The 57,671-nt window shown below is 60.2% G+C and carries 48 protein-coding genes and 2 pseudogenes (1 of these 50 running past the window's edge); 29 read left to right on the plus strand and 21 right to left on the minus strand.

Annotated elements, in window-relative coordinates:
• From AC1RS8_RS24430 to AC1RS8_RS24455, 6 genes and pseudogenes are all read left to right on the plus strand, one after another.
• A pseudogene (locus tag AC1RS8_RS24430) lies at nt 1-251 on the plus strand (N-methylproline demethylase); the annotation flags it as partial.
• Between the two features lie 174 nt (nt 252-425).
• Complete coding sequence (gene dgcB, locus AC1RS8_RS24435; protein WP_489339368.1) at nt 426-2,375, plus strand: dimethylglycine demethylation protein DgcB; 1,950 nt, start codon at nt 426-428, stop codon at nt 2,373-2,375.
• Nucleotides 2,375-3,595 carry an electron transfer flavoprotein subunit alpha gene (gene etfA / locus AC1RS8_RS24440; RefSeq protein WP_340313376.1) on the plus strand — a complete coding sequence of 407 codons (1,221 nt, stop codon included), beginning with the start codon at nt 2,375-2,377 and terminating at the stop codon, nt 3,593-3,595. Before dgcB ends, etfA begins: the two co-directional genes overlap by 1 nt.
• A 15-nt stretch (nt 3,596-3,610) precedes the next feature.
• A complete protein-coding gene (gene etfB, locus AC1RS8_RS24445) occupies nt 3,611-4,381 on the plus strand; it encodes an electron transfer flavoprotein subunit beta (protein ID WP_154909896.1) in 771 nt (256 codons plus the stop codon).
• A gap of 193 nt (nt 4,382-4,574) precedes the next feature.
• Nucleotides 4,575-5,141 (plus strand): GNAT family N-acetyltransferase, encoded by a 567-nt coding sequence (locus AC1RS8_RS24450; protein WP_057712994.1) that lies wholly within the window; start codon nt 4,575-4,577, stop codon nt 5,139-5,141.
• Between the two features lie 178 nt (nt 5,142-5,319).
• Nucleotides 5,320-6,525, plus strand: coding sequence for a retroviral-like aspartic protease family protein (locus tag AC1RS8_RS24455; protein WP_489339367.1), 1,206 nt, complete (start codon nt 5,320-5,322; stop codon nt 6,523-6,525).
• Nucleotides 6,526-7,331: 806 nt separating this feature from the next.
• On the opposite strand, the gene gbca is transcribed toward AC1RS8_RS24455, so the two are convergent.
• Nucleotides 7,332-8,627: a glycine betaine monooxygenase oxygenase subunit gene (gbca, locus tag AC1RS8_RS24460; protein WP_057712996.1), complete on the minus strand. Its 1,296-nt coding sequence runs from the start codon at nt 8,625-8,627 to the stop codon at nt 7,332-7,334.
• A 282-nt stretch (nt 8,628-8,909) separates the two neighbouring features.
• On the opposite strand from gbca, the gene gbcB reads away from it, so the two are divergent.
• The gene (gbcB, locus tag AC1RS8_RS24465) at nt 8,910-10,010 is read left to right on the plus strand and encodes a glycine betaine monooxygenase reductase subunit (RefSeq protein ID WP_090451831.1); all 1,101 of its coding nucleotides are present in this window, start codon (nt 8,910-8,912) and stop codon (nt 10,008-10,010) included.
• Nucleotides 10,011-10,138: 128 nt separating this feature from the next.
• On the opposite strand, the gene AC1RS8_RS24470 is transcribed toward gbcB, so the two are convergent.
• A complete protein-coding gene (locus AC1RS8_RS24470) occupies nt 10,139-10,963 on the minus strand; it encodes an SDR family oxidoreductase (protein WP_349736370.1) in 825 nt (274 codons plus the stop codon).
• A 198-nt stretch (nt 10,964-11,161) separates the two neighbouring features.
• Nucleotides 11,162-12,202, minus strand: a complete 1,041-nt coding sequence (locus AC1RS8_RS24475) for a threonine aldolase family protein (RefSeq protein WP_090451829.1) — start codon at nt 12,200-12,202, stop codon at nt 11,162-11,164.
• A gap of 157 nt (nt 12,203-12,359) precedes the next feature.
• On the opposite strand from AC1RS8_RS24475, the gene AC1RS8_RS24480 reads away from it, so the two are divergent.
• The 8 genes from AC1RS8_RS24480 (at nt 12,360) to fdhA (ending at nt 22,495) form a co-directional block, all read left to right on the plus strand.
• On the plus strand, nt 12,360-13,076 hold the full coding sequence (locus AC1RS8_RS24480) for a TraX family protein (RefSeq protein WP_489339366.1): 717 nt from the start codon (nt 12,360-12,362) through the stop codon (nt 13,074-13,076).
• Between the two features lie 314 nt (nt 13,077-13,390).
• Entirely contained in the window at nt 13,391-14,644 is a 1,254-nt protein-coding gene (glyA, locus tag AC1RS8_RS24485) for a serine hydroxymethyltransferase (RefSeq protein ID WP_489339365.1), read from the plus strand.
• A gap of 23 nt (nt 14,645-14,667) precedes the next feature.
• Nucleotides 14,668-15,918: a sarcosine oxidase subunit beta gene (locus tag AC1RS8_RS24490; RefSeq protein ID WP_007907561.1), complete on the plus strand. Its 1,251-nt coding sequence runs from the start codon at nt 14,668-14,670 to the stop codon at nt 15,916-15,918.
• 14 nt (nt 15,919-15,932) lie between these two features.
• Nucleotides 15,933-16,262 (plus strand): sarcosine oxidase subunit delta, encoded by a 330-nt coding sequence (locus AC1RS8_RS24495; protein ID WP_057713000.1) that lies wholly within the window; start codon nt 15,933-15,935, stop codon nt 16,260-16,262.
• Nucleotides 16,259-19,276 (plus strand): sarcosine oxidase subunit alpha, encoded by a 3,018-nt coding sequence (locus AC1RS8_RS24500; RefSeq protein WP_489339364.1) that lies wholly within the window; start codon nt 16,259-16,261, stop codon nt 19,274-19,276. The genes AC1RS8_RS24495 and AC1RS8_RS24500 overlap by 4 nt, the downstream gene beginning before the upstream one ends.
• A 156-nt stretch (nt 19,277-19,432) precedes the next feature.
• Nucleotides 19,433-20,065, plus strand: a complete 633-nt coding sequence (locus AC1RS8_RS24505; RefSeq protein ID WP_150813795.1) for a sarcosine oxidase subunit gamma — start codon at nt 19,433-19,435, stop codon at nt 20,063-20,065.
• A gap of 169 nt (nt 20,066-20,234) precedes the next feature.
• On the plus strand, nt 20,235-21,092 hold the full coding sequence (gene purU, locus AC1RS8_RS24510; protein ID WP_007981374.1) for a formyltetrahydrofolate deformylase: 858 nt from the start codon (nt 20,235-20,237) through the stop codon (nt 21,090-21,092).
• A gap of 203 nt (nt 21,093-21,295) precedes the next feature.
• Nucleotides 21,296-22,495, plus strand: coding sequence for a formaldehyde dehydrogenase, glutathione-independent (gene fdhA / locus AC1RS8_RS24515; protein WP_090451825.1), 1,200 nt, complete (start codon nt 21,296-21,298; stop codon nt 22,493-22,495).
• Between the two features lie 52 nt (nt 22,496-22,547).
• Here the strand turns inward: fdhA and AC1RS8_RS24520 are convergent, their stop codons facing one another.
• Nucleotides 22,548-23,576 carry an RHS repeat-associated core domain-containing protein gene (locus AC1RS8_RS24520; RefSeq protein ID WP_489339363.1) on the minus strand — a complete coding sequence of 343 codons (1,029 nt, stop codon included), beginning with the start codon at nt 23,574-23,576 and terminating at the stop codon, nt 22,548-22,550.
• Nucleotides 23,577-23,801: 225 nt separating this feature from the next.
• Here AC1RS8_RS24520 and AC1RS8_RS24525 point away from each other — a divergent pair, with 225 nt between their 5' ends.
• The gene (locus AC1RS8_RS24525) at nt 23,802-24,356 is read left to right on the plus strand and encodes a DUF2780 domain-containing protein (RefSeq protein ID WP_489339362.1); all 555 of its coding nucleotides are present in this window, start codon (nt 23,802-23,804) and stop codon (nt 24,354-24,356) included.
• A gap of 1 nt (nt 24,357) precedes the next feature.
• On the opposite strand, the gene yihG is transcribed toward AC1RS8_RS24525, so the two are convergent.
• Nucleotides 24,358-25,245, minus strand: a complete 888-nt coding sequence (gene yihG, locus AC1RS8_RS24530; protein WP_489339361.1) for a 1-acylglycerol-3-phosphate O-acyltransferase, YihG family — start codon at nt 25,243-25,245, stop codon at nt 24,358-24,360.
• Between the two features lie 164 nt (nt 25,246-25,409).
• Between yihG and rloA2 the strand changes: the two genes are divergently transcribed.
• Nucleotides 25,410-25,913 carry a retropepsin-like aspartic peptidase RloA2 gene (rloA2, locus tag AC1RS8_RS24535; RefSeq protein ID WP_489339360.1) on the plus strand — a complete coding sequence of 168 codons (504 nt, stop codon included), beginning with the start codon at nt 25,410-25,412 and terminating at the stop codon, nt 25,911-25,913.
• Nucleotides 25,914-26,347: 434 nt separating this feature from the next.
• Here rloA2 and AC1RS8_RS24540 read toward each other — a convergent pair.
• Nucleotides 26,348-26,695, minus strand: a pseudogene (locus AC1RS8_RS24540) (RHS repeat-associated core domain-containing protein); the annotation flags it as partial.
• Between the two features lie 200 nt (nt 26,696-26,895).
• Here AC1RS8_RS24540 and creB point away from each other — a divergent pair.
• The 3 genes from creB to creD all read left to right on the plus strand — a co-directional run bounded on the left by creB (nt 26,896) and on the right by creD (nt 30,481).
• Nucleotides 26,896-27,576: a two-component system response regulator CreB gene (gene creB / locus AC1RS8_RS24545; protein WP_407516214.1), complete on the plus strand. Its 681-nt coding sequence runs from the start codon at nt 26,896-26,898 to the stop codon at nt 27,574-27,576.
• Nucleotides 27,576-28,994, plus strand: coding sequence for a two-component system sensor histidine kinase CreC (creC, locus tag AC1RS8_RS24550; protein WP_489339359.1), 1,419 nt, complete (start codon nt 27,576-27,578; stop codon nt 28,992-28,994). The genes creB and creC overlap by 1 nt, the downstream gene beginning before the upstream one ends.
• Nucleotides 28,995-29,110: 116 nt before the next feature.
• Nucleotides 29,111-30,481, plus strand: coding sequence for a cell envelope integrity protein CreD (creD, locus tag AC1RS8_RS24555; protein ID WP_489339358.1), 1,371 nt, complete (start codon nt 29,111-29,113; stop codon nt 30,479-30,481).
• 228 nt (nt 30,482-30,709) lie between these two features.
• Here the strand turns inward: creD and AC1RS8_RS24560 are convergent, their stop codons facing one another.
• The 9 genes from AC1RS8_RS24560 to AC1RS8_RS24600 form a co-directional block, all read right to left on the minus strand.
• Complete coding sequence (locus AC1RS8_RS24560; protein ID WP_489339357.1) at nt 30,710-31,735, minus strand: RHS repeat-associated core domain-containing protein; 1,026 nt, start codon at nt 31,733-31,735, stop codon at nt 30,710-30,712.
• 102 nt (nt 31,736-31,837) lie between these two features.
• Complete coding sequence (locus AC1RS8_RS24565) at nt 31,838-32,467, minus strand: glutathione S-transferase family protein (RefSeq protein ID WP_057716548.1); 630 nt, start codon at nt 32,465-32,467, stop codon at nt 31,838-31,840.
• 180 nt (nt 32,468-32,647) lie between these two features.
• Nucleotides 32,648-32,827, minus strand: coding sequence for a hypothetical protein (locus tag AC1RS8_RS24570; RefSeq protein ID WP_085716476.1), 180 nt, complete (start codon nt 32,825-32,827; stop codon nt 32,648-32,650).
• Nucleotides 32,824-33,954 carry a PepSY-associated TM helix domain-containing protein gene (locus AC1RS8_RS24575; protein WP_489339356.1) on the minus strand — a complete coding sequence of 377 codons (1,131 nt, stop codon included), beginning with the start codon at nt 33,952-33,954 and terminating at the stop codon, nt 32,824-32,826. The genes AC1RS8_RS24570 and AC1RS8_RS24575 overlap by 4 nt, the downstream gene beginning before the upstream one ends.
• 72 nt (nt 33,955-34,026) lie before the next feature.
• Entirely contained in the window at nt 34,027-36,462 is a 2,436-nt protein-coding gene (locus tag AC1RS8_RS24580; protein WP_489339355.1) for a TonB-dependent siderophore receptor, read from the minus strand.
• A gap of 272 nt (nt 36,463-36,734) precedes the next feature.
• A complete protein-coding gene (locus tag AC1RS8_RS24585) occupies nt 36,735-37,709 on the minus strand; it encodes a FecR domain-containing protein (protein ID WP_407516220.1) in 975 nt (324 codons plus the stop codon).
• Nucleotides 37,706-38,224: an RNA polymerase sigma factor gene (locus AC1RS8_RS24590; protein WP_090451802.1), complete on the minus strand. Its 519-nt coding sequence runs from the start codon at nt 38,222-38,224 to the stop codon at nt 37,706-37,708. The genes AC1RS8_RS24585 and AC1RS8_RS24590 overlap by 4 nt, the downstream gene beginning before the upstream one ends.
• 226 nt (nt 38,225-38,450) lie before the next feature.
• Nucleotides 38,451-39,158 carry a 3'-5' exonuclease gene (locus AC1RS8_RS24595; RefSeq protein WP_407516221.1) on the minus strand — a complete coding sequence of 236 codons (708 nt, stop codon included), beginning with the start codon at nt 39,156-39,158 and terminating at the stop codon, nt 38,451-38,453.
• On the minus strand, nt 39,155-41,095 hold the full coding sequence (locus AC1RS8_RS24600; protein WP_489339354.1) for a putative nucleotidyltransferase substrate binding domain-containing protein: 1,941 nt from the start codon (nt 41,093-41,095) through the stop codon (nt 39,155-39,157). The genes AC1RS8_RS24595 and AC1RS8_RS24600 overlap by 4 nt, the downstream gene beginning before the upstream one ends.
• A gap of 253 nt (nt 41,096-41,348) precedes the next feature.
• On the opposite strand from AC1RS8_RS24600, the gene AC1RS8_RS24605 reads away from it, so the two are divergent.
• Nucleotides 41,349-41,795 (plus strand): response regulator, encoded by a 447-nt coding sequence (locus AC1RS8_RS24605; protein ID WP_090451799.1) that lies wholly within the window; start codon nt 41,349-41,351, stop codon nt 41,793-41,795.
• Nucleotides 41,796-41,905: 110 nt separating this feature from the next.
• Here the strand turns inward: AC1RS8_RS24605 and AC1RS8_RS24610 are convergent, their stop codons facing one another.
• Nucleotides 41,906-44,083: a malate synthase G gene (locus AC1RS8_RS24610; protein ID WP_489339353.1), complete on the minus strand. Its 2,178-nt coding sequence runs from the start codon at nt 44,081-44,083 to the stop codon at nt 41,906-41,908.
• 546 nt (nt 44,084-44,629) lie between these two features.
• Here AC1RS8_RS24610 and AC1RS8_RS24615 point away from each other — a divergent pair.
• Nucleotides 44,630-45,148: a glycine cleavage system transcriptional repressor gene (locus AC1RS8_RS24615; protein WP_057713020.1), complete on the plus strand. Its 519-nt coding sequence runs from the start codon at nt 44,630-44,632 to the stop codon at nt 45,146-45,148.
• A 215-nt stretch (nt 45,149-45,363) separates the two neighbouring features.
• Here AC1RS8_RS24615 and rarD read toward each other — a convergent pair whose 3' ends face one another.
• The 5 genes from rarD to AC1RS8_RS24640 form a co-directional block, all read right to left on the minus strand.
• Nucleotides 45,364-46,251 (minus strand): EamA family transporter RarD, encoded by an 888-nt coding sequence (rarD, locus tag AC1RS8_RS24620; RefSeq protein WP_057713021.1) that lies wholly within the window; start codon nt 46,249-46,251, stop codon nt 45,364-45,366.
• A gap of 207 nt (nt 46,252-46,458) precedes the next feature.
• Nucleotides 46,459-47,433 (minus strand): serine/threonine protein kinase, encoded by a 975-nt coding sequence (locus AC1RS8_RS24625; protein WP_057713022.1) that lies wholly within the window; start codon nt 47,431-47,433, stop codon nt 46,459-46,461.
• A 196-nt stretch (nt 47,434-47,629) separates the two neighbouring features.
• The gene (locus AC1RS8_RS24630) at nt 47,630-49,531 is read right to left on the minus strand and encodes a PhoX family protein (protein ID WP_489339352.1); all 1,902 of its coding nucleotides are present in this window, start codon (nt 49,529-49,531) and stop codon (nt 47,630-47,632) included.
• A 67-nt stretch (nt 49,532-49,598) separates the two neighbouring features.
• Nucleotides 49,599-50,363, minus strand: a complete 765-nt coding sequence (locus tag AC1RS8_RS24635) for a TOBE domain-containing protein (RefSeq protein WP_218494744.1) — start codon at nt 50,361-50,363, stop codon at nt 49,599-49,601.
• A 63-nt stretch (nt 50,364-50,426) separates the two neighbouring features.
• Nucleotides 50,427-51,167, minus strand: coding sequence for a ComFC family protein (locus AC1RS8_RS24640; RefSeq protein WP_489339351.1), 741 nt, complete (start codon nt 51,165-51,167; stop codon nt 50,427-50,429).
• Between the two features lie 93 nt (nt 51,168-51,260).
• On the opposite strand from AC1RS8_RS24640, the gene bioB reads away from it, so the two are divergent.
• The 7 genes from bioB to AC1RS8_RS24675 all read left to right on the plus strand — a co-directional run.
• Nucleotides 51,261-52,316: a biotin synthase BioB gene (gene bioB / locus AC1RS8_RS24645; protein ID WP_090451787.1), complete on the plus strand. Its 1,056-nt coding sequence runs from the start codon at nt 51,261-51,263 to the stop codon at nt 52,314-52,316.
• Nucleotides 52,317-52,490: 174 nt separating this feature from the next.
• Nucleotides 52,491-53,669: an 8-amino-7-oxononanoate synthase gene (gene bioF, locus AC1RS8_RS24650; protein WP_489339350.1), complete on the plus strand. Its 1,179-nt coding sequence runs from the start codon at nt 52,491-52,493 to the stop codon at nt 53,667-53,669.
• Entirely contained in the window at nt 53,662-54,393 is a 732-nt protein-coding gene (locus AC1RS8_RS24655; RefSeq protein ID WP_150815177.1) for an alpha/beta fold hydrolase, read from the plus strand. The genes bioF and AC1RS8_RS24655 overlap by 8 nt, the downstream gene beginning before the upstream one ends.
• A complete protein-coding gene (gene bioC, locus AC1RS8_RS24660; RefSeq protein ID WP_150815176.1) occupies nt 54,386-55,198 on the plus strand; it encodes a malonyl-ACP O-methyltransferase BioC in 813 nt (270 codons plus the stop codon). Before AC1RS8_RS24655 ends, bioC begins: the two co-directional genes overlap by 8 nt.
• Entirely contained in the window at nt 55,195-55,875 is a 681-nt protein-coding gene (bioD, locus tag AC1RS8_RS24665; RefSeq protein WP_090451781.1) for a dethiobiotin synthase, read from the plus strand. Before bioC ends, bioD begins: the two co-directional genes overlap by 4 nt.
• 123 nt (nt 55,876-55,998) lie before the next feature.
• Nucleotides 55,999-56,295, plus strand: a complete 297-nt coding sequence (locus AC1RS8_RS24670; protein ID WP_489339349.1) for a pyrroloquinoline quinone biosynthesis protein PqqE — start codon at nt 55,999-56,001, stop codon at nt 56,293-56,295.
• 276 nt (nt 56,296-56,571) lie between these two features.
• On the plus strand, nt 56,572-57,671 hold the 5' portion of the coding sequence (locus AC1RS8_RS24675) for a phenylacyl-CoA dehydrogenase (protein ID WP_057713032.1). It continues 706 nt past the right edge of the window; the window shows 1,100 of its 1,806 coding nt (coding positions 1-1,100); it begins with the start codon at nt 56,572-56,574; the stop codon falls past the right edge of the window.

Here is a 57,671-nt window from a genome sequence, read left to right on the forward strand (position 1 = left end):
AGGAGCGGGTGGTTGACCAGGTGGTCGTGGAAAACGGCGTGCGTCCGGACGAAGAAATCTACTACGCGCTGAAGGAAGGCTCGCGCAACAAAGGCCAGATCGACGTCGAAGCCTTGTTCGCGATCAAGCCGCAACCTTGCCTGGAACAGAGCGGTGACGGCTATCTGCTGTTCCGCATCGGCGACTGCGTGGCCCAGCGTAACGTGCACGCGGCGATCTACGACGCGTTGCGGCTGTGCAAGGATTTCTAACGGCTTGCACATAACCCTGTGTAGGAGCGAGCTCGCTCGCGATGAATTTGAAGGCGCCGCGTTCTTCCAGACCGCACGCGTCATCGTTAACGCCCATCGCGAGCAAGCTCGCTCCTACAGGGAGTCGAGCAAGGTATCCAGGTAGTTAAGCCCGAGGTCTTTGGGAGCTTCACCATGTTGAACACCCTTCTTCCAATCCTGTTGTTCGCCGCCCTGGGCCTTGGTGTCCTGGGCGCGTTGCGGCGGGTGGCCATGTGGCGCCGGGGCCGAGCCTCCAAGGTCGACCTGATCGGCGGCCTGTTCGCCATGCCCAAGCGCTACATGGTCGACTTGCACCATGTGGTAGCGCGGGACAAATACATTGCCAACACCCACGTCGCCACGGCTGGCGGTGCGGTGGCGTCCATCGTGCTGGCGATTCTGGTGCATGGTTTCGGCCTGCATAACCGCTTCCTCGGCTATGCGTTGCTGCTGATGTCGGCGGTGATGTTCGTTGGTGCGATCTTCGTTTACCTGCGTCGGCGCAACCCGCCGTCGCGCCTGTCGAAAGGCCCGTGGATGCGCCTGCCGAAAAGCCTGCTGGCGTTCTCGGCCTCGTTCTTCCTGTTGACCCTGCCGGTGGCGGGCATCCTGCCGGAAAATTTCGGTGGCTGGCTGTTGGCGGCGATTCTCGGGGTTGGCGTGTTGTGGGGCGTGTCGGAACTGTTCTTCGGCATGACCTGGGGCGGGCCGATGAAACACGCCTTTGCCGGTGCCTTGCACCTGGCTTGGCACCGCCGCGCCGAACGCTTTAGTGGTGGTCGTTCCACGGGGTTGAAACCGCTGGATCTTAGCGACCTGACCGCGCCACTGGGTGTGGAAAAACCCAAGGATTTCACCTGGAACCAGTTGCTCGGCTTCGACGCCTGCGTCCAGTGCGGTAAATGCGAAGCAGCGTGCCCGGCCTTCGCTGCCGGTCAGCCGCTGAACCCGAAAAAACTGATTCAGGACATGGTCGTTGGCCTGGCCGGTGGCACCGATGCCAAGTTCGCCGGCAGCCCGTACCCAGGCAAAGCCATTGGCGAACACGCGGGCAATCCGCATCAGCCGATCGTCAACGGTCTGGTAGATGCCGAGACGCTGTGGTCGTGCACCACCTGCCGCGCTTGCGTCGAGGAGTGCCCGATGATGATCGAGCACGTCGATGCCATCGTCGACATGCGCCGTCATCTGACCCTGGAAAAAGGCGCGACCCCGAACAAGGGTGCCGAAGTCCTGGAAAACCTGATCGCCACCGACAACCCTGGCGGTTTCGCGCCGGGCGGGCGGATGAACTGGGCAGCGGACCTGAACCTCAACCTGCTCAGCGAAAAGAAATCCACCGACGTGCTGTTCTGGGTCGGCGACGGCGCCTTCGACATGCGTAACCAGCGCACCCTGCGCGCCTTCGTCAAAGTGCTCAAGGCGGCGAAAATCGACTTCGCCGTGCTCGGCCTCGAAGAGCGCGACAGCGGTGACGTGGCCCGGCGCCTGGGCGACGAAGCAACCTTCCAGCTGTTGGCCAAGCGCAACATCCAGACTCTGGCCAAATACAGTTTCAACCGTATCGTCACCTGCGATCCGCACAGTTTCCACGTGCTGAAAAACGAGTACGGCGCCTTCGATGGTAACTACCTGGTGCAGCACCACAGCACCTACATGGCGGAAATCATCGATGCTGGCGCGCTCAATCTTGGCCAGCACAAAGGCGACAGCGTGACCTATCACGATCCGTGCTACCTCGGCCGTTACAACGGCGAATACGAGGCACCGCGCCAGGTTCTGCGCGCGCTCGGGATTGAAGTGAAAGAAATGCAGCGTTCCGGCTTCCGCTCCCGCTGCTGCGGCGGTGGTGGCGGCGCGCCGATCACCGACATTCCCGGCAAGCAGCGCATTCCCGACATGCGCATGGAAGATATCCGCGAAACCGGCGCCGAACTGGTGGCCGTGGGTTGTCCACAGTGCACCGCGATGCTTGAAGGCGTGGTCGAACCACGTCCGCTGATCAAGGACATCGCCGAACTGGTGGCTGATGCGTTGCTCGAAGACGCCGCGCCGGGAAAGCCTTCGGCACCGGCCAAACGTGAACCTGCGGAGGTGCATTGATGAGTGACATTATCCGCCGCGACCCTCGCGCCGAATGGATCGCCCGCAACCGTCTGCACCCGCTGCACGCGGCCATGCAGCCAGCGCAACACAGCTGGATGGGGCCTAACGGCGTCATCCGCAAGAATCCTCACGGGATCGGTTTTATCGGTCCCAATGGGATCAAACGGATCGACCGCAGTGGCGCTCAGCAGGGCGGGGCGACTAAACGCTCGGCCGCGGTTGAAGTGCAATTGCCGCTGCATCAAGTGGCTGCACCTGCGTTCTACATCAGCGTGGTGCCGGACATGGTCGGCGGCCGCTTGAGCAGCCACGACCGCGACCTGCTGGGCCTGGCTCATCAACTGGCCGGCAAGGACGGTGCTGTGCTGGCCGTGGTGTTCGGCGAACACAAGGAAACCGCTTTCGCCACGGCGGGCGTCGACCGCCTGCTGGTGCTGGAAGGCGAAGAATTCAGTGGTTATGCACCGGAACAACGGGTCCAGGGCCTGCGGGCTGTGGATAACCAGTTCAGCCCGCATCACTGGTTGCTGCCGGACAGCCGCAGTGGTGGTGGCGAACTCGGCCGACGTTTTGCCGCAGCACTGGGCGAGCGCCCGGCCACGCGGGTCTGGCAAGTCAAGGATCAGGAGTGCATCGGCCGCGCCGGTGCTGGCCTGCAAGACCTTGCCCGTCCGCTGGCGCGACTGATTCTGGCGGCTGCCGAGTGCGCCGAGCCGGTCAGCGAAACCCGTCACGAAGCGCTGCCCGTGGAGTTATCCACAACCGTGGCACGCAGCCTGTCGCGAATCGAAGATCTGGGCGCAGTGGCCGTCGATCCGGCGGCAATCCCCATGGCCGAAGCCGAGTTCATTTTCTCCGGCGGCAACGGGGTCAAGGACTGGGGACTTTTCCACAGGACCGCCGAAGCCCTCGGCGCGACCGAAGGTGCATCGCGGGTGGCGGTGGACGACGGCTTCATGGCCCGCGACCGTCAGGTCGGGGCATCCGGCACCTGGGTTACCGCACGGGTCTATGTGGCGGTGGGGATTTCCGGGGCGATCCAGCACCTGCAAGGCATTGGTGCCTGCGACAAGGTGGTGGCGATCAACCTCGACCCTGGCTGCGACATGATCAAACGGGCCGACCTGTCGGTGATTGGCGAAAGTGCCGAGATTCTTCAAGCCTTGATCGATGCGGTAGCGGCTTACCGCAACGACGCCAAGCGCGATGCGGCTTAAGGGAAGGAAAGGGTTATGAGCACGAAAATCATCAGCCTGGTGTCCATCGGCGCCCACCCGACGTCCGGTCGGCCGCGTCGCGCGGAACAGGATGCGCGGGCGGTGGAACTGGGCCTGCAATTGGCTGGGGATAACTTGCAGGTGCTGCATGCCGGCGACATCACCGAGCCTGCATTGCGTGCGTATCTGGGCATGGGCCTGGAACAACTGCACGTGCTGGAACAACCACAAGGCGCCGACGCGCTGCCGGCGCTGACCGATTATCTGCGCGATGCCGGGGCCCAGGTGGTGTTGACCGGCAGCCAGGCGGAAACCGGCGAAGGATCGGGCATGTTGCCATTCCTCCTCGCTGAAAACCTGGGCTGGCCGCTGGTGGTGGGGTTGGCGCAAGTCGAGTCCATCGATGGCGGTTCGGCGCTGGTGCTGCAAGCGTTGCCGCGTGGTCAGCGTCGTCGCTTGAAGGTTCGCTTGCCGTTCCTGGCAACTGTGGATAACGCCGCGCCCAAGCCACGGCAGAGTGCCTACGGCCCGGCCCGACGCGGCGTGCTGCAAGCACAGGACGTCGAGGTCATCGACGATGAACTGCTCGCGGTCGCCACCCTGCAGCCGGCCAAACCACGGCCCAAGCGCCTTAAGGTGATCAAGGCCAAGAGTGGCGCCGATCGCATGAAAGCCGCGACGGCCAAGGCCAGCGGTGGCGGTGGGCAAGTGCTCAAGGGCGTTACGGCGCAAGCGGGGGCAGACGCGATCCTCAAGCTGCTGATTGAGGAAGGTGTGGTCCGCTAACCCGGTTTCAGCACAGATCTCCTGTAGGAGCGAGCCTGCTCGCGATGGTGGTTAACGATGACGCGGGATGTCTGAATGACTGTGGTGTCCTCAGGTTTTTCGCGAGCAGGCTCGCTCCTACAACTTTGATCTTCGGTGAACGCTAACACTGGTCCCACCGGATGCCTGCATTACCAGAATTCACGGGGAAACAATGACAGTTGAATTTCGTTCGGCAGTCCGCGCGGATGCGCGTGAGATTGCGCGGTTGTTCCAGATTTCATCCGAAGGCGCTTCAGACTACATCTGGAGCCAGATCGCGGAGCCCGGCCAGGATCTGTTGGACGTCGGCACCATTCGGTATGCCCGGGACGACGTGGATTTCTCCTACCAGAATTGCCTGATTGCCGAGGCCGGTGGCCAGGTCATTGGCATGATGCACAGCTACGTGATGCGCCACGATCCGCTGGCGGTGCCGACGACCGACCCGGTACTGGCGCCTTACGCCGACATGGAAGTGCCCGACACGCTCTATATCTCCAGCCTTGCCCTGCACGAGGGCTGGCGCAACCGGGGCCTGGGCGTGCAGTTTCTCGCCCATGCTCAAGAACGTGCCGACCAACTGGGGCTCAATGGCCTGAGCCTGATCGACTATGCCGCCAACACTGGCGCCCGGCGCTTTTACGAGCGGCACGGATTCGAGATCATCAAAACCTGCCAGGTCACCCCTCATCCCATGATCCGCGTCACCGGTGACGCCTATCTTATGCACAGGCCCTGAGTCTGCGGGGGTTCTAACCAGCGAAGGTTATCCACAACGCCACGCGCCCTCGTCCCACGTTGACGAGGGCGATGAGCTACAGTTTTCTATGCGCTGATCAAGGGTGCGACACGCTTTAGGGAGTTTTCAGACGTTCAGCGCTGACTCATGAAATCCGGTTTTTATGACTGGCTTGAACATGAAGACTTTCGCTCTTCCGGCGCTTTTTGCATCGACCCTGTGGATATCCACCGGCTTGCTGTCTGCTGTCCCGGCAAACGTGCCCGTGGCTGATCAGGACTTTTATCAATGGCTGGAGACCGGGCAGGGGCGCGACGCGACTCTGGCGCAGCTACGGCAGCAGTGCGACAAGGTACTGGATGCCGATAAGCACCTCAGCTGTTCAGTGACGGTCCTGGCCAGAATGCTCGAAGCCAAGGCCGCCAACCAAATCCCCGAATACTATCTGGCCATCAAGGGCAAGCATGCCCGGGCGATTGCGGTCGATGCCGACCTGAATGCCCTGTTCTCCATGTTTGGCAGCGAATCACTGGCTATTCTGACGAGGGCTGGCAATTTCTCGGTCAAGGGATCTGCGCGACATGAGGTGCTGCAGCTCCATCCGTATGCCAATGACTTCTACATCGCTGAACAATCGCTGCCATTTATCGAGGTCGGAACGGCCAACGGTGTCTCGGCGCGTTTTGTACTGGACACGGGGGCGCCGCAAACCCGGGTCAACATTGAAACTGCGAAACAGTTGGGGATCAGGATGTTGCCCGATGCTCATTATCGCTACAGCACGTTTTATGGCGAAAGGGGCCTGGCCGCGAGGTTGGGAATTCTCGGGTCATTGAGAGTCGGCACCCGTGAGTTCAGGAACGTCCTGGTCTTTGTCAGCGACCGGGATAATTTGTTGGGGCTGGATCTGATCAGCAAGCTGGGGCGCTTGAAGATAACCAGGAGAACACTGGAGCTTAATCCGCCGCCTGCCCGGCGCTGTGATGCGCCAATTGTCTTGAGCCGCCTGGATCTCAACCAACGGCTGGTAGTTGCCGCACAGCTGGATCGTCGGGCAACGCAAGCCATCATCGATACGGGAAATGTCGACTACCTGACGGCCGCGTCGCCCGGCAGGCACGTCAGCGTGGCGCAGGCGCTGACACCGGGAGGCTCGAACGTTTACAACGGCGACAATAAGCACTTTCAACGCTTCACCGGCGTATTGGCCCTGCAAGGCGACACCTTGGTGGTCAGCTACAAATACTACCCGGGCTTTACCATCCCGCCGTCGTTGGTGGACGGACAATACGTGCCGTCGATATTACTCGGATGGCGCGCCTTCAAAGACTTTGAATTGAACCTGGATCTCGATTCAGGTCGCTCATGCCTCAATAGAGTCTGAACAGCTTGGACGGTTACCCACAATCCCTGTTGGTGGTTCTGTGGATAACATGTTCGCCCCTCGCTACACCCCATACAAATCAAGCCTTGCATGGTGTCGATCAAAAAACACCCAGTCTGGTTCGTGGTTTTTCCATGCATTTTCAAGGGGATATGTGCTGCTGTTGATGCAGACTTGCCCCCAATCTCTGTTGGCGCTTCTGTGGATAAGATGTTTGCTATCGGCTGCAGGCCTTATAAACAGCGGCGTGTAGGCTTTTGATCATAAAATGATCAAAAGCCCGTTTGGCGCCGTGAACCTCCGCGCAAACGCCGAGTTCCTGCGGGTTTTAGCGGTTTTCCACAGCCCTTGCGAAGTTAACCCCAAAGTCTGTTGGCGCTTCTGTGGATAAGGTGTTTGCCATCCTCTGAAAGCCTTGCAGTCCGTGACTTTCAGGCTTCTGGTTAAAAAATGACCAGTGCGCCCGTGGAAGCATGCTTCTGGATAAGTCACGTTTTTTCTTTGGTTTTTGTGAAGAGATTTTGCAGTCTTTCCACAGTTGTCCCCAATAGCTGTGGGTGGAGATGTGGATAACTTGTTTGCGGAAGGCTGGGAGGCGTGCGCAGCATAGCTCTGAACGAAATAGATCATATTTCGTACAGTTCTAAAGATAGAGGAATGTGTAGCGGGGAGAAAACCTGTTGCGAGCAAGCCCCTTGTAGGAGCGAGCTTGCTCGCGATGGTCGTGAACGATGACGCGAAAAGACAGATGGCCAGCGGTGCCCCTGGATTTTTCGCGAGCAAGCTCGCTCCTACAGGGGCATGCTTTAGCCTTGAACCGGAACACCTTTGAGGTAAGGCGCAGGCTCGGCACCCAAGTTGCTCAGCAGGCGCTCGCTGTACCAGTCCACAAAGTTCACCACACCGAACTCATAGGTCTTGGAGTACGGACCAGGCTGGTAGGCGGTGGAGTTGATGCCGCGCTGGTTTTCTTCGGCCAGGCGACGGTCCTGGTCGTTGGTGGCGTCCCAGACCTGGCGCATGCGCTCCACGTCGTAGTCCACGCCTTCGACCGCGTCCTTGTGCACGATCCACTTGGTGGTGACCATGGTTTCCTGAGCGCTGATCGGCCACACGGTGAACACGATGATGTGGTCGCCCATGCAGTGGTTCCAGGAGTGCGGCAGGTGCAGGATGCGCATCGAGCCCAGGTCAGGGTTCTTGATGCGACCCATCAGCTTGGCGCAGCCCTGCTTGCCGTCCATGGTCATCGACACGGTGCCTTTGAGCAGCGGCATGCGCACGATGCGGTTGCGCAGGCCGAAGCTGGCGTGGGCGTAAGGAATCTTCTCGGCTTCCCAGGCAGCGGCGGAGGCGGCTACGTGGTCCTTGAAGGCCTGGTCGGCGCGCGGGTCGGTGACGTCGTCCCACTCCAGCAGGGTTTTCAACAGTTCCGGGTGCGACGCGTTGCAGTGGTAGCACTCGCGGTTGTTTTCCAGCACCAGTTTCCAGTTGGCCTTTTCCATCAAGGTGGTTTGCACCGCCACCTTGGTGTTCTCCATGTCGTACGGTTCCATGTAGTGGTTGAGCGTCGACAGGAAGTCATCGATGGCCGGCGGGTTCTCCGCCAGGCTGATGAAGATGTAGCCGCCAGCGGTCTTCACGTTCACCGGCTTGAGGCCGTACTGGTTCATGTCGAAGTCGGCGCCCATTTCGGTGCCGGCGAACAGCAGGCGGCCGTCGAGTTCGTAGGTCCACTGGTGATAGTGGCAAACCAGCTTGGCGACCTTGCCCTTGTCGCTTGTGCACAGGCGCGAGCCACGGTGGCGGCAGACGTTATGGAACGCGTGCACCACGCCTTCGGCGCCACGGATCACGATGATCGGGTTCTTGCCGATCTGCAGGGTCAGGTAGTTGCCCTTGGTAGGGATCTCGCAGGTCATGCCGGCGATCAACCACTCTTTCTGAAAGATTTCCTGCATGTCGATATCAAACAGGCGCTCGTCGGAGTAAAACGGCTGCGGCAGCGAGAACGTGCGCTCGCGCTCTTGCAGCATCTGCGCGGTGGCCTTGCGTGCGGGTTCCAGCGGATCGCCCAGGCTCAGGGTAGTAGTGACGTCCATCGTGTATTTCCTCAAGGCCATCTGCGTGGCCGCGAAAGTGGCTGATCAGGGTTGCTACGCAAGGTGTAAAGAATGTGTCTTGGTATGGGGCGAGTGTGGGGCCGGCGCAGGCCAGAACCTTATCCATGGGCGACATGGTGCAATCTGTTCCCGACGCGCAAGCCCCAGTCGTTGGGGGCTGGTCGCGATAAGCATGTCAATGTCGCAGATAGGTAAATGGGTGATCTGCGCTATACGCAGAATCGCCAACATGAAGGCCGGCAGTCGGCCGTGGAGATCAGCATGTCCAATAGTTTCCTGAATCCGGTAACCACCCAGACCTGGGCCAATGGTCGGCACATCGTCCGTTGCGTCAAAGTCATCCAGGAAACCTGGGATGTGCGCACCTTCTGCTTCATGGCCGATCAGCCGATCATGTTCTTCTTCAAACCGGGGCAGTTTGTCACCCTGGAGCTGGAGATTGAAGGCCAGCCGATCATGCGTTCGTACACCATTTCCAGCTCGCCATCGGTGCCGTACAGCTTTTCGGTGACCATCAAGCGCGTACCGGGTGGCAAGGTCTCCAACTGGCTGCACGACACCCTGCACGAAGGCCAGGAGCTGGCGGTGCACGGACCGGTCGGGCTGTTCAATGCCATGGACTTCACCGCGCCAAAGGTGCTTTACCTCAGCGGCGGCGTCGGTATCACGCCGGTCATGTCCATGGCGCGCTGGTTCTACGACACCAACGGCAATGTCGACATGGTGTTTATCCACAGCGCCCGTTCGCCCAAGGACATCATTTACCACCGTGAGCTGGAACACATGGCGTCGCGGATCGACAACTTCAGCCTGCACCTGATCTGCGAGAAGCACGGTATGGGTGAGCCCTGGGCCGGTTATCGCGGTTACCTGAACCACAGAATGCTTGAATTGATGGCGCCTGACTTCCTTGAGCGCGAAGTGTTCTGCTGCGGCCCGACACCGTATATGAATGCGGTCAAGCGCTTGCTGGAAGCCGCTGGCTTCGACATGTCGCGTTATCACGAAGAATCCTTCGGTGCGACCCCGCCAGAGGCGCGCGCCGACGCCGTGGAACACGCCGAGCAAGCGGCCGAGGCACCGGAAGTCGACGTGGCGGATCTGCACCAGGTGGAGTTCACGGCGTCCGGCAAGAGCATTCGTGTGGCCCCGGGCGAGACCGTGCATGCGGCGGCGGCCAAGGTCGGCCTGATGATTCCGAAAGCGTGCGGCATGGGTATCTGCGGCACCTGCAAGGTGTTGAAGCTGGGGGGTGAAGTGGAAATGGACCACAACGGCGGGATCACCGAGGAAGACGAAGCAGAAGGGTTCATTCTTTCGTGCTGCAGTGTGCCTAAAGGCGACGTGCGCATCGAATTCTAATGGTTGCGCAATAGTCCCTGTAGGAGCGAGCCTGCTCGCGATGGACGTCAACGATAACGCTGACAACCTGCCCCCCGCGGTGTTCTCAGGTTCATCGCGAGCAGGCTCGCTCCTACAGGGGAGGGTGTTTAGTCGATAAACAAGTCGGTCATCAGCTTGTCGTTGCTGTCCGGCGCGAACCGATAGTGTTCGAACTCCGTCACACCGCTTTCCCGCAGAATCTCCTCATCAATCAGCAAACGCCCGGTCAGGCTGCGGTTTGCGCTGCTCAGAATCACATGCGCCGCATCCGCCATGATCGCAGGCAGGCGCGCATGCTTGAACGATTCCCTCGACCCCAACTGAAACTCGATGGCAGCGGTGGCGATCATCGTCTGTGGCCATAGCGAGTTGACGCTGATCCCGTAATTCCTGAATTCCTCGCTCATGCCCAGGGTCAGCATGCTCATGCCGTACTTGGTCACGGTATAAGGGCTGTATTGGGCGAACCACTTGGCGGCCAGGTTCAGCGGCGGCGAGAGGTTGAGGATATGGCCGCTGGATTTCTTCAGGTACGGCAACGCAGCCTGGCTGCACAGCAATACGGCGCGGGTGTTGATCTGGTGCATCAGGTCAAAACGCTTGAGTTCGAGGTGTTGAACCCCGGTGAGCTTGATCGCCCCGGCATTGTTGATCAGTGCATCGATGCCACCGAAATGTTCGTTGGCCTGGTCCAGGGCCTGATGCACGGCATCTTCATCGCGCACATCCACTTGCAGGGCCAGTGCCTTGCCGCCTGCGGCTTCGACTTCCTGGGCCACGCTGAAAATCGTGCCGGGTAATTTGGGGTGTGGCGACGCACTTTTCGCCGCAATCACAATGTTGGCCCCGTCGCGTGCGGCCCGCAGCGCGATCTCGCGACCAATGCCGCGGCTGGCGCCGGTGATGAACAGGGTTTTGCCTTGCAATGACATGCGTACGCTCCTGATTGTTGTTATCTGTACGGATCGACAGACAATGTAGACCAAGACTTCAGGTGCGAACGGTCAGGCTGTGGGGCTTTTTGTAGGAGCGAGCTTGCTCGCGATGGACTTGAAGGCGCTGAGTTTATCCAGAAAGCACGCGTTTTCGTTAGCGCCCATCGCGAGCAGGCTCGCTCCTACAGGGGGAGGTTAGTGAGACATCACTTCGCGAATGTCCTTCGCCAATTCACGCACGCGCTCTTGCTCGGTGTCCCACGAGCACATGAAGCGTGCGCCGCCGTTGCCGATGAAGGTGTAGAAACGCCAGCCCTTGGCGGTCAGTGCGGCGATGGCCGGTTCCGACAGTTGCAGGAACACGCCGTTGGCCTGTACCGGGAACATCAGCTCCACGCCGGGGATGTCGCTGACCAGTTCAGCCAGCAATTGCGCGCAGTGGTTGGCGTGGTTGGCGTATTTGAGCCAGGCGTCGTTTTCCAGGATCCCGACCCACGGCGCCGACAGGAAGCGCATTTTTGAAGCAAGCTGTCCGGCCTGTTTGCAGCGGTAATCGAAGTCTTCGGCCAGTTTGTGGTTGAAGAACAGAATCGCCTCGCCCACGGCCATGCCGTTCTTCGTGCCGCCGAAGCACAGCACGTCGACGCCGGCCTTCCAGGTCAGGTCAGCCGGGGTGCAGCCGAGGAAGGCGCAGGCGTTGGAGAATCGTGCGCCGTCCATGTGCAGGTTCAGGCCCAGTTCCTTGCAGGTGGCGCTGATGGCGCGGATTTCGTCCGGGGTGTAGACGCTGCCGACTTCGGTGGCCTGGGTCAGGGTCACCACACGGGGTTTCGGGTAGTGGATGTCCTGGCGCTTGAGCGCGACCTCGCGGATCGATTCCGGGGTCAACTTGCCGTTTTCAGTACGGGCGATCAGCAGTTTGGAGCCGTTGGAGAAGAATTCCGGGGCGCCGCATTCGTCGGTTTCGACGTGGGCGGTTTCCGAGCAGATCACGCTGTGGTAACTCTGGCACAACGACGACAGCGCCAGCGAGTTGGCGGCGGTGCCGTTGAAGGCAAAAAACACTTCGCAGTCGGTTTCGAACAGTTTGCGGAATCCGTCGGAGGCGCGGGCGGTCCACTCGTCGTCGCCGTATGCGCGCTGGTGGCCGTGGTTGGCCTGCTCCATGGCTGCCCAGGCTTCAGGGCAGATGCCGGAATAGTTGTCGCTGGCGAATTGTTGGCTCTTGTCGGTCATGGCCTGCTTCCGTGGTCGAGATGCCTATGGTGAAGCGTCCCGTGGTCAATGAGGGTGCGCACTGTACCCAAGATCGTCAGGTGGAGGTGCACAGGATGTCGCTGTCGGGAACATACACAGTCGAAGGGCAATTATGCACGTGACGATGCACAAGGCCATGCACTTAAAGCAGCGCGACGGGGCACTGGATCTGCTCAAGTGGCTGGCGCTTTTAAGCATGGTGCTCGATCACCTGCGATATGTCGGTTATTCCGCCGATCTGTTGTATGTGCCGGGGCGGCTGGCATTCCCTTGGTTCTGCCTGGCGATGGCGGCCAATCTGTCACGAAAGCCTGTTGTGCTGGACGGTGGGCAATGGCGCTATCTGGGCTGGTTGTTGCTGTTTAGCGCGGTGAGTGAAATTCCTTACCGGATGTATATTCACAATCCCGACACCTTGAACGTGCTGCCCACCCTTGCCCTGGGCTTGCTGGTGATTCGTGGCTGGCAGCAGCCGGTGCTTGCGTCGCGCCTGCTGGCCGTCGGCGCGTTGCTGCTGGCAGGGTTTTTCTCCCAGCGATTGATGTTCGGTTTCTTTGGCGTTCTGTTGCCGCTGGCGATGCTGCCGGTACTGCAACGGCCCTGGTATTTCGCGCTGTTGGCGGGGTTGGTATGCCTGGCGGCCAATCAGTGGCAGGTGCTGTATTACGCCACTCGCCTGGGCAATGTCGCGGCAATTCCGGCCATCGTCACGTGCCTGATTGCGCCATGGCTCGGGCTGTTCTTGTTGCGACATGCAAAGGGCGTAAAACCACCACCGATGCGGCGCTGGGCGTATGCGCTCTATCCCTTGCATTTTCTGCTGTTGCTCGCAGTGCGACAGGTTATCGCCTGACCCTGCTTTTGTGGCGAGGGGGCTTGCCCCCGTTGGGCTGCGTAGCGGCCCCAAACGCTTAAAAGGCAGTTTTTCAGATAAACCGCACCTGCTGAAACTGCGACTGCTTCGCAGCCGAACGGGGGCAAGCCCCCTCGCCACAGAGATATCCTCAGGCCAGCCTTTTCTTCCCATGTCGTAAACGCACCTTTGCGTGGCGCCCGTAGGCATTTGACGACTCCAAGCCAGTCATACCATCGCTACCAAAGGGCACTGCCGAAAAGCCAGTGCCTCACCGAGACGAATGGCGCACCGCCGCCGCTGGGAGAGACGCGATGTTCAGCAAGCAAGACCAGATCCAGGGTTACGACGATGCACTGCTGGCGGCGATGAATGCCGAGGAGCAACGCCAGGAAGATCACATCGAGCTGATCGCGTCAGAGAACTACACCAGCAAACGCGTCATGGAAGCGCAAGGCAGTGGCCTGACCAACAAATACGCCGAAGGCTATCCGGGTAAACGCTACTACGGTGGCTGCGAGCATGTGGACAAGGTTGAAGCCCTGGCCATCGAGCGCGCCAAGCAACTGTTCGGCGCCGATTACGCCAACGTCCAGCCGCACTCCGGCTCCTCGGCCAATAGCGCCGTATACCTGGCCCTGCTGCAAGCCGGCGACACCATTCTCGGCATGAGCCTGGCCCACGGCGGTCACCTGACCCACGGCGCCAAAGTGTCGTCCTCGGGCAAGTTGTACAACGCCGTGCAGTACGGCATCGACACCAACACCGGCCTGATCGATTACGACGAAGTCGAGCGCCTGGCCGTCGAGCACAAGCCGAAGATGATCGTTGCCGGCTTCTCGGCCTACTCCAAGACCCTCGACTTCCCGCGCTTCCGCCAGATCGCCGACAAGGTCGGTGCACTGCTGTTCGTCGACATGGCCCACGTGGCCGGTCTGGTTGCCGCTGGTCTGTACCCGAACCCGCTGCCTTACGCCGATGTGGTCACCACCACTACCCACAAGACCCTGCGCGGTCCACGTGGCGGCCTGATCCTGGCCAAGTCCAACGAAGAAATCGAGAAGAAGCTCAACGCAGCAGTTTTCCCCGGTGCCCAGGGCGGCCCGCTGATACACGTGATCGCCGGTAAGGCGGTGTGCTTCAAGGAAGCGCTGGAGCCAGGCTTCAAGGCTTATCAGCAGCAAGTGATCGACAACGCCCAGGCCATGGCCGGCGTGTTTATCAAACGCGGCTACGATGTAGTGTCCGGCGGTACCGACAACCATCTGTTCCTGGTCAGCCTGATCCGTCAGGGCCTGACCGGCAAAGAGGCGGATGCAGCGCTCGGTCGCGCCCACATCACTGTGAACAAGAACGCTGTCCCGAACGATCCACAGTCGCCGTTCGTGACCTCTGGCCTGCGCATCGGCACCCCGGCGGTCACCACTCGCGGCTTCAAGGTGACCCAGTGCGTCACGCTGGCCGGCTGGATCTGCGACATCCTCGACAACCTCGGCGACGCCGATGTCGAGGCCAATGTCGCCGAGCAAGTGGCAGCCCTGTGCGCGGACTTCCCGGTTTATCGCTGAGTGCGGTTTTGGAGTAAATGACTATGCAACGCTACTCGGGCTTCGGCCTCTTCAAACACTCTCTCAGCCATCATGAAAACTGGCAGAAAATGTGGCGCACGCCGACCCCTAAGAAGGTCTACGACGTGGTCATCGTCGGTGGTGGCGGGCATGGTCTGGCCACGGCCTACTACCTGGCCAAGGAACACGGCATCACCAACGTGGCCGTGGTCGAGAAAGGCTGGCTGGGCGGCGGTAACACCGCGCGCAACACCACCATCGTTCGCTCCAACTACCTGTGGGACGAGTCGGCGCACCTGTACGAACACGCGATGAAACTGTGGGAAGGCCTGTCCCAGGACCTCAACTACAACGTGATGTTCTCCCAGCGTGGCGTCTACAACCTGTGCCACACCCTGCAGGACATTCGTGATTCCGAGCGTCGGGTCAGCGCCAACCGCCTCAATGGCGTGGACGGTGAACTGCTCGATGCCAAGCAGGTTGCCGACGAGATTCCGTACCTCGACTGCTCCAAGAACACTCGCTACCCGGTGATGGGCGCCACCGTCCAGCGTCGCGGCGGCGTGGCCCGTCACGATGCCGTGGCCTGGGGCTTTGCCCGGGCCGCCGACGCCCTCGGCGTGGACCTGATCCAGCAGACCGAAGTGATCGGTTTCCGCAAGGAAAACGGCGTGTGCATCGGAGTTGAAACCAACAAGGGCTTCATCGGCGCCAAGCGCGTCGGCGTCGTGACCGCCGGTAACTCCGGGCACATGGCCAAGCTCGCCGGTTTCCGCCTGCCGATCGAATCCCACCCGCTGCAAGCGCTGGTGTCCGAGCCGATCAAGCCGATTATCGACAGCGTGATCATGTCCAACGCCGTACACGGTTACATCAGCCAGTCCGACAAGGGCGACCTGGTGATCGGCGCCGGTATCGACGGCTACAACGGCTACGGCCAGCGTGGTTCGTACCCGGTGATCGAACACACCATCCAGGCCATCGTCGAGATGTTCCCGGTGCTGTCGCGGGTACGCATGAACCGTCAGTGGGGCGGCATCGTCGACACCACGCCGGATGCCTGCCCGATCATTTCGAAAACCCCGGTACCGAACATGTTCTTCAACTGCGGCTGGGGCACCGGTGGCTTCAAGGCTACACCTGGCTCGGGCAACGTATTTGCCGCAAGCCTGGCCAAGGGTGAAATGCACCCACTGGCCGCACCTTTCTCCATCGACCGTTTCCACAGCGGTGCGTTGATCGACGAACACGGCGCTGCAGCAGTCGCCCACTAACAGGAGAAATCCCTATGTTGCATATCTTCTGTCCTCACTGCGGCGAACTGCGCTCCGAAGAGGAATTCCATGCATCCGGCCAGGCGCACATCCCGCGCCCACTGGACCCGAGCAGTTGCACCGACGAGGAGTGGGGCGACTACATGTTCTTCCGCGATAACCCGCGCGGTCTGCACCACGAGCTGTGGGATCACGTCGCCGGTTGCCGTCAGTACTTCAACGTCACCCGCGACACCGTGACCTACGAGATTCTCGAAACCTACAAGATCGGCACCAAGCCACAATTCACCGACAAGACCGATAGCCCGAAAGCGGCCAGCACGGCTCTGGGAGAGAAGGTATGAGCCAGATCAATCGCCTGTCCAACGGCGGACGGATCGACCGCAACAAAGTCTTGACCTTCACCTTCAACGGCCAGAACTACAAAGGCTTCGAAGGCGATTCCCTGGCCGCTGCACTGCTGGCCAACGGCGTCGATATCATCGGTCGCAGCTTCAAGTATTCTCGTCCGCGCGGCATCTTCGCCGCCGGTGCCGAAGAGCCGAACGCGGTGCTGCAGATCGGCGCCACCGAAGCCACGCAGATCCCGAACGTGCGTGCTACGCAACAGGCGCTGTATCAAGGCCTGGTCGCCACCAGCACCAACGGCTGGCCGAGCGTGAACAACGACATGATGGGGATTCTCGGCAAGGTCGGCGGCAAGCTGATGCCGCCGGGCTTCTACTACAAAACCTTCATGTACCCGCAATCGTTCTGGATGACCTACGAGAAGTACATCCGCAAGGCTGCCGGCCTGGGCCGCTCGCCGACCGAGAACGATCCGGACACCTACGACTACATGAACCAGCACTGCGACGTGCTGATCGTCGGTGCTGGCCCTGCTGGCCTGGCGGCTGCCCTGGCGGCTGCGCGCAGCGGTGCCCGGGTGATCCTCGCCGATGAACAGGAAGAGTTCGGCGGCAGCCTGCTCGATTCCCGCGAAAGCCTCGACGGCAAGCCTGCGATGGAGTGGGTGGCCAGCGTCATCGACGAGCTGAAGAACACCCCGGACGTGCTGCTGTTGCCGCGCGCCACCGTCAACGGCTACCACGACCACAACTTCCTGACCATTCACGAGCGCCTGACCGATCACCTCGGCGACCGCGCACCGATTGGCCAGGTGCGTCAGCGCATTCACCGGGTCCGCGCCAATCGCGTGGTACTGGCAACCGGCGCTCACGAGCGTCCATTGGTCTACGGCAACAACGACGTGCCGGGCAACATGCTCGCCGGCGCCATCTCGACCTACGTGCGTCGTTACGGCGTGGCACCGGGCAAGAAGCTGGTGCTGTCGACCAACAACGACCACGCCTACCGCGTTGCCCTGGATTGGCTCGATGCCAGCCTGCAAGTGGTGGCCATCGCCGACGCCCGCAGCAATCCGCGTGGTGCGCTGGTGGAAGAAGCCCGCGCCAAAGGCATCCGCATCCTCACCGGCAGTGCCGTGATCGAGGCTCGTGGCAGCAAGCACGTGACCGCTGCCCGTGTGGCCGCCATCGATGTCAAAGCCCACACCGTGACCAGCCCTGGCGAATGGCTCGACTGCGACGTGGTCGCCAGCTCCGGTGGCTACAGCCCGGTGGTTCACTTGGCTTCACACCTGGGTGGCAAGCCGATCTGGCGTGAAGACATCCTCGGTTTCGTACCGGGCGAAGCACCGCAGAAGCGCGTGTGCGTCGGTGGCATCAACGGCGTCTACGGCCTCGGCGATTCCCTGGCCGACGGTTTTGAAGGTGGCGTTCGCGCTGCTGCCGAAGCTGGCTTCCAGTCGGTTGAAGGTGTGTTGCCAAAAGCCTTGAGCCGTCTCGAAGAGCCGACTCTGGCGCTGTTCCAGGTGCCCCATGAAAAGAACACCGCACGGGCGCCGAAGCAATTCGTCGACCTGCAAAACGACGTCACCGCCGCCGCCATCGAACTGGCGACCCGCGAGGGCTTCGAGTCGGTCGAGCACGTCAAGCGCTACACCGCACTGGGCTTCGGCACCGATCAGGGCAAGCTCGGCAACGTCAACGGCCTGGCCATCGCTGCCCGCTCGCTGAACGTGACCATCCCGCAGATGGGCACCACCATGTTCCGTCCGAACTACACGCCGGTGACTTTCGGTGCCGTGGCCGGTCGTCACTGTGGGCACATCTTCGAGCCGGTGCGTTACACCGCACTGCATCAATGGCACCTGAAAAGCGGCGCCGAGTTCGAAGACGTCGGCCAGTGGAAGCGTCCTTGGTACTTCCCGAAATCCGGTGAAGACCTGCATGCCGCGGTGAAGCGCGAATGCAAAGCCGTGCGCGACAGCGTCGGCCTGCTCGATGCTTCGACCCTGGGCAAGATCGACATCCAGGGCCCGGATGCGCGTGAGTTCCTCAACCGCGTCTACACCAACGCCTGGACCAAGCTCGATGTGGGCAAGGCCCGTTACGGCCTGATGTGCAAAGAAGACGGCATGGTCTTCGACGACGGCGTGACGGCTTGCCTGGCCGACAGCCATTTCGTCATGACCACCACCACCGGCGGCGCGGCTCGTGTGCTGCAGTGGCTGGAGCTGTACCACCAGACCGAATGGCCGGACATGAAGGTGTACTTCACCTCCGTCACCGACCACTGGGCGACCATGACCCTGTCCGGGCCGAACAGCCGCAAGCTGCTCGCTGAAGTCACCGACATCGACCTGAGCAGCGAAGCCTTCCCGTTCATGACCTGGAAAGAGGGTCTGGTCGGTGGTGTGCCGGCGCGGGTGTTCCGGATTTCGTTTACCGGTGAACTGTCGTACGAAGTCAACGTGCAAGCCGACTACGCCATGGGCGTGCTGGAAAAAATCGTCGACGCCGGCAAGAAGTACAACCTGACGCCGTACGGCACAGAAACCATGCACGTGCTGCGGGCCGAGAAGGGCTTCATCATCGTCGGTCAGGACACTGACAGCTCGATGACCCCGGACGACCTGAACATGGGCTGGTGTGTCGGTCGCACCAAACCGTTTTCGTGGATCGGCTGGCGTGGCATGAACCGTGAAGACTGCGTGCGTGATCAGCGCAAACAGCTGGTTGGCCTGAAGCCGATCGATCCGAACAAATGGCTGCCGGAAGGTGCGCAACTGGTGTTCAACACCAAGCAAGCCATCCCGATGACCATGGTGGGTCACGTGACTTCCAGTTACCTGCACAACTCCCTGGGCTATTCGTTCGCCATGGGCGTAGTCAAGGGCGGCCTGAACCGCATGGGCGAACGTGTCTTCGCGCCATTGGCGGACGGCAGCGTGATCGAGGCGGAAATCGTTTCTTCGGTGTTCTTTGATCCGAAAGGCGAACGCCAGAACGTGTAAGGGCTTCGGGTCCTGTGGGGTGTGAGCTGCCGCCATCGCGAGCAAGCTCGCTCTCACAGGAGATCGCCTAACCCCTGTGGGAGCGAGCTTGCTCGCGATGGCGATAGAACAGCCACCACAAGGGCCAGAACCAACAGAATTCAAAACAGGTGCTTTATGACCGCAGCCAATGTTTACCAACAACGCCCAACCTCCGGGGCCAAGGCCGAGTCGTCGCTGCATCACGCCGACCTCGCCAGCCTGGTGGGCAAGGGTCGCAAGAACGCCGGCGTGACCGTGCGTGAGAAAAAACTCCTCGGCCACCTGACCATCCGCGGCGATGGCCACGATGCCGCGTTTGCCGCGGGCGTGCACAAGGCCCTGGGCATCGAGTTGCCGGGCGCGCTGAGCGTCATCGTCAAAGGCGAAACCAGTCTGCAATGGATGGGGCCGGATGAGTGGCTGCTGATCGTGCCGACCGGTGAAGAACTTGCCGCCGAGCAAAAACTGCGTGCAGCACTGGGCGATTTGCACATTGCAATCGTCAACGTCAGCGGCGGCCAGCAACTCCTCGAACTGAGCGGCCCCAACGTGCGCCAGGTACTGATGAAGTCCACCAGCTACGACGTGCACCCGAACAACTTCCCGGTGGGCAAAGCCGTCGGCACGGTGTTCGCCAAGTCGCAATTGATGATCCGTCACACCGCCGAAGACACCTGGGAACTGCTGATTCGTCGCAGCTTCTCGGATTACTGGTGGTTGTGGCTGCAGGATGCTTCTGCCGAGTTCGGCCTCAGCGTTCAGGCTTGATCACCACCCGCCATGGAGGCGATCACTTGTGGGAGCGAGCTTGCTCGCGATGGACTTGAGGGCGACGCGTTGATCCAGTAAGTACGCGTTATCGTTGACGCCCATCGCGAGCAAGCTCGCTCCCACAAGATGCAGCGTCATCTTTAGATATCACAGGAGTCACCGCACCATGAGCCGCGCCCCAGACACATGGATTCTGACCGCCGACTGCCCCAGCGTCCTCGGCACCGTGGACGCGGTGACCCGCTTTCTGTTCGAGCAGGGCTGCTACGTCACCGAGCACCATTCCTTCGATGACCGACTCTCGGGCCGTTTCTTCATTCGTGTGGAATTCCGCCAGCCTGACGGTTTCGACGAGCAGTCCTTCCGCGCGGGCCTCGCCGAGCGCGGTGAAGCCTTTGGCATGATCTTCGAACTGACCGCGCCGAACTACCGGCCGAAAGTGGTGATCATGGTTTCCAAGGCCGATCACTGCCTCAACGATTTGCTCTATCGCCAGCGCATCGGCCAGTTGTCGATGGACGTGGCCGCCGTGGTCTCCAACCACCCGGACCTCAAGCCACTGGCTGACTGGCACCAGATTCCGTACTACCACTTCCCGCTGGATCCGAACGACAAGCCGTCCCAGGAACGTCAGGTCTGGCAGGTCATTGAAGAGTCCGGTGCGGAACTGGTGATCCTTGCGCGCTACATGCAAGTGCTGTCGCCGGAGCTGTGCCGCAAGCTCGATGGCAAGGCGATCAACATCCACCACTCCCTGCTGCCCGGTTTCAAGGGCGCCAAGCCCTACCACCAGGCCTACAACAAGGGCGTGAAACTGGTGGGCGCCACCGCGCATTACATCAACAACGACCTGGATGAAGGCCCGATCATTGCCCAGGGTGTGGAGGCGGTGGACCACAGCCATTATCCGGAAGACCTGATCGCCAAGGGGCGGGATATCGAAGGGCTGACTTTGGCGAGGGCGGTTGGGTATCACATCGAGAGAAGAGTGTTTTTGAACGCCAATCGTACGGTCGTTCTTTAAATCGCCATCGCGAGCAAGCTCGCTCCCACAGTGGATCGGGGGCGGACACAAGATTTGTGAACGACACAAAAACCTGTGGGAGCGAGCTTGCTCGCGATGAGGCCCTTACAAGCAACACAAATGACAACGGCAATAACCCGAGCATTTAACGCGCTGCCTGCCTGGGCAACGCGGTTCCATAAAAACAACAGCGAGGTGAAAGCATGTCTGGCAATCGTGGTGTGGTGTATCTCGGCGCTGGCAAGGTCGAAGTGCAGAGTATTGATTATCCGAAAATGCAGGACCCGCGTGGCAGGAAAATTAACCACGCCGTGATCCTGCGCGTGGTTTCCACCAACATCTGTGGTTCCGACCAGCACATGGTGCGCGGCCGTACCACCGCTCAAACCGGTCTGGTCCTGGGCCATGAGATCACCGGTGAAGTGATCGAAAAGGGCAGCGACGTCGAGAACCTGCAGATCGGCGACCTGGTGTCCGTACCGTTCAACGTGGCTTGCGGGCGCTGCCGTTCCTGCAAAGAAATGCACACAGGCGTCTGCCTGAGCGTCAACCCGGCACGTCCGGGCGGTGCTTATGGTTACGTCGACATGGGCGACTGGACCGGTGGCCAGGCCGAATACGCCATGGTGCCGTACGCCGACTTCAACCTGCTGAAACTGCCGGATCGCGACAGGGCGATGGAAAAAATCCGCGACCTGACCTGCCTCTCCGACATCCTGCCGACCGGCTATCACGGTGCCGTGACCGCTGGCGTCGGCCCGGGCAGCACCGTGTACATCGCGGGTGCCGGTCCGGTCGGTTTGGCGGCGGCTGCTTCGGCTCGTCTGTTGGGCGCGGCGGTGGTGATCATCGGTGACGTCAACACCGTTCGCCTGGCCCACGCCAAGGCTCAGGGCTTCGAGATCGCCGACTTGTCCCTGGACACGCCGCTGCATGAACAGATCGCTGCACTGCTGGGCGAGCCGGAAGTGGATTGCGCCATCGACGCCGTTGGTTTCGAAGCCCGTGGCCATGGCCATGACGGCGTGAAACACGAAGCCCCGGCCACCGTGCTCAACTCGCTGATGGGCGTGGTGCGTGTGGCAGGCAAGATCGGTATCCCCGGCCTCTACGTGACCGAAGACCCGGGCGCTGTCGACGCTGCCGCGAAAATGGGCAGCCTGAGCATCCGCTTCGGCCTGGGCTGGGCCAAGTCCCACAGCTTCCACACCGGCCAGACCCCGGTGATGAAGTACAACCGCGCGCTGATGCAGGCAATCATGTGGGACCGCATCAACATCGCCGAAGTGGTGGGCGTGCAGGTGATCAGCCTGGATCAGGCGCCGCAGGGTTATGGCGAGTTTGATGCGGGCGTGCCGAAGAAGTTTGTGATTGATCCGCATAAGATGTTTAGTGCTGCGTAAATAAATTTAGGGCGACATGTTGTCGCCCTTTTTTTTAAACGGTTTTTAATCATTATGTATATCGTAAGTATTGTTCAATAAGTTTTTCGGTGCTGCGTAGGGTGTTGTTATGCTTTATACGCTCATTGCGTATTGCATTTCGCGCGTAAATTAATTCTAAGGTGTTAGAGGGTGTAGCTTCACGATCTAAACGCCTGTCGTAGCGATATTGTTCTGCTCTACTTTCCTGGCTGGCGATGGTATTTCCAAGGTCGTTCGATTTTTTATCTAGTTCTTTGATTTTGCTTTTCATCTGCGTCTGCAGTTCTTGTAAAGTTGAAATTTTTTCGGTTGCCTCTTCTTTAGTAATATTTAATGGTTCTGTTTTTGAAGTTCCTGAGATGTTTGTCTGGTCAGTGCTTATCCTCTCGGACCCTATGCTTGTATTACGCGGCCGTTGATTACCTTGAAGGGGGAGTATAGTACTGGCTCTGGTGCTGCTGAGATCCACAACAGGTGTTTTTTTTCTCATGAGCCCAATTGCACGCAGAATTCTTTTAAACCCACTCGGGGTGTGCCCCGTCGGGTCATGGCGATTCACCGGATCCCCCACACAATACGCATACCCATTCAACCCGCCCTCCCCAAACGGACTCCAACTGTCCGGGCTGATAAACCGCATCAACACCGGGTTAAACGCCCGATAACCGTTCCCCAACAAATAACACCCCGTCACCAGATCCGGCTGTTCGCCGTTGAAGCCGAGCAGGCTGAGCAAGCCACTTTCCGCAGGGCGATGACCATAGGGTGAATAGGCGAGGGGATGTAGTCGAGCGACATCAAGTACATTCAAAACCGAACGCTGTTGATCCGTGGCGAGCAAGCGGGTTTCTGCTGTGCTGCTCTGACGCTGCTGCTGAGCCAGCAGTTTATCGTCGTGCTGCATGATCGAATGCTGCACCACACCTTGAATCTCCGTGGCTAGACGATCTTTCAGGTAAAAGCGTTGGTTGGGGGACTGCGCAGAGGGAGTGCAATCAACCAGACGATCCAGCGGGTCGTAGCGGTAACTGCAGAGCAGAGTTTCTCGATTGGGGAGCATGGCCGGGTTCCTGAATGAGTTTGTCGATCCAGGGTTTTACTGTGGCGCATTCGAACAGAACCGCCTACTGGCAGATCTGATAGTGCCGCAGGCTTCAGGGCTACTTTGTGACGAGCGGATGGTAAATGGATGGAGATCTGAGGAACATGCCCGCGTCTGCCCGGTCAAATCGGCAGCTTTGCGCCCGTAAGCCGGGCGTTTTTCATGGCACAAGAGGATGTCTGAATGAAGATTTCACGCGGTTTTGCACTGGCATCACTCCTGACCCTGACTGCCAGCCCGGTCTTCGCACAGTTCAATCTGGGCGATGCGGTCAATGCCATTGCCGGCATGAAGGGTGGTGACGAGGCCGCGACCGCCGCACCGACACCGCAGACCGCCAACCTGCTGAGCACCCTCAGTGAATTGGACATCACCCCAGAGCAAGCCGTTGGCGGTGCCGGGGCGATGCTGGGGCTGGCGAAGAACCAGTTGAGTTCGACCGACTACTCGGAACTGGCCAAAAGCGTGCCGGGCATCGACATGCTCTCGGGCGGCGGGGAGTTGGGTGCACTGGCCGGTCTGCTCGGCTCCAGCGGCAAAGCCGCAGGGCTGGACAACGCCTTGGGCAACGTCAAGGACACCAACGACCTGAACAACGCCTTCAGCGCCCTGGGTATGGACAGCGGCATGATCGGCCAGTTTGCCCCGGTGCTCCTGCAATACTTCGGTCAGCAGGGCGTCGGCGGTTCGCTGCTGAGCAGCCTGGGCAGCATCTGGGGCACCGGCACCGGTAACTGATTCAGCGGCGCCCGGCGCGTAACGCGTCGATGCGCCGGTCCTTCTCGATCCAGAGCTGGTTGACCCAGTTCTGGACCTTCTCGCGAAACGCAGGGTCGTTTTCGTAATCGCCCTGCCACAGCGCCGGGTCGAGTTCGCGAGTCTTGATGTCGATGATGACCCGCGGAACGTTGCCGCTGATCAAGTCCCAGAACCCCGGAATCGTCTGCTGCGGGTAAACCACTGTCACATCGAGAATCGCGTCGAGCTGCTCACCCATCGCCGCCAGCACAAAGGCCACCCCGCCGGCCTTGGGCTTGAGCAGGTGATTGAACGGTGACTGTTGCTGGGCACATTTAGCCGCCGTGAAGCGGGTGCCTTCGAGGTAGTTGACCACCGTCACTGGCTGGCGCTTGAACAATTCACAGGCCTGTCTGGTGATTTCCAGATCCTTGCCGGCCAGTTCCGGGTATTTCGCCAGGAACGTCTTGCTGTAGCGTTTCATGAACGGGTAATCCAGCGCCCACCACGCCAGGCCCAGGAAGGGCACCCAGATGAGCTCTTTCTTGAGGAAGAATTTGAAGAACGGCGTGCGCCGGTTCAGCGTCTGGATCAGCGCCGGGATGTCGACCCAGGATTGATGGTTGCTGATCACCAGATATGAAGTGTCGCGACGCAGATCGTCACCGCCACGGATGTCCCATTGGGTAGGGATGCAGACACGGAAGATCAGCTTGTCGATCTCGGACCAGGTCTCGGCGATCCACATCACCGACCATGAGGCGTAATCGCGAAAACGGCCGGGCAGGATCAGTTTGAGCAGGGCAAACACCATCAACGGTCCGATCAGGATCAGGGTGTTGAGCAGGAGCAGCAGGGTCACGAAACAGCCGGTGAGCAGGCGGCGCATAAGTCACTCGTGGAAGCGGTTGGGCGCGCCATGATAAGCAGCTTCGGGCGACAGGCCAAATCGGTGCTGACGAATGTTTCACTTTTGGGTCGGTAACCTTGTGGGAACGATCAAGCGCACGACGGTCTAAAATCCGACTGCTCACTCTCATGGAAACCCATTACGTGAAATCCCTCCTTGCAGTGCTCTCCCTCATCGCCCTGCCGGTCATGGCCGCCGAGCCGACCCTCTATGGTCGTTACGAATACATCGCCCTGCCGGAAATCGGCGGCGAAGTGCTAAAGGCCAAGATGGATACTGGCGCGCTGACTGCGTCGCTGTCGGCCAAGGACATCGAAACCTTCAAGCGAGACGGTGAAGACTGGGTGCGTTTCCGCCTCGCGACCAAGGATGCGAGCAACAAGGTCTACGAGCACAAGATCGCGCGCATCAGCAAGATCAAGACCCGTTCCGAAGAGGACGAGGATGAAGACGCCACCGCGCCCAGCAAGCGTCCGGTGGTCGATCTGGAATTGTGCCTGGGCAACGTCAAGCGCACGGTCGAGGTCAACCTGACTGATCGCAGCAGCTTCAACTATCCGTTGCTGATTGGGGCCAAGGCGTTGCGTGAGTTTGGCGCGGCGGTGAATCCGGCTCGGCGGTTTACGGCGGATAAGCCGGATTGTTGATTCACTTCTCACGAATCACTACAACTAATCAACCGCAAGTGCTGTCTTGCCTAGTTGGTAGCGCTACTTGAGCCCGTCCGAATGAGTTCGGTTTTCTTATTTTGATCGTTTATGTTACCGATCGATTTTACCCTCGAGTTGGGTGGGAGCACTACATGCGTCAAGGAGGGGGGAGAGGTATCAGGTGGGCGACTTTTTTCAAACCTCTCCTTAGCTTGAGCAATTAGCTCATCTGGTCTTTTACCGGTTTTTTGTATTTCCTTTTTCCAATAACGGTCTTCTCGTTTTTGTACTTTCTCGGCTGACGGTTTACCTTTTCTGAAATCTTTATCGATTTGTTTAGCTACTTTTTTATCAAACGACGTCTTTGGTTTTTCGATGAAGGCGTAATTTTCCATTTCTTTGGGGATTCTGGTTTTCTTCTTGAGGATATTAATCCGTCTCAGCGCTTTCAAAAGTCCCCAGGCGTGCCCCGTTGGATCTGCCCGATTCACGGGATCTCCGTCGCAATACCCATACGCATTCACCCCACCCTCCCCAAACGGACTCCAACTATCCGGGCTATTAAACCGCATCAACACCGGATTGAACTGCCGATAACCATTGCCCAAATGATAATGCCCGGTCAGCGGGTCCGGCCGTTCGCCGTTGAAACCCAGCAGGCTGAGCAAGCCGTTTTCGGCTGGGCGATGACCATAGGGTGTGTAGGCGATGGGTTGTGGCCGATTCTCGTCCAGGGCGTTTATTACCGAGCGCTGATGATCGGTTGCCAGCAGAATCGTTTTGCGAGAGTTCGAAGGCATTGACTGGTCTCCGTGTCAGTACCAAAAAGACGGGCTATCAGAATCAGCTTGTTTTCATCCATTGCCTACTAACAGTACTGCTAGGTACCACAGGCCTCGCCGCCAATTAACACAGCCGGATTGACGCCGATTCCCCCTTGAGTCACCGTTCGCCCACATCACTGCCGGGCTCGGACGCCATGCCTCATATCCTGATTGTCGAAGACGAAGCGGCCATTGCCGACACCCTGGTTTTCGCCCTGCAAGGCGAGGGCTTCACCACCACATGGCTGAGCCTGGGCGCGGCGGCGCTGGAGCATCAGCGCCAGACCCCGGCGGATCTGATCATTCTCGATATCGGCCTGCCGGACATCAGCGGCTTCGAAACCTGCAAGCGACTGCGGCGCTTCAGCGAAGTGCCGGTGATGTTCCTCAGCGCCCGGGATGGCGAAATCGATCGCGTCGTGGGCCTGGAAATCGGCGCCGACGATTACGTGGTCAAACCGTTCAGCCCTCGAGAAGTGGCGGCGCGGGTCCGGGCGATTCTCAAGCGCATGGTGCCCCGCACGGTGAGCGACCCGTCGGCGACGCTGTTTCGCATCGACAGTGAGCGTGTGCAAATCAGTTATCGCGGTCAACTGCTGACCCTGACCCGCCATGAATACCGTCTGCTGCAATGCCTGCTGGAGCAACCCGAGCGAGTCTTCAGCCGCGAACAGTTGCTCGATGCCCTGGGTGTGGCGACCGACGCCGGTTACGAGCGCAGCATCGACAGCCACATCAAGAGCGTGCGCGCCAAGTTGCGATTGGTGAAGGCTGATGCCGAACCGATCCAGACCCACCGCGGCCTCGGCTACAGCTACAACCCGGGACAAAGCTGATGCCGCTGGGAATCCGGATTTTCCTGGTCTACGCACTGTTCATCGGCCTGACCGGCTACTTTGTGCTCAACACGGTCATGCAGGAGATCCGCCCCGGCGTGCGCCAGTCCACCGAAGAAACCCTGGTCGATACCGCCAACCTGATGGCCGAGATCCTGCGCGACGACTTCAAGGCCGGCAGCCTCAACCAGAACCGTTGGCCGGAACTGCTCAAGGCCTATGGTGAGCGACAGCCCGGAGCGAAAATCTGGGGCTTGCCAAAGAATCAGGTCAACCACCGCATCTACGTCACCGACGCCAAGGGCTTCGTCGTGCTGGACTCCAGCGGGACGGCGGTGGGGCAGGATTACTCGCGCTGGAACGACGTCTACCTGACCCTGCGTGGCGAATACGGCGCACGCTCCACGCGCAATGACCCGAACGATCCGGCGTCTTCGGTGATGCACGTCGGCGCGCCGATTCGCGACAACGGCCAGATCATCGGCGTGGTCACTGTGGCCAAGCCCAACAGCTCGTTGCAGCCCTATGTGGATCGCACGGAACGCCGGTTGCTGGCGTACGGAGCCGGGCTGATCGGTCTCGGTCTGCTGTTCGGCGCGTTGTTGTCCTGGTGGCTGAGCCGAGCCCTGCGAAGATTGACGGCGTACGCCCAAGGCGTCAGTGAAGGCCGGCGGGTTGAAGTGCCGCATTATCGCGGCGGTGAGCTGGAGCAATTGGCCACGGCAGTGGAGCAGATGCGCACGCAGCTTGAAGGCAAGGCCTACGTCGAACGTTACGTGCACACCTTGACCCATGAGTTGAAGAGTCCGTTGGCGGCGATTCGTGGCGCGGCGGAACTGTTGCAGGGCGAAATGCCTCTGGCACAGCGGCAACGTTTCGTCGGCAATATCGACAGTGAAAGTGCGCGCATGCAGCAGTTGATCGAGCGGCTTTTGAACCTGGCGCAGGTCGAGCAACGCCAAGGGCTGGAACAGCGGGTGGCGGTGCCATTGGCGGCTTTGGTGGATGGCCTGCTGAACGCGCAATCTGCGCGAATCGAAGGTAAACAGTTTCGCGTAGAGCAAACGATTTCATCGGACCTGGTGCTGATCGGCGAGCCATTTCTGCTGCGTCAGGCGTTGGGTAATCTGCTGGACAATGCGCTGGATTTCACCCCTGTTGAAGGTGTGCTGCGATTCACCGCCGAACGGACAGGCGAGCAGGTCGAGTTCAAGCTTTTCAATCAGGCAGAGCCGATTCCCGACTACGCGCTGCCGCGTTTGAGCGAGCGTTTTTACTCGTTGCCGCGTCCCGACAGTGGGCGCAAAAGCACCGGGCTCGGGGTCAACTTTGTCGAGGAAGTGGTCAAGCTGCATGGCGGTACGATGAGTATTGGTAATGTCGACGGCGGTGTGGAGGTGAAGTTACACCTGCCTTAAGACCGAGTTACGGCCAATCGCGAGCAGGCTGAATCTCCACACAATCTCCACATTCCCCCCATGGCCCCACCACATACCGAATCCAGACTCTCCCCATCCAATACAGGGAGAGTCCCATGAACCGTAGCCTGACCCTAAAACTCGGGGCAATTGCCCTGTTGATTCTGTTGTTGCTGATTCCACTGCTGATGATCAACGGCGTGATCCAGGAGCGTCAGCAACTGCGCGACGGTGTGCTCGAAGACATTGCCCGCAGCTCCAGTTACAGCCAGCAATTGAGCGGCCCGCTGATGGTGGTGCCGTATCGTAAAGTCGTGCGCACCTGGAAGACCCACGAAAAAACCAACGAGCGTTATCAGGAGATCGGTGAAGAGCGCGGTCGTTTGTATTTTCTGCCGGAGCGCTTCGAGCTCGACGCAGACGTTCAGACCGAACTGCGTTCCCGAGGTATTTACCAGGCGCGGTTGTTCCATGCAGACAACCGCATCAGCGGCCACTTTTCCCTGCCGGTTCAATTGGGCATCAAGGAAGATTTTGCCGATTACCAGTTCGACCAGCCGTTCCTCGCTGTTGGCATCAGCGACATTCGTGGTATCGAAAACGCTTTGAAGCTTGAACTCAACGGCCAGAACCTGGACTTCATTCCGGGCAGCCAAGTGAACTGGCTGGGTGAAGGCGTCCACGTGACCCTGCCGGCGTTGGAAACAAAGCAGGCCACGGAGTTGGCCTTCGGTTTTGACCTGAAGCTGCAAGGCACCGGCCAGTTACAAATACTGCCGGTGGGCAAGACCAGCAAAGTTTCGCTGAGTGCCAACTGGCCGCATCCAAGCTTCATCGGCAACTACCTGCCTGCCCAGCGCGAGATCACTGATCAAGGTTTTACCGCCCATTGGCAAACCTCGTTTTTCTCCACCAACCTGCAAGAAACGCTGAACAGCTGCGTGTCCCGCGGTGGCTGTGAGGCGTTGTTCGGTCGCAGCTTCGGCGTGAGCTTCATCGAACCCGTGGACCAGTACCTGAAAAGCGACCGGGCGATCAAATATGCGCTGCTGTTCATCGTCCTGACCTTTGCCGGTTTCTTCCTGTTCGAAGTGCTGAAGAGCCTAGCGGTGCACCCGGTGCAATATGCGTTGGTAGGTGTGGCGCTGGCGTTCTTCTACCTGTTGTTGCTGTCGTTGTCCGAGCACATCGGCTTTGCTCTGGCGTACCTGTTGTCCGCCAGCGGTTGTGTGTTGTTGATCGGGTTCTACGTTTGCCACGTGTTGCGCAGCGTGCGCCACGGGTTGAGTTTTTCTGTGGGATTGGCGGCGTTGTATGGGCTGCTCTACGGGCTGTTGAGTGCAGAGGATTACGCGCTCTTGATGGGCTCGCTGCTGCTGTTCGGCTTGCTGGGCGTGTTTATGGTGCTGACGCGGAGGCTGGATTGGTATGGGGTTGGGCAGAAAGCGGGGAAGCCGGTGGCGTTTGACATGGGAGAAGTGGAGTGAGCCGGTCGGTGGGGTTGCGGGAGGATCAGCGAGAGGGGAGGTTGTTGGCGATGCGGATCGCGAAGTTGTTTTCCGCTTGGCAGGCAGTCAAAAAAGGTAGGGTATAGCTCGAGTCAGGGACGGATTCATTTAAATGAATCCGTCCCTATTTTTTCCTGAAACAACGAGCGAATGACTTGTTTAAATTTAAGTCAGTCGCCTTTTTTATCTCTCCACCTTTGTGGTCTATTAGGCGCGCCTAAGTAAGGAGAGAGGATTAGGTACATTGTCAGCTCCTACATTGGACTCTTCTGAGGAAATGGGGTTGGAAAGTTTTCTGGTATTTTTTAACTTGACTCTGGGGATACTAATATTATCGAAAGTATGCAAATGCCACGGACGCGATGGGAGTGCACCACTGGTGAGACTTGAGCCAGATAAACCTGAAACAGGAGTAGTAGTTGGCGCATTAGGTGAGTGTGTAGGAATATTGAATGATTTAGGCGAAGGAAGTTGAGGAGGGGAGGGTGTAGCGGGTAACTGGGGGGGCGATAAACGACGGCGAGTCAATGAATGGTATGAACTTGTCATCATGCCCCCTATCCCTGCTCCTATCGCGGCAACACCGAGCGCCATCAGCGCCAAACCACCAATAAAAGCTGCAGATCCTTCTTTTTTCACAAGAATGACGCCTCCAGCAATACTAGCTATTCCCCCAACAACCATTAAAAAACTACCAAAAGCATGCCCATTAGGGTCCACTTTATTGACTGGATCTCCCGAGCAATACGCATACGCATTCAACCCACCCTCCCCAAACGGACTCCAACTATCCGGGCTGTTAAACCGCATCAACACCGGATTGAACTGCCGATACCCATTGCCCAAATGATAATGCCCGGTTACCGGGTCCGGCCGTTCGCCGTTGAACCCGAGCAAGCTGAGTAAACTGTTCTTCGCCGGGCGATGACCGTAGGGCGTGTAGGCGAGGGGATTAGGTTGAGTCGCCTCTAGTGCGTTGAGCACGGATCGTTGTTGGTCAGTTGTCAGCAGTGTGGCGGTCACCTTGGCGTCGAGGTGACTGTGTTGCGCCAGCAGTTGGTCATCTTGCTGAAAGATGCTCCACCGAGCGGAGCCCTGAATCTCGGTGGCCAGTCGACTTTTGCAATGAAAACGCTGAATGACGGGCTGCTGCAGTGCCGTACAGCCATTCTGGCGGTCCAGCGGATCGTAATGGTAGCGGCACAGTACGGTTTCACGGGTTGAATTGGGCATCGACTGAACTCCGTTCAAGGTCCGGATAGCAGGACCTTGAGCATCGGAGCTTTTTCAGTTTTTGCCTACTAGCAGAACTGATAGTGCGTTGGTGTCACCAGGCTAAACCTTCGGCATCGTTGCAATCATCGAAGGCCGCTGGCTCACCTCGAAATACCACGCCGCAAGTTGCGGATTCGCTGTGCGCCAGTCCAGATCCGGATGGCGCAGGTCCAGGTAACCCAATGCACAGGCCACGCTGATTGCCGCCACATCGAAATGGCAGGTCAGCTCGGCAATCGCGTCCTTTTCCAGCAATGCCAGGGCGCGACGGATCTTGTCGCGCTGGCCGTCGAGCCATTCGTCCCAGTGTTTCTCCGGGGCACGCAGGGCAACTTCGTAGCGCACCAGCACGGCCGCGTCCATGATCCCGTCGGCCAGTGAAGCGAGGGTCAGGCGCCGCCAGCGGGCCGAGCCTTCGCGGGGGATCAGCGGGTTACCGACGTGCTGGTGGTCGAGGTAGTCGAGGATGACCCGGCTGTCGTGAATGATGTTGCCATCGGCCAGGCGCAGGGCCGGGATTTTGCTCAGGGGGTTGTCGTCGATCAGGGTCAGGTCCGGGTTGACCGGGGTGAGCACGCTGGTCTGTAACGCTACGCGGTTCTGTTGTCCGGTTTCGTGCAGCAGCACCATGACTTTGCGAACGAAGGGGGAAAGCGGGTTGTGGTACAGGGTCATGCTCGGGGCGGACATGGCAGCGTCTCGGTCGGTGGCAGTGTCGGGCAGCATAGCGCGTTGGGGAGATAGCTCAATATCCCTTGTGGGAGCGAGCTTGCTCGCGATGGTCGTCAACGATGACGTTGGAAGACTGACACCCCGGGGAGTTCTCGGGTGCATCGCGAGCAAGCTCGCTCCTACAGGGGGGATGTCGCTTCAGCGGCGTTGCAGGAGGCCCCGCAGGGCAACAGCGGCGGGGATGCCCAAGCCTAGCCAGCTCAGCGAATCCCACACACCATCCCCGAGCAACGCGGCAAACAACCCTGCCGCGCTGAACAAGGCGATGACGATTGGAGTGCTAAACACTTTCCAGAAGTTCGACTGCCGGGGCTTCATGCCACGCTCTCCGCTTTTTCCAGCACAGGCCTGGCAGCCTTGCGCCGCACCACCCACAGGTAGACCCCGCTGCCGAGCACGATGATGGTCAGCACATCGAGGGTCGCCCAGAGTATCTGCATCGGCATGCCACCGTAGTCACCGAAGTGCAGCGGTTGTGACATGCCCATGACGTCCATGTACCACGGGCGTTCGACCACTGCGGTGACTTGCAGGGTGCTGGCATCGATCAGAACCGGTGTCAGCAGGTGCGAGGTCAGGTGCGTGCTGCCCTTCATGAACACTGCGTAATGATGCTCACTGGAAAAGCGTGTGCCGGGGAAGGCGATGAAGTCCGGCTGCATGCCCGGTGCGACTTCCTTGGCGATGTCGAGCAAACGGTTGGCCGGCGCCAGTTGAGTCAGCGGAGGTGCATCGCGATACGGCGCGATCATCGCGGCCAGTGTGTCGTTGCGCCATGCGGCAATCAGTAGGTCTGCGCAGGCACTGACGACGCCGGTTACGCCGACCACCAGCGCCCAGGTCAACGTCACGACGCCGATCAGGTTATGCAGGTCGAGCCAGCGCAGGCGAGTGGATTTGTCCTGGCGCACGGTGGCAAATTTCAAGCGGCGCATGAACGGCAAGTACAGCACCGTGCCGGAAACGATCGCTACCACGAACGCAATTCCCATGAACGCCAGCAGCAACTTGCCCGGCAAGCCGGCGAACATGTCCACGTGCAGGCGCAACATGACCATCATGAAGCCGCCGTTGGCCGATGGCGTTTCCAGCGCTTCGCCAGTACGGGCATCGAGCATGAAGGTGTGGGACGAGTTCGGCTCGGTGCCTGCGGTTGCGGCCATGATGGTCAGCACTGCATTGGGCTCATCGTCCTCGAAGCCGAAGTACTGCATGACTTCACCGGGACGGTGTTTCTCGGCCGCGTCCACCAACTGCTGCAAATTCAGGTGCGGGGTGTCCGCCGACATTACCTTCACTTCAGGCGCATCGCCCAGCAAGTGGTCGATCTCGTGGTGAAAGATCAACGGCAGGCCGGTCAGTGCCAGCATCAGCAGAAACGCGGTGCAGATCAGGCTGGACCAGGTGTGGACGAAGGACCAGCGGCGAATTGTTTTACTTTTCATTTCATAGCCTTCAGAAAAACCAAAGCCGCCCACGAAGGACGGCCTGGTCATTGGGCGTGTCAGCTCAAAGCGTTACCACTTGTAGGTTGCACTGGCGACGACACTGCGCTGGTCGCCGTAGTAGCAGTAGTAGCTGTCGCAAGTCGAGATGTAGTCCTTGTCGAGCAGGTTGGTTGCGTTGACGGCCAGCGAAGCGCCTTTGAGGCTGTTGTCCAGGCGACCGAGGTCGTAGTGAACCACTGCGTCGAACACCGTGTAGGCGTCGGCCTTGCCTAGCCAGGTGTTGGCCTGGTCGCCATAGGTATTGCCGGTATAGCGCGCGCCGGCGCCGATGCCGAAGCCATCCAGCACGCCGTTGTGCCAGGTGTAGTCGCCCCACACCGACGCTTGCTGGTTAGGCATCAGTTGCAGGCGATTGCCCTTGTAGATGCCCTCTTGCACTTCGGATTTAGCCAGGGTGTAGGCAGCGGTGACCTTGAGGTTTTCGGTCACGTCGGAAACGGCTTCCAGCTCCAGGCCTTTGACTTTCACTTCGCCGGTCTGGCTGGTGACTGTCACGTTGCCCACGTTGTTGGTGACGGAAACGTTTTTCTGGGTCAGGTCATACACAGCCGCGGTCAGCAGGGTGTTGCTGCCCGGTGGCTGGTACTTGATCCCCAGTTCCCATTGCTTGCCTTCGGTCGGCTTGAACGACTCGGTCGGCGAGGCGACGGCATTGCTGGTCGGTTGGAACGATTCGGCGTAGGACAGATAAGGCACGAAGCCCGAGTCGAACACGTAGCTGATCGCCGCGTTGCTGCTGAAGTTCTTGTCGCGTTCGGTGTTGGTGGCATCGCCCTTGTTGAAGAACGTGGTACCGGTGTGGACCCAGTCTTCACGACCGCCGAGGGTCAGGCGCCATTGGCCGAGGGCCATCTGGTCCTGGATGTACAGGCCGGTCTGCTGGGTCTTCTGTTCGTAGTCATAGAAGGCTGTGGAGCGTGCCGGACGCTCGATCGGCAAGCCATAGACCGGGTCGTTGACGTTAATGCCCGGCGCGGTGCCGAAGATCGAGAGGTAGTTGGTGGTGTTGCGCTGATGGTCCAGACCGATCAGCAAGGTGTGACTGACGTCGCCGGTGACGAAGTCGCCCTGGAAGTTGTTGTCCACGGCGAATTGGGCGATGTCTTCGTCGACATTGGTGGTGCCACGGCCGGTGTTGCCTTGATCGTCGACGACAGACCCGTAAGAGGGGCCGTAGCTATTGACGGTCACGGCCTGGAACGACAGCTCCGACTTGGTGTAGCGCAGGTTCTGGCGGAACTGCCAGACATCGTTCAAGCGGTGTTCGAAGGCATAACCCAGTGCGTAGTAGGTGCGGTCGTAGAAGTCGTAGTTCGGGTCACCCAGGTTCTTGTGGTGGGAGATATCGCCGAACGGCATGTCGATCTTGGTGCCCTGGATCGGATAGAACTGACTGGTGATACCGGTATCGTCACGGGTGAACTGCGTGAGCAGGGTGAATTTGGTGTCTTCGTCGATGTTCCAGGTCAGGCTGGGCGCAATGTTGTAGCGCTTGTCATCGATGTGGTCGATGGGCGTGCCGCCGTCGCGCAGCACGCCGCTGAGGCTGTAAAGGAACTGGCCTTCGTCATCGATCTTGCCGGTGCTGGCGAAGTTGATCTGGCGATGATTGTCGCTGCCGTATTGCAGCTGGATCTCGCTGCTGGCTTCAGCGCTTGGGCGACGGCTGACCATGTCCAGCAGGCCGCCCGGCGGGGTCTGGCCGTACACGGAGGAGGCCGGGCCGCGCAGTAGCGCCAGGCGGTCGAGGTTCCAGGTTTCCTGTTTCGGGTTGGAGTACACACCTTTTGGCAGTGGCAGGCCGTCGAGGAATTGAGTCGGCTCGAAACCCCGCACGCGCAACCAGTCGGCGCGGGTGTCGCTGCCGAAGCTGCTGGAGGTGATACCCGGCAAGTAGCGCACGGCATCGTCGAGGGTGTGCGCGTTGCGGTCGTCCATCTGCTCGCGAGTGACGACCGAAATCGAACGCGGTGCCTCGACCAGTGCGGTGTCGGTCTTGGTGCCGGCGGCGGTGCGCTTGGCCAAGTAGCCCTGTGCCGGGCCCCAGGCGCTTTCAGTGTCTTGCACACCAATCACGCTGGTTACCGGCAGATCCATCACACCCTCGGGCACGGCCACCAGGCTATAGGTGCCCGCACTGCTCTGTTCCAGTTGCAGCCCGGTGCCACGCAGGGCTTCGCGCAGGGCGCCGGCTGCGTCGAACTGGCCTTTGACCGGCGCCGAGGTCTTGCCCGCCGCCAGGGATGGATTCAACGACAGGGCCAGACCGGCCTGGCTGGCAATCTGGTTCAGGGTGTTGGCCAGTGGAGCGGTCGGCAGGTTGTAGGCGCGGACGCTGGAAGCCTGTTCAGCGGCGACCAGTTGGCTGCTGGCCAAAGGGGTGCAAAGGGCAATGGCAACCGCCAGCAAACTGCGGCGTAACAGGGAGTCTAGCGAACGAGGCATACAGCGGCTCCTGAATGGAAACATTTCTCAATTGCCTGTGTGCCGTACGAAAATCAAAAAGTGATAGGGCTGGATGAAAATAATTTCGATTCAGTTATTCAATAAACATCGAGGAGCTTCAGGCATGCGCATTTTGTGGCGAGGGGGCTTGCCCCCGTTCGGCTGCGTAGCAGTCGTGACGTCAGCGAACACAGTCAGTCAGAAAAATGCAGGGGGCCGCTTCGCGACCCAACGGGGGCAAGCCCCCTCGCCACAGGGTTCTGTGTGCGGATTCAGGGCTTTGTTTCGGCCTTGGCCACGACCTTCACCCACCACTGCGTGTGCTGTTCGATCTGCACCGGCAGGGTCGGCAGCAGGGCGTTGAGTGCCAGGTCGGTGTCGCGCAGCGGGAAACTGCCGGTGATGCGCAGGTCGGCCACTTCCGGCGCGACCCCGACGTAACCGTTTCGATAGCGGCCGATTTCATGCACCAGGTCTTCCAGCCGTGTGTTGTCCACCACCAGCATGCCGCGAGTCCAGGCATCCGCACCTAGGTTGACGGCCAGAACCGGGCCCAGGCCGTTGTTGCGGATCAGTACCTGCTGGCCTTCGCGCAGAATCTTTTCGTCAGGGTTGGACTCAGGGTGAACCGCCACCGCCGACTGCAATACGCTCAAGCGCGTTCCGTCCTCCTCGCGCTTGACCAGAAACCGCGTACCCAGCGCACGCATGCTGCCTTCGCGGGTTTCGACGATGAACGGCCGGGGATCGCCATGGCCGGTTTCAACCAGGATTTCGCCTTCCTGAAGCACGATGCGCCGCTGCTTTTCATCGAAACGCACATCCAGCGCGCTGTGGGTATTGAGATTGATCAGCGTGCCGTCAGCCAGACGCAGGGTGCGCTGCTCGCCAACGGCGGTGCGCTGGTCGGCCAGCCAATAGTCGATCGGCAGGTAACGATCCCCGGCGAACAGGGCCAGGCCGATCACGGCAACGATACTGGCGACACCGTTGCCAAGCTTGCGCACTCGCCGACGAATGCCTTCGCGTGATTGCAGCAAGGCAGTGCGGGCCGGGCCGCTGGCCACGCTGAAACGCTGGTCGAGCATGCCCAACTGGCGCCAGGCGCGGGCATGTTCTTCATGGGCCGCGTGCCACTTGGCGAACTCTTCGCGCTCTACCGGGTTGGCGGAGTCCATGGACAGCTGCCAGGCAATCGCCGCGTCCAGCACGCTGGCCGATACCGGTTTGGAACTGACCGGGTTCATGTCGGCTCACCATACAGCGCGATATAGCACTGGCGAATGCCTTGGGCCAGGTACTGGCGCACCCGCGGCACCGACACACCGAGGCGCTCGGCGATTTCCGCGTGACCGAGGCCGTCGAGGCGGTTATAGAGGAATGCCGCCCGGGCCTTGCTGGAAAGCTTGCCAAGCAAGCGGTCGATGTTTTTCAGGTCTTCGAGGATCATTTGCTGTTCTTCCGCCGACGGTTGTTCGGCTTCGGGAATCAGCATCAACTCGGTGAGGTAGGCCTGTTCCAGCGCGGCGCGACGGAAATAATCGAACAGCAGGCCCTTGGCGATCGCCACCAGGAATGCCCGCGGCTCGCGCGGTGCTTTCAGTTCTTCACGGCCCAGCAAACGCACGAAAGTGTCCTGGCTCAGGTCTTCGGCCCGCTGCGGGCAGGCGACGTTGCGTCGAAGCCAGGCCAATAGCCAACCGCGATGGTCGCGATATAACGCACCGACGAGCTCACTTTGAGGGCTTGGGACTGACGACACGCCGCATCACCGATTGGGAAATATTAACTAACGAGAATTGTTCGCGATTGTGGCAGAGGCGAGGGAGGTAAGCAATTGGCGTTGGTCGGGTGGGGATTTGGCGAAGGCCCCCGTAGGAGCGAGCTTGCTCGCGATGAATTTGAAGGCGACGCATTTTTCCAGACAGCACGCGTCACCGTTCAAGACCATCGCGAGCAAGCTCGCTCCTACAGGGATGGCGTATGGGTCAGAAGGAAGGCGCCTGCTGCCGGCGCTTCCACTGACTCAAGCGCTGTTGCAAATTCAACGGGCTATGAATCTGCTGCTGCCGCGCACGGCTGAACAGGATCAGTGCCAGTTCGGCGGTGGCCAGGGCGTCGGCGCTGGCGTGGTGGCGCTCGAAGACTTCGAGCTTGAACCAGTCGATCCAATCGTCCAGCCCGGCCTCGCGAATGTGCGCCTGGGGGCATAGCAGTGGCGCAATATCTGCCACATCCAGAAAGGCATGCTGCAACTTGTAACCCAGATGATCCTTCAGGGCGCGCGCCAACATGTGCTGGTCGAAAGGCGCATGGAAGGCCAGCACCGGGCTGTCGCCGACAAACTCCATGAGTTCGAGCAGCGCCTCGGCCGGATCGCTGCCGGCAGCGATTGCACTGGGGCCCAAGCCGTGAATCAGCACACTGGGGCCGAGTTTGAGTTCGCCGCATTGCAAGGTTCGCTCGAACTGTCGACTGAAATCGATCGCGCCATCCTCGATCACCACGGCGCCGATGGACAGTACCCGGTCCTTGTTCATATTCAGCCCGGTCGTTTCCAGGTCGAGCACTACCCAGCGCTGCTCGCGCAGGCTGCATTCACTCAATCCGGTGACCGTCGGCAGGCGTTGAAGACGTAGTTGCAGGTCTGCGGACAAGCTCGGGCCGGCCGGGCGCAGCCATGAAAACAGGCTCATATCTGATACCGCAAGGTCAGGCTGCTTTGCAGGCGCTGTGCCTGGCGCAGGGACTCACGCAGGATGCGCCGGTCCAGATGATTGAGGCTGTCGGGATCGACCCGATTTGAGTAAGGAAAATTCTCTCGGGTCTGTAGTTGATGTTGCTGCATGCGGGTTTGCTGGATGAAGTGATAGGCCTCTTCGTACGCGGCACCGTCCAGGGGATCGATGACCTCCTTGTCGACCAACTGGCGAAAACGCTCCAGCGTGTTGTTTGTTTCGATACCGTGGGCCAGGGCCAGCAACCGGGCGCCGTCGACAAAGGGTGTCAGACCCTGAGTCTTCAGGTCCAGGGTGGCCTTCTCGCCATTTTTTCGCGCCAGTACGAACTCGCGGAAACGCCCTACGGGCGGGCGATTGCGCAACGCATTCTCAGCCATCATGCGCTGGAACAAGCGGTTGTCGCCGACCTGGTCGAGAATGCTCCGGCGCAATTGCTCACAGCCTTGCTCGCTGCCCCAGACCACGCGCAAATCGAAATAGATGCTCGAACCCAGCAGGTTCTCCGGGGTTGCCTCGCGGATAAACGCCGCAAAGCGCCGCGCCCATTCGGCCCGGGACAGGCACAGCTCAGGATTGCCAGCCATGATATTGCCCTTGCACAAGGTGAAGCCGCACAGCGCCAGGCTCTGGTTGATCTGCTGGGCAATGGGCAACAGTTTGCCGCGAATCTCGGCGGCATGGGCCGCATCCCTGGCTTCGAACAGAATGCCGTTGTCCTGATCGGTGTGCAGGGTCTGCTCGCGACGGCCTTCGCTGCCGAAACACAGCCAGCTGAACGGCACGCCGGGGTCGCCTTTTTCGGCGAGAGTCAGCTCGATCACTCGGCACACGGTGTGGTCGTTGAGCAAGGTGATGATGTGGGTGATCTGCGTCGAAGAGGCGCCGTGGGCCAGCATGCGCTCGACCAGTTGACCGATTTCGCCCCGCAGCGCCATCAGGTTTTCCACTTTCTGGGCATTGCGGATAGTGCGCGCCAGGTGCACCAGGTCGACCCGTTGCAGGGAAAACAGATCACGCTCGGAAACCACGCCGCACAAGCGCTGGTCCTTGACCAGGCAGACATGGGCGATGTGCCGCTCGGTCATGGCAATCGCCGCGTCGAATGCACTCTGATCCGGCGACAGGAAGAACGGCGCCCGGGTCATGTACCCTTCGATGGCTTCGTTGAAATCACTGCTGCCGTTGGCCACGGTCTGGCGCAGGTCGCGCAGGGTGAAAATCCCCAGTGGCGCCTTGAGTTCATCGACCACCACGATGCTGCCGACCTGTTGTTCGTGCATCAACGTCACGGCTTCGCGCAATGGCGTCTGCGGGGCGCATGTCACCGGGTGGCGCATGGCCAATTCGCCCAGTCGGGTATTGAGCGAATATTGGGTGCCCAGGGTTTCCACGGCTTTTTGCTGCACTTGCTGGTTGACCTGATCCAGCAGGCTGCTGACGCAGCGCAGGGCGAAGTTGCGGAAGGTGTCCGATAGCGAAAACAGGCGGATGAATGCCGGCTTGTTCAGTTGCAGGCAGAAGGTGTCTTCGCCGGCCAGGTGCTCGGTGCGGGTCGCCCGTTCACCCAGCAACGCCGCGAGAGGGAAACATTCGCCAGTGGTGATCTCGAAGACCGTTTCGGTGCTACCGTTTACCGTATGCGGACGCTCGCCCACGACCCGGCCTTGCTTGACGATATAGAAGTGCTCGACCGGGCCGTCAGCGGGTTTGATGATGCTATCGCCGGGGGCGTAAAAACGCATCTGACATTGCTCGACCAGATACGCCAGGTGAGCGTGTTCCATCTGATTGAAGGGCGGGAAGCGCTGGAGGAATTGCAACGTGCCCTGGATGTTCTGCAACACCGCGGTTTTCCCTGCCTGTGTGAAGGCGTCCGCTTTACTCATAACCATTACCGCAGTCTTTTTTGAATTGTTGTTGTCGGATGACCCAGACATGGTCGACCCCTGTGGCCGGAGTGCCCATTGGACGTAAGTCTAGGTAGGCGATTGGTATGCTGAAATGTCGGAAGAATCCTACGCAACTGTGCGAAAAACCTCTCCGTCCCCCTATTGGAAAAATATCCGACGAAGCGCACATTTAAGGCCTGCTTAGCGATGTCTCGTCACTGTGCTAGGGAAATGAACTGAACATGTAGAGAAAGCCATGTCCGACCACGATATTTTGAGCGACGCCGAGCGCGAAGCCTTGAGCGCCGTCATGCTGGAACCTGACCTGCCGCCACAACGGGTGCTGATCGTCGATGACGATAAAGACGCCAGGGAACTGTTGTCAGAGATCCTGGCGCTTGACGGTATTCACTGCATGACGGCGGCCAGTGGCGAAGCAGCACTCAAGATGCTGGAGGAGAAACCTTCGATCGGACTGGTGATTACCGACCTGCGCATGGGCCTCGTCGACGGCCTGGACCTGATCCGACAGGTGCGCGAGTCGGTACGGGCGGCGTTGCCGATCATCATCGTCTCGGGTGATGCCGACGTGAAAGATGCGATCGCCGCGATGCATTTGAATGTGGTGGACTTTCTGCTCAAGCCGATTGATGCCGGCAAGCTGCTGGAACTGGTCAAGCATGAACTTGGGGTGGAGCCTTAGTCCAAGCCTGTCAGCCCTGAACTACCTCTGTGGGAGATCGCGGACAGCCCAAAAAGAAAAAGCCCTGATCTTTCGATCAGGGCTTTTTCATATCCGGCGCAGACGCTCAGTTACAGGCCATTGGCAGCCTTGAACTCGCGACGACGACGGTGCAGGACCGGCTCGGTGTAGCCGTTCGGCTGCTTCGTGCCTTCGACCACCAGTTCGACCGCCGCCTGGAAGGCGATGTTGCTGTCGAAGTTCGGGGCCAGCGGACGGTAAAGCGCGTCGCCGGCGTTCTGACGGTCAACCACCGGCGCCATGCGCTTGAGGCTTTCCATCACTTGCTCTTCGGTGACGATGCCGTGACGCAGCCAGTTGGCGATGTGCTGGCTGGAAATACGCAGCGTTGCACGGTCTTCCATCAGGCCGACGTCGTTGATATCCGGCACTTTCGAACAGCCGACACCCTGGTCGATCCAGCGCACCACGTAACCGAGAATGCCCTGGCTGTTGTTGTCCAGTTCGTTCTTGATCTGTTCGGCGGTCCACTGCGGGTTGACCGCCAGCGGGATGGTCAGGATGTCGTCTACCGAAGCATGGGCACGTTTGGCCAGTTCGGCCTGACGGGCGAACACGTCAACCTTGTGGTAGTGCAGCGCGTGCAGGGCAGCAGCGGTCGGCGAGGGTACCCAGGCGGTGTTGGCACCGGCCATCGGGTGAGCGATTTTCTGTTCGAGCATCGCCGCCATCAGGTCCGGCATGGCCCACATGCCTTTACCGATCTGTGCGCGACCTTGCAGGCCGGTGCTCAGACCGATATCGACGTTGGAGTTCTCGTAGGCGCCGATCCATTTTTCCGCCTTCATGTCCGCCTTGCGCACCATCGGGCCGGCTTCCATGGAGGTGTGGATTTCATCGCCCGTGCGGTCGAGGAAACCGGTGTTGATGAACACCACACGCTCGCTCGCCGCCTTGATGCAGGCCTTGAGGTTGATCGTGGTACGACGCTCCTCGTCCATGATCCCGACTTTGAGGGTGTTGCGCGGCAAGCCCAGCACGTCTTCGATGCGACCGAACAGCTCGTTGGTGAACGCCGCTTCTTCAGGGCCGTGCATCTTCGGCTTCACGATGTAGATCGAGCCGGTGCGGGTGTTTTTGCGCGAGGTGTTGCCGTTCAGGTTGTGCATCGATGCCAGGCAAGTCACCAGGCCATCGAGAATGCCTTCAGGCACTTCGTTACCGTCTTTGTCGAGGATCGCATCGATGGTCATCAGGTGACCGACGTTACGCACGAACAGCAACGAACGACCGTGCAGGCTCAGTTCACTGCCATCGATGGCGGTGTAGGTGCGGTCGGCGTTCATGGTGCGGGTAAAGGTCTGACCGCCCTTGGCGACTTCTTCCGACAGATCGCCCTTCATCAGGCCGAGCCAGTTGCGGTAGATCACCACTTTGTCATCGGCATCGACTGCGGCAACCGAGTCTTCGCAGTCCATGATGGTGGTCAGCGCGGCTTCCATCAGGATGTCTTTGACGCCGGCCGCGTCGGTCTGGCCGACCGGGGTGCTGGCGTCGACCTGGATTTCGAAATGCAGGCCGTTGTTTTTCAGCAGGATCGCGGTCGGTGCAGCGGCATCGCCCTGGAAGCCGATCAGTTGCGCATCGTTGCGCAGGCCGGTGTTGCTGCCGCCTTTGAGGGCGACCACCAGTTTGCCGTCGACGATCTTGTAGCCGGTGGAGTCGACGTGGGAGCCGGCTGCCAGTGGCGCCGCTTCATCGAGGAAGGCGCGGGCGAAGGCGATGACCTTGTCGCCGCGAATCTTGTTGTAGCCTTTGCCTTTTTCCGCGCCGTCAGCTTCGCTGATGGCATCGGTGCCGTAGAGCGCGTCGTACAGCGAACCCCAGCGGGCGTTCGAAGCATTGAGAGCGAAGCGGGCGTTCATCACCGGCACCACGAGTTGTGGACCGGCCATGCGGGCGATTTCTTCATCGACGTTTTGCGTCGTTGCCTGGAAATCGGCCGCTTCTGGCAGCAGATAACCGATGTCTTGCAGGAAAGCTTTGTAGGCCACGGCGTCGTGCGCCTGGCCTGCACGTTCCTGGTGCCAGGCATCGATACGAGCCTGGAAATCATCGCGTTTGGCGAGTAGGGCTTTGTTCTTCGGTGCCAGGTCATGGATGACCTTGTCGGCACCGGCCCAGAACTTATCGGCGGTGAGGCCGGTACCGGGAATGGCTTCGTTGTTCACGAAGTCGAACAGGACTTTGGCGACCTGCAGGCCACCGACTTGAACGTGTTCAGTCATTGCTTGCCTCACTCTGCTCAGCTATTTCGCTTTTCAGCTCTTCAATTTAACAATGAAGCCTCTGGCCATTTAAACCACAAACCCCTCTACCAGTACATGCCCATGACAGGCGGCTGGGTTGGGACCAATCAACGGCTTGGGGCCTTGCTGACAGGGCTTTCAGGGTTGCGAACGTGCCTGCGGCAGACATCGATCCAACGTTATGTAGTGCGCGCTGCGGCATACTACATGATGAATTGCGGTTGTGAAAATTAGACTAATTACGTCGTTCTGCGACCCCGTGACGCATTGCGGTCACGTCGGGGAGCGTGATGTTCTCAAAAAACTATTGGATTGTTCCAGTTAAATATCAAAAGTTGTACACGATTTGTTGGGTCAGTCAGATCGGCGGTGCCTTCATTCGCGAGCAGGCTCGCTCCCACAAAGGCCCGCGCAACCCTTGCGGGAGCGAGCCTGCTCGCGAAGACGCCTGACCTGTCGGCGCAGGTCCAACCCTTGCCTATACTTGGTTCTCTATAACAAAAGTCATGACTGGAGGGCTGCGCCATGGACCACCTCGTACTCACTGTTTTTGCTCCGGACAAGCCCGGGCAAGTCGAGCGCATTGCCCAATGCATTGCCGAGCACGGCGGCAACTGGCTGGAAAGCCGCATGTCGCGCATGGCGGGGCAATTCGCCGGGATTCTGCGGGTGGGCGTGCCGGCCGAGGCCTACGATGAATTGGTCGCGGCCCTGCAGGGCCTGTCCGCCCAAGGCATTCGCGTGTTGGTCGCCGAAAGCAGCATCGAACAATCCTGCACCTGGAAGCCGATCGCCATGGAACTGGTGGGAAATGATCGTCCGGGGATCGTGCGTGACATCACACGCTTGTTGAGCGAGCAGGGGGTGAGTCTGGAACGGCTGGTTACCGAAGTGCGCCCGGCCCCGATGAGCAGCGAGCCGTTGTTCCATGCCGAAGCGATTCTCGCGGTCCCGCTGACGCTGTCGCTGGACGTGCTGCAATCGCGCCTGGAAACCCTGGCGGACGATCTGATGGTCGAGTTGGTGCTACGCAGTGATCCCTGATCAGGTTATCCAAGTTAAACGTGCACCGGCCTGTGGATAACCTGTAGAGACACCCCGCCAGGCCACGCCGACCGGGGTTCTTCATGATCTGATCAAAAAACCAGCAGTTTCAGCCACTTGCGCACAATCGGCGGGGATCACGCTGTGGATAACCTTGGGAAGGAATGATGCAGGCCACGGGAGACGTGGCCTGTAGGCTTTTGTGCGTTTTTTGATCAGCTGCGGCGGCGCAAACTTATCCACGCATCGACGCTGTAAACCGCCAGACCGGCCCAGATAAACATGAACGCTACCAAGGTGCTGGACGACAGGTGCTCGCCAAACAGCAGAACGGCTTGCAGCAGAACCAGGGTTGGCGCCAGGTACTGAAGAAACCCCAGTGTCGTGTAGGGCAAATGCCGTGCAGCAGCGTTGAAGCAGACCAGCGGCACCAGCGTGATCGGGCCGGCGGCGACCAACCACCAGGCCTGGGACGTGGTCCAGAATTCGGCCTGGGCGCTGCTGGCCGTCGGATTGAGCAGCAACCAGCCAAGGGCAATCGGCACCAGCATCCAGGTTTCCACCACGAGCCCCGGCAGTGCCTTGACCGGTGCCTGCTTGCGAATCAGGCCATAGAAGCCGAAGGTCAGGGCCAGCACCAACGACACCCACGGCAGACTGCCGACTTGCCAGACCTGCTGCGCCACACCCACCGCCGCCAGGCCGACGGCAATCCATTGCATGCGCCGCAGCCGTTCGCCGAGGATCAGCATGCCCAGCAACACGTTCACCAAGGGGTTGATGTAGTAACCGAGACTTGCCTCCAGCATGCGGCCGTTGTTCACCGACCAGACGTAGGTCAGCCAGTTGGCCGCGATCAGCGCGCCGCTCAGGGCCAGGATCGCCAGTCGCTTGGGGTTCTCCCGCAGCTCGCGCCACCAGCCGGGATGCTTCCAGACCATCAGCAACAAGGCGCCGAACAGCGCCGACCACAGCACCCGGTGGATGATGATTTCCACTGCGGGCACGCTGGCGATGGCTTTGAAGTAGAGGGGGAAAAGCCCCCAGATGATATAGGCACTCAGGCCCAGTATGTACCCGCGACGCGGGTTGGCGGCTTGCATGCAGAATCCTTGCTTAGGCAGCTAACAAAGAGGGGATTGTAAGGAGATTTGTCTGCGAATGTCCTGACTGAATAGGTAGGACATTTGTGAACACGGACAACCTGTGGGAGCGAGCTTGCTCGCGATAGCGGTGGATCAGCTTGTATCAATGTTGAATTTGCTGCCGTCATCGCGAGCAAGCTCGCTCCCACAGGGTTTCGGGTGGGGTTAGAAGAGTTTCAGCGGTTCTTCATTGAGCGCCGCCAACTGCTCGCGCAACGCCAGCACCTGATCCCCCCAATAACGCTCGGTGCCGAACCACGGAAAACTGCGGGGGAAGGCAGGATCGTCCCAGCGGCGGGCGAGCCAGGCGCTGTAATGCAGCAGGCGCAGGGCGCGCAACGGTTCGATCAAGGCCAGTTCACGGGGATCGAAGTCGTGGAATTCGTTGTAGCCGTCCATCAGTTCCGACAACTGGCTCAGGCAGTCCTGGCGATCGCCAGCGAGCATCATCCAGATGTCCTGTACCGCCGGCCCCATGCGGCAGTCGTCGAGGTCGACGATATGGAACATCTCGTCACGGCACATCATGTTGCCGGGGTGGCAGTCACCGTGCATGCGGATGTTCTGGTGCGGCGTGTTGCTGTAGGCATCTTCCACACGCTTGAGCAGATCGCGGGCCACTGACTCGTAGGCCGGCAGCAGGCTGCGGGGGATGAAGTTGCCGTCGAGCAATGTGGCCAGCGAGTCATGACCGAAGTTTTTTACCGCCAGCGCTTCACGGTGCTCGAACGGCCGGGTCGAGCCGACCGCATGCAGGCGCCCGAGCAACTGGCCCAGGCGATAGAGTTGGTCGAGGTTGCCCGGCTCAGGTGCTCGGCCGCCACGGCGGGGGAACAGGGTGAAACGGAAACCGTTGTGTTCGTGCAGGGTTTCACCGTTGTGGATCAACGGCGCCACGACCGGCACCTCGCAGTCGGCGAGTTCGGCGGTGAACTGGTGCTCTTCCAGAATCGCTTCGTTGCTCCAGCGTTGCGGCCGGTAGAACTTGGCGATCAGCGGCTCGGCGTCTTCGATACCGACCTGATAGACACGGTTCTCGTAGCTGTTGAGCGCCAGGATGCGCGCGTCGCTGAGAAAGCCGATGCTTTCGACGGCATCGAGCACGAGGTCTGGTGTGAGGGTTTCAAACGGGTGGGCCATGCTGACTCCTGCGCGCAGCAGGCTGCTGCGTCCGGCCAGGCATGGTAGCGCAGACGGCGGGGCTTTAGGGGGTGGGCTTGAGGTGTGCGTTGTATGTGCTGACGCCATCGCGAGCAAGCTCGCTCCCACAGGTCATGCGCCAGATATGAAATCGCGCCAATCCTGTGGGAGCGAGCCTGCTCGCGATGAGGGGTTGTCAGGCGCCGACGATCCCGCCATCTTCCCGCGAAATCGCCATCACCGAAGACCGCGGCTTGCCGTTGGGCAGGTGCTCGGGGAAGGTAGAACCGCCGTTTTCACCCGGATGCTGAATCCCGACAAACAGGGTTTTCTGGTCCGGCGAGAAGCTGATCCCCGTCACTTCACAACCTACCGGGCCAACCATGAAACGACGAATCTCGCCGGTTACCGGATCGGCACAGAGCATCTGGTTGTTGCCCATGCCGGCAAAGTCTCCGGCGTTGCTCGAATCGCCGTCGGTGAGAATCCACAAGCGTCCGGCGTTGTCGAAGCCCAGGCCGTCCGGGCTGTTGAACATGTTCTGCGGCGTGATGTTCGACGATCCGCCTTTTGGTGTGCCGGCGTGAACCCCCGGATTACCGGCGACGACGAACAGGTCCCAGGCAAAGGTTTTCGAGCCGTGATCGTCACGCTCGGTGCGCCAGCGCAGGATCTGGCCGTAGACGTTCTTCTCACGCGGGTTCGGCCCGCCCGCCGGTTGCCCGTCTTCGCCGCGTTTGGCGTTGTTGGTCAGCGTGCAGTAGACCTGGCCATCCTTGGGGCTGACCACGATCCATTCCGGGCGGTCCATGCGCGTGGCTTTCACCACACTGGCGGCGAGACGCGCGTGAATCAAAACTTCGGCCTGATCGGCAAAACCGCTGCTGGCGTCGATGCCGTTTTTGCCGTGGGTCAGTTCGATCCATTCACCCTGGCCTTTCGGGTGATCGACGTTGCCGTCGCCGGCATCGAACCGCGCCACGTACAGGGTGCCGTGGTCGAGAATGTCACGGTTGGCCTTGGGGTTCTTGTGGTCGATCTTGTCGCGGCTGACGAATTTGTAGATGAACTCACCGCGTTCATCGTCGCCCATGTACACCACGGCATGACCGTCGCCGGTTTCGGCCAGTGCGGCGTTTTCGTGCTTGAAGCGGCCCAGGGCCGTGCGTTTGACCGGCGTCGATTTCGGATCGAACGGATCGATCTCCACCACCCAGCCGTGACGGTTGAGCTCGTTGGGGTTCTTCGCCATGTCGAAGCGCTCGTCGTGCTGGTGCCAGTTGATTTCTTTGCTGGTGGCCACCACGCCGTAGCGTTTTTGCGCCGGGTCGAACTTCTGCTCGGCGTTGCTGCTGCCGAAGCAGTCGGTGAAGTTCTCTTCACAGGTCAGATAGGTGCCCCACGGCGTCTTGCCGTTGGCGCAGTTCTGGAAGGTGCCCAGGACGTTCTTGCCGTGCGGATCGGCACTGGTTTTGAGCAGGGCATGTCCGGCGGCCGGGCCGCTCAGGGTGATCGGTGCGTTGCCGTGAATGCGGCGGTTGTAGCGTGAGCCCTGGACGAACTGCCATTGGCCGTTCTTGCGCTGCACTTCAATCACCGACACACCTTCGCAGGCCAGCGCCTTGCGCACTTCTTGCGCCGATTGCGGCATGCCGCCGTGGGCGTAGAGGTAGCGGTAGTTGGTGTATTCGTTGTTGATCGCCATCAGCGCCCGGTCTTTTTCGCCCGGAAACTCGAACAGGCTCATGCCGTCGTTGTTGTCGCCGAACTGGACTTCCTGATGTTCGGCGCTGCCGTTGCCGCTCGGGTCGAACGCCGGACCGTCCTTGTGCAGGGGCTGGCCCCAGCTGATCAGCACCGAGGACTTGTAGCCCGGTGGCAGGGTGATGGTGTCGCTGGTGGCGGCGGCAATGCTGTCGAAACCCAGTAACTGGCTGTTGCCGGCGCTGACACTGGCGGCCATCACGCTGCGGCTCAGCAGGTTGCCGCCAAGGAACATCGCCGCGCCGCACAGGGCACCTGCGCTGATGAAGCCGCGACGGCTGAGGCCGACCATGGTTTCGAGGTCGGTGGACTGGTTTTCTTCTAATAGGCTCATTTCAGGCTCCCTGCGGATTTTGCAGACACCTTAAAGATGAGTCATGAACCTTTTGTTGCAGTTCTGCTTACAGTGGTGTGCCCAGCAGAACCCTGGACGGCGAAAACTCCACGCGCACCGGTTTGCCGCACGTCAGCCCCGATGCTTGCAGATGACTCGGTTCGGCCAAGGCGCATAGAGTCAGGCCGTTGGGCAGGGTGATGCGCACTTCGCTGGGACCGTCGTCGGCGTCGAGAATTTTTTCGATGATGCCGCTGAGGCAATTGTTTTCAGGCGTTTCGACAGAGTCGATTTGCAGCACGTCGAGCCAGCCGGCCTTGATCAATGCCACGACTTCAGTGCCGATTTGCAGTTCCAGGCGCTCGGTGCTGTCGTGGGTGATTTGCGCGGCGACGATCACGCCTTCGGCGACTTCGAGGCGAATCAGGTCGTTGCGTCCCTGAGGTTCGATCGCAATCACCTTGCCGTGCAACTGATTGCGCGCGCTGGTGCGCAGCATCAGGCGCCCGAGCAGATCCAGATCGCTCGCGTCTTCAGTTGCTTCCAGCACTTGGGCCTGCAAGGCTTGCAGCTTCTGATACAGGCGCAACACCCGCTCACCTTCGTTGGACAGGCGCGCACCGCCGCCGCCCTTGCCGCCGACAATCCGCTCCACCAGCGGCTTCTGCGCCAGGTTGTTCAGCTCATCGATCGCATCCCAGGCAGCCTTGTAGCTCAGGCCCGCACTTTTTGCCGCGCGGGTGATCGAGCCTTGTTCGGCGATGTGCTGCAGCAGGGCGATGCGCTGCGGACGGCGGACAATGTGCTGGGACAGCAAGGTTGGCAAAGACATGACAAGTCGCTTTGGGTGGTGACGATGGTGAGGACGTTGGTCGCTTGGGCCGCGCGAGTCAAGTCAGGGTGTCTCGCCGGGTTTGGGCGTGCGGGCCAGGCAATAGACGTCGACCCTCGCCGCCCCGGCGTCCATCAACAGGCGAGCCAGGGCCTGGGCCGTGGCTCCGGTGGTCAGTACGTCGTCGACCAGAGCCAGGTGCCGGCCTTTGACGACCGCGCCGGGTGCCAGGGCGAAAGCATTGCGCAGGTTCCTTAGGCGGGCTTCGGCGTTCAATGCCTGTTGGGCGTCGGTGTCTTGAGTGCGCAGCAGCAACCGTTCGTCGCAAGGGATATCGAGACTCGCACTCAACCAGTGAGCCAGCATCGCCGCCTGATTGAACCCGCGCTGGCGCAGGCGCCGATTGGCCAGCGGCACCGGGATCAGCGCCTGGGGTCGCAGCAGATCGTCTTCGAAGCGATGTTGCAGGTATTGAACAAGAAGTTCGGCGAGCAGGCGGCCAAACGGCCACTTGGCGTTGTGTTTGAAGCGGGTGATCAAGCTGTCTACCGGAAAGCTGTAGGTCCAGGGCGCAATCACTTGTTCGAAGGCCGGTGGCTGCTTCAGGCAATGGCCGCAGGTCAGTCCTGCGGCCGGGAGCGGCAGGGCGCAGGTCAGACAGTGATCACCGAGCCAGGGCAACTCGATTTCGCAGGCCGTGCAGACAGGAGGGATGCCGTCGGCCGTTTCATCGCACAAAAGGCATGGTTGTTTGTTTTTTAACCAGATGTAAACCGGTCCTTCGTATCGTGGTTGACAGCGCATCGCTCTTCCTTAAATATGCCGAAACATCTGTGAAGCGGCTGTGAAACTCCATTACCCAGCCGACTGCCAAAGCATAATTCAAAGGAAACGCCCATGAGCGCCAGCACCACTGCCACCCTGCGTCATGACTGGACTTTGGCCGAAGTCAAAGCACTCTTCGTTCAGCCATTCAATGACCTGTTGTTCCAGGCGCAGACGGTGCACCGTGCGCATTTCGACGCCAACCGCGTCCAGGTGTCGACCCTGCTGTCGATCAAGACCGGCGCCTGCCCGGAAGATTGCAAATATTGTCCGCAGTCCGGTCACTACAACACCGGCCTGGAAAAAGAGAAACTGATGGAGGTGCAGAAGGTCCTCGAAGAGGCCGCTCGCGCCAAGGCCATCGGTTCGACCCGCTTCTGCATGGGCGCGGCGTGGAAGCATCCGTCGGCCAAGGACATGCCGTACGTGTTGAAAATGGTCGAAGGCGTGAAAGCCATGGGCCTGGAAACCTGCATGACCCTCGGTCGCCTGGATCAGGAGCAGACCGAAGCGCTGGCCAAGGCCGGCCTCGACTACTACAACCACAACCTCGATACCTCGCCGGAGTTTTACGGCAGCATCATCACCACCCGCACCTACAGCGAACGCCTGCAAACTCTGGCGTACGTGCGTGATTCGGGGATGAAGATCTGCTCAGGCGGCATTCTGGGCATGGGCGAGTCGCTGGACGACCGCGCCAACCTGCTGATCCAGTTGGCCAACCTGCCTGAGCATCCGGAGTCGGTGCCGATCAACATGCTGGTGAAAGTCGCCGGTACGCCGCTGGAAAATGCCGACGACGTCGATCCGTTCGACTTCATCCGCATGCTCGCCGTCGCGCGCATCCTGATGCCGCAATCCCACGTGCGCCTGTCCGCCGGCCGCGAAGCCATGAACGAGCAGATGCAGGCCCTGGCGTTCTTCGCCGGTGCCAACTCGATTTTCTACGGCGACAAACTGCTGACCACCGCCAACCCGCAGGCCGACAAGGACATGCAACTGTTCTCGCGCCTGGGCATCCTGCCGGAAGCCCGCGAAGAGCACGCCGACGAGGTGCATCAGGCAGCTATCGAGCAGGCGCTGGTGGAGCAGAAGAGCAGCGAGCAGTTTTACAACGCGGCTGTTTGAGTCTTCCACCGACTTCTCTGGCTGGAATGCAAAACACTGTGGGAGCGAGCTTGCTCGCGATTGCGTCAGGTCCGTCGACATCAATGTTGAATGTGACGCCGCCATCGCGAGCAAGCTCGCTCCCACAGGGATCGCATTCATTTTGATTTCTGTGATCTGAACTTCGAGGCCTGCATGTCTTTCGATCTCGCCGCACGCCTTGCCGCCCGTCGTGCCGAAAACCTCTACCGACAGCGCCCGCTGCTAGAAAGCCCGCAGGGGCCGCAAGTGGTGGTCGATGGCCAGCCGTTGCTGGCGTTCTGTAACAACGACTACCTGGGCCTGGCCAATCATCCGCAAGTGATCGAAGCCTGGCGTGCCGGCGCTTCGAAGTGGGGTGTGGGCGGAGGGGCATCGCATCTGGTCATCGGCCATAGTTCCCCGCACCATGCCCTGGAAGAAGCGTTGGCCGACCTGACCGGTCGCCCGCGGGCGTTGCTGTTCACCACCGGCTACATGGCCAACCTCGGCGCAGTCACGGCGTTGGTGGGGCAGGGTGATACGGTGCTCGAAGACCGGCTCAATCATGCGTCGCTGCTCGACGCGGGGCTGTTGTCCGGCGCTCGGTTCAATCGCTACCTGCACAATGACCCGGCGAGCCTGGCCAAGCGCCTGGAAAAAGCCACCGGCAATACACTGGTGGTCACCGACGGCGTGTTCAGCATGGACGGTGATATTGCCGACTTGCCAGCGCTGGCCCGAGAAGCCAAGGCCAAAGGCGCCTGGTTGATGGTCGACGATGCCCATGGTTTTGGACCGCTGGGTGCCAACGGTGGCGGCATCGTCGAACACTTTGGCTTGAGCCAGGATGACGTTCCGGTGCTGGTCGGCACCCTCGGCAAGGCGTTCGGTACGGCGGGTGCCTTTGTGGCTGGCAGCGAAGAGCTGATCGAAAGCCTGATCCAGTTCGCCCGCCCCTACATCTACACCACCAGCCAGCCCCCCGCGCTGGCCTGCGCCACGTTGAAAAGCCTGGAACTGCTGTGCAGCGAACACTGGCGCCGCGAGCATTTGCAGACGCTGATCCGCCAGTTCCGCAAAGGTGCCGAGCAGATTGGCCTGGAACTCATGGACAGCTTCACGCCGATCCAGCCGATCATGATCGGTGACGCGGGGCGAGCGGTGCGCCTTTCGCAAATGCTGCGTGAACGCGGGTTGATGGTGACCGCGATTCGCCCGCCGACCGTACCCGCCGGCAGTGCCCGGCTGCGGGTCACGTTGACGGCTGCCCACAGTGAGGCCCAGGTACAGCTATTGTTAAACGGACTGGCCGATTGTTTTCAACAACTGAAGCCGGAGCCAAGCCATGCGTGATCGTCTGATTCTGCTGCCCGGCTGGGGCCTTGGCGTTTCACCGCTGGAGCCTCTGGCGGCGGCCTTGCGCGGTTTGGATGAGCACCTGCGCGTCGAGATCGAGCCGTTGCCGGAGCTGGAGTCGAGCGATCTTGAAGAGTGGCTCGATGAGCTTGATTCGACCTTGCCGCAAGACGTGTGGCTGGGCGGTTGGTCATTGGGCGGCATGCTCGCCTGCGAATTGGCGGCCCGGCGTGGCGATCGCTGCTGTGGTGTGTTCACCCTGGCCAGCAACGTTTCTTTTGTCGCTCATGATCAATGGACAAGCGCCATGTCCGGGGAAACCTTCGATGCGTTTCTGGCGGGATGTGAAGCCGATCCGCGCGCGACCTTGAAACGCTTTTCACTGCTTTGCGCCCAAGGCGCCGAAGACCCACGCGGATTGTCGCGGTTGTTGCTCGGCGGTGCCCCGAACACCGCTACGCCGGTGTTGCTGAGTGGTCTGCAAGTGCTCGCGCAACTGGATACACGACAGGCGCTGCATTCGTTTCGCGGTCCGCAATTGCATCTGTTCGCCGGCCTCGACGGGCTGGTGCCGGTGGAAGCGGCGGGCGAGTTGTTGGCATTGCTGCCGGATGTCGAAATCGGTCTGATTGAACAGGCCAGCCACGTGTTTCTCCTGGAGGATCCCCACGGTGTGGCGGGGGCGATCCAGGCCTTTTTGCATGAGTCCGGCGATGACTGATTTATCCCTTCCCAACCTGCCCGGCGCCTTGCCCGACAAGCGCCAGGTAGCAGCCTCATTCTCCCGCGCGGCAGCAAGCTACGACAGCGTGGCCGAGTTGCAGCGTGATGTGGGCAGCCAATTGCTCGGGCGCTTGCCGCAGGACTTCGTACCGCAGCGCTGGCTGGACCTGGGCTGTGGCACCGGGCATTTCAGTCGTGCCCTGGGTGAGCGATTTCCGGGCAGCCACGGGGTGGCGCTGGACATTGCCGAGGGCATGCTCAACCACGCCCGGCCATTGGGCGGTGCCACATACTTCGTGGCCGGCGATGCCGAGCGACTACCACTGCAGGATTCGTCTTGCGACCTGATCTTCTCCAGCCTGGCGGTGCAGTGGTGCGCAGACTTCGACTCGGTGCTCAGTGAAGCCTTTCGAGTACTGAAACCGGGCGGCATTTTCGCGTTTGCTAGTCTGTGTGTAGGGACGTTGTTTGAATTGCGCGACAGCTGGCGCGAAGTCGACGGCATGGTGCACGTCAACCGCTTCCGGGAGTTTGGTGTTTATCAACAACTGTGTGCGGCCAGCGGCTTGAGGGTGGTCAGTCTGCAAAACCTTGCGCACGTGCTGTATTACCCGGATGTGCGCAGCCTGACCCATGAACTCAAGGCGTTGGGTGCGCACAATCTCAATCCCGGGCGGCCGGGTGGCTTGACCGGCCGGGCGCGGATTTTGGGTTTGATCGAGGCTTACGAACAGTTTCGTCAGGCCCAGGGACTGCCGGCGACTTATCAAGTGGTGTACGCCGTTTTGGAGAAACCCTTATGAGCGCAGCCTATTTCATCGCCGGCACGGATACCGATGTCGGTAAAACCACGGTCGCTGCGGGGCTGCTGCATGCGGCGCGTTCGGCGGGTTTGAGCACGGCGGCGGGCAAGCCGGTCGCGTCCGGTTGCGATGTGACACCTAAAGGCCTGCGCAACGCCGATGCGCTGGCCTTGCTGGCGCAGTGTTCGCTGCCGCTGACCTATGCACAGGTCAATCCGATGGCCTTCGAGCCGGCCATTGCCCCGCATCTGGCGGCGCGAGAGGCGGGCGTGGCGCTGACGGTGCAGTCGTTGCTGGCGCCGATGCGGCAGATTCTGGGCATGCAGGCGGACTTCACCCTGATCGAAGGCGCTGGTGGCTGGCGCGTACCCCTGGCGGATCAGGACAATCTGTCGGACCTGGCCATCGCATTGAAGCTGCCGGTGATCCTGGTGGTCGGTGTACGCCTGGGGTGTATCAGCCATGCCCTGTTGACCGCCGAAGCGATTGCCCGGGACGGTTTGCAACTGGCGGGATGGGTGGCCAACATCATCGACCCGAAGACCTCGCGGCTGGAAGAAAACCTGGCTACCCTGGCCGAGCGCCTCCCGGCGCCGTGCCTGGGGCGTGTGCCTAAACTCAAGGCCGTTACGGCCGAGGCAGTGGCCGAGCACTTGCAACTGGACCTGTTGGACTGAGGCGAGTGGCTTGTGGGCTTTGCCTATGACAAGGCACTGTGCCATTAGTGTTTTTGTCGAGTGTTTTGCCGGCCACTCTGCTTCAATGGCCACTGTTGATCCTTTGAAAGGACGAGTTCTCCCATGGAAATCTCAGGAAGCCCCGCTTTTTATGCCGGTCTGAGCACTCTTCAGACAGGGCAGAACCGTGTCGATCAAGCCGCCGGGCAGATCGCCAACACGACGATCGAGCGCTCGGTCACCAGCCAGTCCTCCGAGGCGCAGGTCGATCGTCTGCGATCGGTTGATCGCAGTCGGCAATCGGACCTGGCCAGCAATGTGGTCGAAATGGCCCAAGGCAAATTTCAAGTCGAACTGGGCGCCAAAGTCGCCAAGGCATCCGACGAAGTGCTCGGAACGCTGATCGATACTTTCGCCTGATCCTCATTGAATCCGTCTCTCCAACGCCGCGTCTGTTCGCGGCGTTTTTCTGCGTAAGTCCTTCTCACTCAACTAATCTTCTCTGCAGGGTGGCTCGCTCGGTCTATGCCCGTCGTGCGGTTGCGCGCAGATGTGCCTGATCGGCGGTGACGAATGGAAAAAGATCGACGCTTGACAAGATTTGGGCGTAAACGTATGTTTCAAACAACTGTTTGATCGCAGCAACAAATCAATGCGGTCGTTCATTCCCGGTTACATCAGCAGAGGTTTATCGCTATGCCTGACTACAAGGCCCCCTTGCGTGATATTCGCTTCGTTCGTGACGAGCTGCTCGGCTACGAAGCGCACTATCAGAGCCTTCCGGCTTGTGCCGACGCAACTCCGGACATGGTTGACGCCATTCTTGAGGAAGGCGCCAAGTTTTGTGAGCAGGTACTGGCTCCGCTGAACCGCGTGGGCGATCTCGAAGGCTGCACCTGGAGCGAGTCCGGCGTTAAGACCCCGACTGGTTTCAAGGAAGCCTACAAGCAATTCGTCGAAGGTGGCTGGCCAAGCCTGGCTCACGACGTAGAGCACGGCGGCCAAGGCCTGCCAGAGTCCCTGGGTCTGGCCATCAGCGAAATGGTTGGCGAGTCCAACTGGTCGTGGGGCATGTACCCAGGCCTGTCGCACGGTGCGATGAACACCATCTCCGAGCACGGCACCCCTGAGCAGCAAGAGGCTTACCTGACCAAGCTGGTTTCCGGCGAGTGGACGGGCACCATGTGCCTGACCGAGCCGCACTGCGGCACCGACCTGGGCATGCTGCGCACCAAGGCCGAGCCTCAGGCCGACGGTTCCTACAAAGTTTCCGGCACCAAGATCTTCATCTCGGCCGGTGAACACGACATGGCCGACAACATCGTCCACATCGTGCTGGCTCGCCTGCCGGATGCACCGGCTGGCACCAAAGGCATCTCGCTGTTCATCGTTCCGAAATTCATGCCGAACGAAGACGGTTCGATCGGTGCGCGCAACGCCGTGTCCTGTGGTTCCCTGGAACACAAAATGGGCATCCACGGCAACGCTACCTGCGTAATGAACTTCGACGGCGCTACCGGTTTCCTGATTGGCCCGGCGAACAAAGGCCTGAACTGCATGTTCACCTTCATGAACACCGCACGTCTGGGTACCGCGCTGCAAGGCCTGGCCCACGCTGAAGTCGGTTTCCAGGGCGGCCTGAAATACGCTCGCGACCGTCTGCAGATGCGCTCGCTGACTGGCCCGAAAGCGCCGGACAAAGCCGCTGACCCGATCATCGTGCACCCTGACGTACGCCGCATGTTGTTGACCATGAAGGCATTCGCCGAAGGCAACCGCGCGATGGTTTACTTCAC

This window comes from Pseudomonas sp. GW821-FHT12A04 (assembly GCF_058807755.1).

Coding starts and splice junctions, on each gene's coding strand:
- AC1RS8_RS24635 (WP_218494744.1), bottom strand. CDS start 50,363: ATGTCTTTGCCAACCTTGCTGTCCCAGCACATTGTCCGCCGTCCGCAG.
- bioF (WP_489339350.1), top strand. CDS start 52,491: ATGTCTTTCGATCTCGCCGCACGCCTTGCCGCCCGTCGTGCCGAAAAC.
- rarD (WP_057713021.1), bottom strand. CDS start 46,251: ATGCAAGCCGCCAACCCGCGTCGCGGGTACATACTGGGCCTGAGTGCC.
- bioD (WP_090451781.1), top strand. CDS start 55,195: ATGAGCGCAGCCTATTTCATCGCCGGCACGGATACCGATGTCGGTAAA.
- AC1RS8_RS24630 (WP_489339352.1), bottom strand. CDS start 49,531: ATGAGCCTATTAGAAGAAAACCAGTCCACCGACCTCGAAACCATGGTC.
- AC1RS8_RS24470 (WP_349736370.1), bottom strand. CDS start 10,963: ATGTCATTGCAAGGCAAAACCCTGTTCATCACCGGCGCCAGCCGCGGC.
- creC (WP_489339359.1), top strand. CDS start 27,576: ATGCCGCTGGGAATCCGGATTTTCCTGGTCTACGCACTGTTCATCGGC.
- AC1RS8_RS24640 (WP_489339351.1), bottom strand. CDS start 51,167: ATGCGCTGTCAACCACGATACGAAGGACCGGTTTACATCTGGTTAAAA.
- AC1RS8_RS24670 (WP_489339349.1), top strand. CDS start 55,999: ATGGAAATCTCAGGAAGCCCCGCTTTTTATGCCGGTCTGAGCACTCTT.
- AC1RS8_RS24595 (WP_407516221.1), bottom strand. CDS start 39,158: ATGAGCCTGTTTTCATGGCTGCGCCCGGCCGGCCCGAGCTTGTCCGCA.
- AC1RS8_RS24610 (WP_489339353.1), bottom strand. CDS start 44,083: ATGACTGAACACGTTCAAGTCGGTGGCCTGCAGGTCGCCAAAGTCCTG.
- AC1RS8_RS24615 (WP_057713020.1), top strand. CDS start 44,630: ATGGACCACCTCGTACTCACTGTTTTTGCTCCGGACAAGCCCGGGCAA.
- AC1RS8_RS24450 (WP_057712994.1), top strand. CDS start 4,575: ATGACAGTTGAATTTCGTTCGGCAGTCCGCGCGGATGCGCGTGAGATT.
- bioB (WP_090451787.1), top strand. CDS start 51,261: ATGAGCGCCAGCACCACTGCCACCCTGCGTCATGACTGGACTTTGGCC.
- AC1RS8_RS24490 (WP_007907561.1), top strand. CDS start 14,668: ATGCAACGCTACTCGGGCTTCGGCCTCTTCAAACACTCTCTCAGCCAT.
- AC1RS8_RS24580 (WP_489339355.1), bottom strand. CDS start 36,462: ATGCCTCGTTCGCTAGACTCCCTGTTACGCCGCAGTTTGCTGGCGGTT.
- creD (WP_489339358.1), top strand. CDS start 29,111: ATGAACCGTAGCCTGACCCTAAAACTCGGGGCAATTGCCCTGTTGATT.
- AC1RS8_RS24520 (WP_489339363.1), bottom strand. CDS start 23,576: ATGCTCCCCAATCGAGAAACTCTGCTCTGCAGTTACCGCTACGACCCG.
- glyA (WP_489339365.1), top strand. CDS start 13,391: ATGTTCAGCAAGCAAGACCAGATCCAGGGTTACGACGATGCACTGCTG.
- AC1RS8_RS24495 (WP_057713000.1), top strand. CDS start 15,933: ATGTTGCATATCTTCTGTCCTCACTGCGGCGAACTGCGCTCCGAAGAG.
- AC1RS8_RS24525 (WP_489339362.1), top strand. CDS start 23,802: ATGAAGATTTCACGCGGTTTTGCACTGGCATCACTCCTGACCCTGACT.
- AC1RS8_RS24500 (WP_489339364.1), top strand. CDS start 16,259: ATGAGCCAGATCAATCGCCTGTCCAACGGCGGACGGATCGACCGCAAC.
- AC1RS8_RS24605 (WP_090451799.1), top strand. CDS start 41,349: ATGTCCGACCACGATATTTTGAGCGACGCCGAGCGCGAAGCCTTGAGC.
- purU (WP_007981374.1), top strand. CDS start 20,235: ATGAGCCGCGCCCCAGACACATGGATTCTGACCGCCGACTGCCCCAGC.
- AC1RS8_RS24480 (WP_489339366.1), top strand. CDS start 12,360: ATGCACTTAAAGCAGCGCGACGGGGCACTGGATCTGCTCAAGTGGCTG.
- etfB (WP_154909896.1), top strand. CDS start 3,611: ATGAGCACGAAAATCATCAGCCTGGTGTCCATCGGCGCCCACCCGACG.
- yihG (WP_489339361.1), bottom strand. CDS start 25,245: ATGCGCCGCCTGCTCACCGGCTGTTTCGTGACCCTGCTGCTCCTGCTC.
- AC1RS8_RS24560 (WP_489339357.1), bottom strand. CDS start 31,735: ATGCCCAATTCAACCCGTGAAACCGTACTGTGCCGCTACCATTACGAT.
- AC1RS8_RS24475 (WP_090451829.1), bottom strand. CDS start 12,202: ATGACCGACAAGAGCCAACAATTCGCCAGCGACAACTATTCCGGCATC.
- AC1RS8_RS24570 (WP_085716476.1), bottom strand. CDS start 32,827: ATGAAGCCCCGGCAGTCGAACTTCTGGAAAGTGTTTAGCACTCCAATC.
- AC1RS8_RS24505 (WP_150813795.1), top strand. CDS start 19,433: ATGACCGCAGCCAATGTTTACCAACAACGCCCAACCTCCGGGGCCAAG.
- gbca (WP_057712996.1), bottom strand. CDS start 8,627: ATGGACGTCACTACTACCCTGAGCCTGGGCGATCCGCTGGAACCCGCA.
- AC1RS8_RS24585 (WP_407516220.1), bottom strand. CDS start 37,709: ATGAACCCGGTCAGTTCCAAACCGGTATCGGCCAGCGTGCTGGACGCG.
- etfA (WP_340313376.1), top strand. CDS start 2,375: ATGAGTGACATTATCCGCCGCGACCCTCGCGCCGAATGGATCGCCCGC.
- dgcB (WP_489339368.1), top strand. CDS start 426: ATGTTGAACACCCTTCTTCCAATCCTGTTGTTCGCCGCCCTGGGCCTT.
- AC1RS8_RS24655 (WP_150815177.1), top strand. CDS start 53,662: ATGCGTGATCGTCTGATTCTGCTGCCCGGCTGGGGCCTTGGCGTTTCA.
- gbcB (WP_090451831.1), top strand. CDS start 8,910: ATGTCCAATAGTTTCCTGAATCCGGTAACCACCCAGACCTGGGCCAAT.
- fdhA (WP_090451825.1), top strand. CDS start 21,296: ATGTCTGGCAATCGTGGTGTGGTGTATCTCGGCGCTGGCAAGGTCGAA.
- AC1RS8_RS24575 (WP_489339356.1), bottom strand. CDS start 33,954: ATGAAAAGTAAAACAATTCGCCGCTGGTCCTTCGTCCACACCTGGTCC.
- creB (WP_407516214.1), top strand. CDS start 26,896: ATGCCTCATATCCTGATTGTCGAAGACGAAGCGGCCATTGCCGACACC.
- AC1RS8_RS24455 (WP_489339367.1), top strand. CDS start 5,320: ATGAAGACTTTCGCTCTTCCGGCGCTTTTTGCATCGACCCTGTGGATA.
- AC1RS8_RS24600 (WP_489339354.1), bottom strand. CDS start 41,095: ATGGTTATGAGTAAAGCGGACGCCTTCACACAGGCAGGGAAAACCGCG.
- bioC (WP_150815176.1), top strand. CDS start 54,386: ATGACTGATTTATCCCTTCCCAACCTGCCCGGCGCCTTGCCCGACAAG.
- AC1RS8_RS24625 (WP_057713022.1), bottom strand. CDS start 47,433: ATGGCCCACCCGTTTGAAACCCTCACACCAGACCTCGTGCTCGATGCC.
- AC1RS8_RS24565 (WP_057716548.1), bottom strand. CDS start 32,467: ATGTCCGCCCCGAGCATGACCCTGTACCACAACCCGCTTTCCCCCTTC.